Genomic DNA, 43,420 nt, shown 5'->3' with positions numbered 1-43,420 from the left:
GAGGCCCTGTTCGTATGCGCCCAGCACCCCGCGACCACCCGATCGGGACTCCCGTTCGACGCGCATCTCTCAAGATCGAAAAGACAACAGCTACTTAGTGACATCGCGTGAGAATTTCCAGCGCACTGAGATGAGAAGGCCATAGGGATAGGCGTCTGAGCTGCGGTTTTATTCATGACTCACTGCGCTGCCTGCGAGCTACGGCCGTTGCATCTCGAAGACCCCGACACGCGTGGGGAAGGCTCGATCGAGGCCCTGTACCAGGCGGGGCACACCGACAGACCCCCCACACGCGTGGGGAGGGCGATCGAATTAAGGCCCGACGCATGTACGAGAACGAACGACCCCCACATATGTGGGGGAAGACGGCGACTACTTCCTCGGCAGCCGCGAGAAGCAGCTTGGAAGACCCCCACCTGCGTGGAGATGATTCCTTTGGGCGGTCAGGCGCGCCCAGGCCCGGAACGATGAACCCCCACGTGTGCGGGGAGGACCCCGTGGGGAAGACGCTCGACTGCGGGCCGTGATCGCGGAGCACGGGGAATGACCCCCACGTGCGTGAGGAAGACCGCCCTCGCCAGGTACCGTACGCAGTCGCAGAGGAACGACCCCCACGTGTGTGGGGAAGCCTTCAAGCGCAGTGGCGACAGAGTGCGGGGCGGACAGACCCCCCGTGCGTACAGGGGAAGTCCTTGCTCCTGGCGTTCGCTGCGACTGGACCCGCGCCAGACCCCCACACGTGTGGGGAATGCGGCGACGGACCGCTGTGCCCGGTTGGCGAACGGCAGACCCCCGCACACGTGGGGAAGGCCGGTCGCCGTTCCAGTGCCCGGACCGCACGCGGGACGGACCCCCACGGTGTGGGGAACCCTCTTGATACCTGCGTGTTTGGAGATCGGCGGGTCATATTCTAACTGCGGGCTTCGGTGCTGTTTGCCCATGCGGTGTCGAATTGTTGGAGGGCGATGGTGTAGAGGAGGCCCGGCGCCCGTGCGTAGAGGCAGGGCGAGTTCCTGCCGTGGGCGTTGTCGCTGTAGAAGGTGAGGTAGGCGGCCTTGTCGGTGGCGATGACACGACAGGTGTGGGGGAGGTTGTAGCGGCGCAGTCGGATGCCGGGTTGTGCGTGCGCGGCGTGGGTGAGGTAGTCGATGTTGGCCCTCACCTGGTTTCTGAGGAGTTCGGGGGTGAAGCCCGGGTCGAAGTGGGCGACATGGTGGGAGCGGCGGTCGAGCCAGGAATCGTGTGGTGCGTCGGGGTCGGGGAGCAGGATCTGGACGGATGCGGGTGAGCTGGTGGCGGACCACAGGGGGGCGAAGGCTTCACGGGTGAGTATGTTGCCGCGTCCTGCCATGACTTTGACCCACTGGGCGCGGGCGAGGTCCTGGCGCATGGCGTGTTCTGCGGAGGCCTGCCGGCGGTAGACGCGGTGGAGGCCTGTGCCGGTGAACCAGGAACAGGCGGCGGTGAGCCACCACAGGGGGCGTGCGGCGCGCAGGAGACTGAGGGCGAGCAGGAGGGCGCTGGTGGCCAGGGAGCTGAGGATGCCGAGCAGGAAGGCGTTCATGATGAGGCTCCGGTCGGGGGAGTTCTCGTTGTGGCTGTGCCGGCGCTCGGGGCTGGGTCAGCAGAGGTAGGGGAGCAGGCGGCTAAGGACGTGGGCGGCGTTGCGGCTCGCGAGTTCGTGGTGGCTGTGGCCCTTGTGCTGGTCCGCGTTGTCGGATATGCCGCGGATGACGATCCAGCCGGGGTTGGCCGTGCCGTGGACCGAGTTCTCCTGCCAGTACTGGCTGAGGCCGCCGGCTTCCATGTCCACGGCGAGGACCTTTTCGTGGTAAGCGGTGAGGTAGGTGCGAATGTCGCTGGCCCGGTCGGCGATGACGGCTTCGCCGGACCCGATGACTCCGGGATAGACCTCGTACTGTTCGTCGGCGTGTGCGGTCATCTGGCCGTTGATGCGTGCCGGAGTGCCGTAGTCGGTGAAGTAGGCGTTGACGGCGTGGACGATGTGCGCCGGCGCCTGCCGGTGTTCACCGCGGCGGCGGGTTTCTTGAGGGTTGATCTTGCGGTTTTCGTAGTAGACGACGTCGGTGGAGACGATGACGTTGCCGATGTGGGCGTGGTCGTCATGGATGCCTCCGGCGATGCCGACGAGGGCCCACAGCCGGGGGTTGTAGTGGCGGCGGAGGTGTTCCAGGGCAGCCATCGTGGACCGCTGGCCCTGGCTTTGGGTCTGTGTGGCCACGATGCGCAAAGTGGCGTCGGAGACGGTGTGTTCGCCCTGATAGAAGTAGAGGCCGCTGGGTGTCTTGTGGCGGTGGAGTGTTAACGCGTCGATGACGGAGCGGAGTTCCTCGCTCAGGATGGTGACGATCCCGAGGTCCCACGGAATGTCTGCTTCGGCGGCGGGCTCGGCCGAGAGCAGAGGGGCAGTCGTGAAGACTTGCGCCTTCTCTCCGATGGCGATGGTGCTGAAGGTGTTGTTGTTGCCGCGGCTGATGATGCCTTGATTGCTGGTCATGTGGCTGCTCCGTTGTCGGACTGGGCGGGCTGGCTCGTGGAGACGTTGACCTGGGCTGCGTCTCCTACGGCATTGTTGGTGAAGCTGTTGTTGTCGCCGAAGTTGAAGATCCCGCTGTTGATGATCTTGAGTGCGCGGTCGTTGAAGCCGGACGTGTCGACGCCCCTCGCCTGAAGGAAGTCGCTGGCGGCGCTCAAAAGCCGCTGCTCTATGGTTTTCAGGCGCCCGAGGATGTCAGTCTTTTCCAATTGGACCTTGGTCCAGGTCTGGGAAGACTCTTCCCGTATGCTCACGCGGCTGCCGATCAGGATGTTGCGGATCGGGTTCGTGGTGAGGTCGCGGGGCAGGACGGCGGCCTTGGCCAGCGTGTAGAGGTACCGCAGAACCCGCCATGAGTGCTGGATGTCGGTGGGTAGCGCGCTCAATTCGTTGAAGGCTGCCCAGATGACGGCCGCAGCGCCGTGATGGCCGAACTCTTCAGCTCGCTGGAACGAGCGCGGTGTGTGGGCGAGGACGCATGCTGCCGTCGACAGGGTCAGGGTGCGTCCCTGCAGGCTAACGTGCAGCAGGACGGTCGCGACGAATTCGGACCCGTCGGCGGGTGTGATGATCTCGAGGAAGTGGTGCTGCTTGGATTCCGGCGTGTCGATGATGGAGCGCAGTTGACCGCGGGTGAAGTGATGCGGAAGCAGCGACCGGTCGACGGCGACATCGGTCTCGGCGACGTAGACACGGTCCCGCACCTCGGCGGGCAGCCGGACGTCGTGGCTGTCGGCGTTCAGCGGCAGCACCGCTTCGCGTAAGTATTCGACGAGTTCGTGTGCCTTGAAGGGCGGCACCGCGTGCTCCCGCTCGTGCAGCGGTTCCTCGTCTGACTCGGCCCGCAGCAACTGGATGCTCATCGGGGGGTTCCACTGGTAGACGAGCTCGCCGGCCCCGATGAACGGCGATTCGTCACCGAAGAGCGTGAACCTGGTGAGGTCGTCGTCCGCGTCGTCGGCATGCCGGGAGCGCCGGTACACGGCGCACATGTGGTGCTGCTGGCGGTCGGCTGCCCGCTGGCGGCCGGACAGGCGGGAGGGGCGCAGGACAGGGGTGCGCAATATGCGGTTGAGGATCAACTGGCGTGCGGCTCCGACGGCCAGATAGACGAGCGTGAGCGCCGCGGCCAGCAGGAGCGCCGCCACTGCCTGCCGGGGATACAGCAGGCCGACGGCCAGGATGGTCAGGACCAGCCACAGCGCGGCCGTGGTGACGCGTTTGACCATGCGTGCTGTGGGCGTGGTGACGCGCGGGAGGAGGAACCTGAGGAGAAAGCGATGAGCCCGTAAGGGATCCAGGGCGCGGCGCCGGGACCTGCCGACCGTCATCGACTGGTCGTCGGCGCTTCGCAGCAGGACCGCCAGACGCAGCAGTAACAGCAGAGCGAAACCGCCGGCGATGAGGACGGCCGCAGGAACGCTTCCGGTGAGCAGAGGACCGGCCACCGCGGCGAGGACCATCGCACGGGGCAGGGCCCTGAGCGCAGCGGCACGCCATGCGTGCTGCATGACCGGGACGATGTCGAAACCGTAGGACGGGGCGACCCTGCGGTGCGGTGCGGTGCAGACTTCGTCGATCACGAGATCGCGGAAGCGTTCGTCCACGTACACGCCGGCACACAGATGACGGGTGGCGGCCGTGGGTTCGAGCGTTGTCTCCAGTGCAGGTGGCGCGTCGGACGTGGCCATGTCCTACCCCCGGCTCCTACAGTTATGGTTGTTGCGACCATAAGTGTCGGCAGAGTTTAAGTCAATGAGACCTTTAGGGGTGCGGTGGACGACTGGCTCAAAGAATCGGACGAGGTCGGACCCTCCTGGCTGACCGTAGATCTTGCGATCTTCACCCTCAGAGACGACCAGCTGATGGTGCTCCTGGTCGAGCGCGGCCTGGACCCCTTCCGCGGCATGCCCGCGATGCCCGGAGGCTACGTACAAAAGAACGAGACCCTGCGCGACGGCGCCCTGCGCGAGCTCGCGGAAGAGGCCGGCATCGACGGCAGCCGGCTGCACCTGGAGCAACTCGGCGCCTACGCAGACCCAGGACGCGACCCACGGGGCAGAGTGGTGACGGTCGCCTACCTCGCACTCGGCCCCGACCTGCCGACCCCCGTCGGCGGAACCGACGCCGCCCGCGCCTTCTGGGCACCCGCGGCGCACTTGGAGGACGGCACGCTCACCTTGGCGTTCGACCACCAGGCAATCCTTGCGGAGGCCCTGGAAGAGGTCCGCCGGAAGATCGAGTACACCGCTGCGGCCACCGCGTTCTGCGGCGAGACGTTCACCCTCACAGACCTGCGCACGGTGTACCAAGTCATCTGGGGCCAGCAACTGGACCCCAGCAACTTCCGCCGCAAAATCCTCAACACCCCAGGATTCGTGCAGCCGACGGGAGACCAGTGGCTGCCCCCCACCGGTCGTCCAGCCGCCCTCTACCGCCGTGGACAAGCATGGCTGCTCAACCCACCCCTGCTGCGCACCACAACATCCGGTCAACGAGGCTGAGACGGCTCATCGAACGGCAGCCCCCACGCATGCGGGAAGACCCGGTGTCCACTCTGGCAGCGGAGTGCTCGGGACAGACCCCCACGCGTACAGGGAAGACGTCATCCGGCACACTGTGCTCTGGATATTCCTGGACGCACCCCACCGTGTGTGGGAGAACGCCTGGGTCAGGATGAGTCGTTGCCGCAAGGTGGACTGACCCCCCACACACGTGGGGAAGAGAGCATGGCGCGGGCGGTGACGGTGTCGGTGATGGACAGACCCCCACGTGTGTGGGGAAGACCCGCATCGCTGGGAGCCGCAGCGGCAGTAGGCGGACAGACCCCCACGCGTGTGGGGAAGTCGTCTGCCTCGTCGTCGTCATCATGATCCAGAAGGGCGCACCCCTATCCTTGTAGGGAGGGCCGCGTATCGCCCAGCTGGCTGCCCTGCTCGGCCGACCCCCACGCGGGTGGGGAAAAGTAGGTCGCTGAGCGGCCCGTGATGACCAGCAGGGGCGCACCCTCACAGGATGAGGAAACCGGTGAGGCCTGAATCGCAGGCTACACCCTGCCCTCCCAGGGACGCGTGCCGGGGGAGATGCTCTGCATGCGGCAGGATAGGCGCAACATCCCTGATTCCAGGGTGGGTTGACAAAGAGCGGGAGCGGGCTGGTGGGGGTGCGGGAGGATGCCCGGCGCGGCGGGATCGATCTGACGCCGTGGGGCAAGTTCGACCGCGGAGCGTGGGCGGTGTATCCGCTGCTGTTTCATCTGCTGGATGTCGCGGCGCTCGCGGGCGTGGTCTGGGACCGGTACCTGACCCGCGGTCAGCGTCGGCTGATCGCCGCCGGGCTGGGGCTCACCCTGGCCGAGGCGCGCTGTCTGGTGATGTTCATCGCCGGCCTGCACGATCTCGGCAAGTTGTCGGCGTTCCAGGAACAGAGGCGTATCCCTGGGCCCGGGTCAGCGACACCCTGCGCGCGGACACCTGTAACTGGCAGCGTATGCCGCACGAACGGGCGTCCATGCACAGTGTGCTGCACCTGCTGGCCGAGGCCAGCTATCCGGCGGACACCTCCGACAGCCCCGGAGTGCTCGTCGCCCAGATCCTGGGCGGCCACCACGGCCGGTTCCTGCAGGTCGACATCGACGGTGCGGCCAAAGCCTCCCGGGTCAACCTCGCCCTGGGCGGGCCGGCCTGGCAGGATCTGCGCCGCCGCTACTTCGCCCTGCTGCGCTATCTGACCGGCGCCACCGCGGTGCCCTCGGACGTGTCGGTGCCGGCGGCCGTGCTGATCACCGGAATCGGCATCATCGCGGACCGGCTGGCCAGCCAGCGCCACTACTGGCTGCCCAAAGCCCAGGCGCCCGCCTTCGGCGCCGGCGAGCACTACGCCCAGGCCGTCCGGGACGCCCCCGCCGTGGTCGAGGAGTCCGGGCTGGCCCGCATCGCCCTGCCGCAGGTGCCGTTCACCCAGGCCCACGGCGGCCTGGAGCGGCCGAACGACCTGCAGGCCTCGGTGATCGGGCAACTCACAGCCTCGGTGGGGGAGAAGGGGCCCGGCATCCTGGTGGTCACCGACGCCACCGGCGGCGGAAAGAGCGTCACCGCGCTGGAAGCAGCACGGATCTTCAACGCCTCCGGGGACACGGCCGGCATCCTGTGGCTGCTGCCGACCATGGCCACCACCGACGCCGCCTACGACATGCTCGAGGCCTACGTCGCGGCCCACCATCCCGAACACGCCCCGGTCTCCCTGGTCCACAGCCACAGCTACGACAACACCGCCTACACCGACCACCGCCTGGCCGCCCACGAACCCTCCACCAGCGACGCCTACTGGCCCGACAGCGACGACGGCAACGATGACGAGAGCAGGCTGGCTGCGGGGGAGCGGCCCGAAGCACGCGTCACGGTGCCCGACGGCTGGCTGCGCGGCTGGGACAGGGCCCTGCTGGCCCAGTTCACCGTCGCCACCCACGACCAAGCCCTCATGGCCGCCCTGCCGGTCCGCTTCAGCGCCCTGCGCATGCTGGCCCTGTCCGGGCGGACCGTCATCGTCGACGAAGTCCACGCCCTGCCCCCGTTCATGCGGCAGACACTGTCCCGGCTGCTGCACTGGCTCGGCGCCCTGGGCTCCCCCGTGGTGCTGCTGTCCGCGACCCTGCCCGGCCACATCAGCAGCCAGCTCGTCCGCAGCTATCTCGACGGCGCCAGCCACCCGCCCCCCGAAACAGCCCACCTGGACTGCCGGCCCCCCTACCCGGGCTGGCTCTACGCCGCCGCCTCGGACGCCTCCATCACCCGCATCGACCCGGCCGCAGCCGAAGCCCACGCAAAAGTTCGGCACCGAACTGATCGTCCTGCCGCCCTACAGCCCCCACCTCAAAGGCACCGTCGAAGCCATCAACGGCGCCGCCAAGCACCTGCTGTTCAAAGGACTGCCCGGCTACGCCCACACCCCCCGAAGCCGCCGAGACCGCCGCGGCCAGCCCCTGTGGGCCCTTCACGAACTCCTCGACTACGAAACCTTCATCACCATCGTCCTCGGCTGGGTGGACTGGTGGAACAACGACCACACCATCGCCCGCCTCCACCGGCGCACCCCCGCCCAGGCCTGGCACGCCGACCTCACCCCCATCGACACCCTCGACCCCGCAGACCTGCACACGTACACCCTCACCGACGCCGGCCCACCCCGGAAGATCACCAGCAAGGGCATCCGCTGGAAAAGCGCCTACTACGTCGGCGACTGGATGCACGGCCACTCAAGCGCCGGCGAGATGGTCCGCCTGCGCCACGAACCCCACCACTACCACCGCATCGAGCTCTACGACGCCGACACCCTCACCTACCGCGGCCCCGCCTTCCGCAGCGACGAAATGAGCCCCCGCCAAGCCCGCGCACTGCACAACGCCCGCCGACGCGAAGCCGACCGCTACGCCGCCAAAGCCCGCCGAGCACGCAAAAACGCCACACCCCGCTACGCCGCCACCAGCGTCGCCGCCGCGCCCGAACCCCTCAACCGGCTCACCGCCAGCCAGGCAGCCGCCCAGCTACGCCAGTTGCAGACACCGGAAGGTCACCTGTACGCCGAAGCCCGGCCCGACCTCCTCAACCGGCCCCAGCCCGACTCCGCCCGCTGGACCAAACCCCGGCCCGGCCCCAAACCCCAGGACACTGAGTGACCCACCCGACGACCACGCCCGAGAACCAGCCGACCGCCAGCTCGAACTACCACTACATGGGCCTGCCCGGTGCCCGCGCCATGCTGACCCAGGCCAGCGCAGAGACCTACGCCAACCTTGTCACCACCCTCAACGCCGACGCCGGCAAGGGCGCCATCATGTGCGTCCACGGCGGCGTCGGCCTGGGCAAGACCTTCGCCGTCAACAGCCACCTCGACGACCTCGCCCCCCACACCACCCTGCGCATCAAAGTCGGCTCCGCCAAAATCCAGGCCCTGCGCGCCGCCCTGTACAAAAAGCTCGACCTGCCCGGCGAGGCCCCCCTCAACAGCACCCGCTGCGAAACCCTCCTCAAGGAAGCCCTGTCGGAAGCCCCGCGCGTCCTGGTCGTCGACGAAGCGCAGCGGCTGGACACCCGGGCCTTCGAATTCATCCGCGAGCTCTGGGACGACGAGGACACCCGCCTCGCCGTCGTTCTGGTCGGAGCCGAAACCTGCTACCAGAAGATCAAGAACCGTCCGGCTTTGGACTCCCGCATCCTCGTCTGGCAGCGCTACAAGCCCCTCACCCCGGCCGAAGTCCTCACCGTCATCCCCGAATACCACCCGCTGTGGGCGGACGTACCCACCGACGAACTGCTGTGGATCGACGACGTCGCCTGCCACGGCAACTTCCGGCAGTGGGCCAAAATCACCTACCTGCTCCGGGAACAGCACGGCGGCCCCGGCTCAAAGGGAGCCGGTAGCACGGGGCCGACGAACCCGCCCACTTCACACGGCGCGGCCGCACCGCTCCCTCCCTACAGCCGGGACCTCGTGCGCGCCGTCCTCAGCCGCCTCGACCCCACCCAACGTCAGACCGACTGAAGCGCCGCCCCGGCGTCTGGGCGCATCCGCACCGTCACCGGAGCTGGCGGTGCGGCACCGGCAGCTATCCGTGATACTCCAACGCCCGGTGATCCTCAGGCCGTGGGAGATCCACGGCGAGTTATGGGTGCGCATCGAGCCGCTGCTGCCGGTCGTCCCGCGTAATCCGCGGCGTCCGGGTCGTAGGCGTCTGGATAGTCGCAAGGTGCCGTGCGGGAACCTTTTCGTTCCGTACGCCGGGACCCGCTGGGAGTTTCTGCCCCGGGAACTGGGCTTCGGCTGGGGGTGACCTGCTGGCGACGCCTGCGGGACTGGAACGAGGCGGGCGTCTGGCGGCGGCTGCACGAGCTGCTGCTCTCCGAGTTGCGGGCCGCGGACATGCTGGGCTTCTCCAGCGCCGCGGTCGACTCCAGCCACATCCGCGCGATGAACGGCGGGCCCGCCACTGGACCCTCTCCGGTGGACGGGGGCAAGTCCGGCAGCAAGCATCGCCTGAGCGTCGAGGCGTACGGCATCCCGCTCGTCGCGATCACCAATGGCGGCACCCGCAACGACGTCAGCCGACTGATCCCGCTTATCCAGGCCGTCCCCTCGTGTGCAGCGGCGGCCGGTGGTCGGCGCGGGTTCAAGCGGCCCGGCATGTGGCGGGGGAGGCTATTTCAGGCCTCGGGGAGTGACAGGCGGACCCATACACCCCGGCCCCACCACAGCCCAGCGGCCGTCGCCGCCGACCACGCCCTGGCCGTCGCACGCAACATCACCGCCAGCTACCTGGCCACCGATACCGTCACAGCCGCCGCCCGCATCAACACTGTCCTTGGCCGCCCCACCGACATCCCGCACCTTCCCGTCCGCCTCGCCTGGGCCGCCGTCCACCTCACCGCCAGCCCCGACACCGTGCAGGGCACCATCAGCCAGCAGCGGCACCGGCACGAGGAGGAACAACGCCGCACCGAACACAACCACCGCCTGGAGCAGGCCCAGACCATGCGCGACACCCTGATGAGCGACCCGTCACTGGCCCTGTCCTACTGGTTCGCCATCGCGCCTGAGACCGTCGACACCCACACCCTCGACCGTCTCGAGGAACTGCTCGTCAAAACAGCCGTCTACGCGCCGCAAGGCCAGTGGGCTCCGCTTGCCCGTCTGCTGCACACCTTCACCCTCGGCCTCACCAACGAGGCCAAGAACCACCTCGTCGACACCCTGGCCGCCGTCATCGACCGGTACGGACACCCAGGCATCGCCGCCGCCGTACAGGCGCTGCGGCAGGCCCCCGAGGCGCGCGCCCGAGGCAGACGTCCCACCGAATTGAGCGGTCGGGCCGCCGGCGTTTTGTACGCGGATCACGCAAAGCCAGCGAGAAGATCCAGATCGTGGTAGGCGCCACTAGCGGCGTCGCCAACACCTGCGCCACCGCAATGGCCACGCCCTGGTGCTCGCCCCCATTTGTCGGCCTATGTATGGCGCGAGGACAGCTTCCCCTCCTCGGCCGCGGGTGTGATCCCGAGGATGTGCTCGCACATCCACTGCCGCACGCCTGTGAGCTTGTCTCAGCCGAGGCGGACCGAGCGCACCCAGCGCCCGAGATCCTCGCCCTGGTACACGACGTCGCCCGGCTCCATGGGCAGCTCGCCGCGGCTTCCAGGTGCTGCCGGACGAGGTGGAAGGCGCGCTGCCATTCCACCGGCCAGGCCGGCCACCACGAGGGGTCGATCTCCTCCAGTGGCTCGCGCCGCCTCCGACAGTGCCCCGGCCATCGATCCCACCGGCAACCCCTCGGCACGCCGCTGCTCTCCTGCGCCTTGCGGGCGGCGGCGCGGGCGTTCTTCAGCCAGATGCCCACCTTGTAGCCCTGGTGGGTGGCGTCCAGCGGCGCGAGCAGGTGCCCGTTCGCCTCGGCCCACCCACGCGCGGCGGCCAGGCCCTCTTCCCATGCGACGTCGTAGTGCGACCACACCATGCCCAGCTGCTCCAGCTGCTCCAGCTGCTCCAGCTGCTCGGTGCGGTCGATGTCCATGTCTCCACGGGCGTAGAAGCGGCGTGCGTCGGCGATCCACTGCCCGAGGGGGAAGCCTGCGAGCGAGGCCGGCCACCCCTCGGCCTCCGCCTGCTGGTCGTCGCGGCCGGGCACCCGGTACGTGAACGGCACCTCGCGCCGTCGGCGACCTGCGGGTCGTCTTTTACTGCCTGACGGTGAAGTACTGCCATGCGCCCCATGTGTTGAGGTTTCCGGTGTCCTTGTTGCTGTGGACGTACCTGGCGCGCAGCCGGAACCTGCTGCTGACTGTCTTGGTCAGGCCCAGCGTCGCGGAGGTGGTGCTCGTCGTGCTGAGCGTGTGGCATGAGGATGTGCTCTGTGTGTGCCAGGCGCCGCCGTAGTACCGCTGGGTCTGGAATTGCACGCACTGGCCGGCCTTGTTGGGCGTGACCGTGACGTTCAGCTCGGCCTTGGCGGTGTGGTGGTAGACCCGGTAGAGGATGCTGCCGTAGCGAGTGCTTCCGTAATAGCCGCTGAGTGACTCGGACACCTTGGCGTAGGCAGATACGGTGCGGACGGCCGTGGCCGCGGCATAGCGGTAGTCACCGGTGAAAGATGCGGTGAAGACGGTGCTGCTGGAGACCTTGTAGCTGGCGGTCAGGTTGCCGTGGCTGTCCACCGTGCCTGTCCTGACCAGCGCCTTCTTACCGTGGTAAGGCTCTGCGTAGATCGACAGTGTGTGTCCGTTGTAGGTCGTGCCGAGGTGGGCTGTGACCTTTGCGGTCGCGCCGTAGGCGTATGACGACGCGTCGCTGCTAATGCTCAGCGCGGTCGTGCTGCGTGAGACTTGGACGGTTGCAGAGGCGCTGGTGGTCTGGTGTGTGGAGTCACCGGGGTAGGTCACAAAGTAGGTGTTGGCTCCGCCGACCTGCGGGACGTCGGCAATGTGGAATGTGCCGTCGGTGGACAGCGGCGCGTCGGGCAGCGCCACGCCTGCGGGATGGGCGAGGTCGCTCTTGACCACCTTGACGGCCTCACCGGATGGGTACGTATCCGCCGACAGCTGACCGGACACGGTCAGCTGGGACGCGCGGCCGCTTTTCACCGGGGCGGCGAGGTTGATGGTGGTCGGCGCCGGCAGCTGCCATGGCACGTAGAACGTGTATGCCGTCGGTTGCGTCGTCTGGTTCCCGGCCGCATCGACGCCGACGACGTAGAGGGTGTGGCTCCCCCAGGTCAGGGAGGCTGTCAGGGTTCCCTTGCCCTGGGCGTCGGCCGGGGCCTGGGCGGCGCCGATGCCGGGCTGCTGGTCGAAGGCGTACTCGAAGTGATCCAGACCGCTGGCCCAGCAGTCCGGAGCCTGCGCTTCCACGCATCCGCGGGGGAGGGGATCACGGGAGGTGAAGCTGAAGGTGGTGGGCTGCCCGGCGGCCTTCGTGGGTGTTCCCGGGCTGCCCGCCGGGGGGAAGTCCGGGTTCGTGACGACCGGGGCGAGGGGCGCGCTGCCGTCGACCTGGAAGTAGCAGGACAAGGTGGGGTTGGAGTACGCCGTTCCGTCGTACGTCGACGCGTGCCAGCCGTAGGTGTGTCCATCCGTCAGGGGCAGCGGCACATACACGGATTGGTAGGGAACCGGTACCCCGGAGACGGACCCGTCGGCTGCCTGTGAGCCGTCGACGTCCCATGCGTGGACGACCCCCTGGTACGACACCCCGTTCACCGTGGGCCGCGGTACGCCGATGGAGACCGTCATGCCCGCGGGAGGCGGAGTGGTCACGGTCTGCCAGGTCGGGCTGCTGTCGCTGCCGCAGGCCGATCCGGCAGGCAATGTGGGCGTCGGCAGTGCCGGGTTGATGGGGGTTTCGTCGGCGACCGCTGCGGCCGGAAGCGCTGCGATGACGGCGCCGGCCAGCAACAGCGCGATCCAGCCGCGCTGGCGCACGGTTCGATTCACAGGTGATTTCCCTCCGGGCCGTGCCCGTATGTCGATATCGAAGTCTGCGCTCTCGGGGGGGCAGCGCCCGCAGACCTGGTCGTGCGCACGGCGGCCGCCATGACGGGATGCGTCCCATCATGTACGCGGCCGTCCGCCCCCCCTTTGCTGCGGTACGGGACCGCAGAGCATCCGGACGCTAACACCGCCTCGGAAAGCCTCAGCGTTTCTTGATCAACAATTTACTGCGTACGGGAACCGACCGGCCCGATGACCTCGGATTCCCTTGCCGAAGGCACACCACCAACGAACTGGCGTGACCCGGACCAGACGCCCGAGGCGATACAAGGTCTTGTGCCGAGGCCTCTTCACCTCTGGGCAAGCGTCGGCCCTCGAAAGTGGCAGGTGCCCGGCCAGGCCTTTCGGCCGGGCACCGTCACGCCTTGGTCCTCAGGGCTTGGTCATCGTGCGGTTGTGTTGGTGTTGGTGGCCCACAGGGCGCCGCCTTTGCCGGGGCCTCCGGTGGTCTTGTAGATGACGAGGTTGCCGTCGTTCTGCATCGTCATGTAGGCGCCGGTGTGGCCGCTGGTGTGGGTGGCCCAGAGGGCGCCGCCCTTGCCGGGGCCTCCGGTGGGTGTGTAGAGGACGAGGTTGCCGTCCGTCTGCATCACGGCGTACGCGCCGGGGTGGCCGGAGGTGTGGGTGGACCAGATGGCGGCGCCGTCGCGTCGGCGGTACATCACGAGGTTGCCGTCCGTCTGCATGAGCAGGCGGGTGTAGGTGCCCTGGGTCCACCAGCCGGGCTTGAGGCTGGTGCCGGAGTAGGCGGTCTGTGACCGGGCGTAGGTTCCGCTCGACCACAGGGCGTAGGTGCTCGCCTTGCCGTAGACGACGATGCTGCCGTCGTCCTGGACGGTGGCGTACGCGTCCGGCTGGCCGTAGGTGTGGGTCGACCACAGGGCGCCGCCCTTGCCTGTGCCGCCAGTGCTTGTGTAGAGGACGAGGTTGCCGTCCGGCTGCATCACCGCGTACGCACCGGGGTTGCCGCTCGTGCCGGTCGACCAGACCACCTGGCCGCTGCCGCTGCCGGTGTTCAGGCGGGCCACGAGGTTGCCGTCACTCTGCATGGTCAGCGTCATGGTGGAGCTGCTGAGGCTGTGCCCGGACGCCAGCTGCTGGCCGGGGTACATGAAGGAGCCGGCGGCGGGTGCCGGGGTGGATGCGGGGATGTGCGGGTCGACGAGGTGGACGTTCTTCCCGTTGTCCAGGTAGGCGATGGTGCCCTGGTATTTGTCGACGGCCCAGGTCACGCGGCGGTCGTCGGCGACCGGCCCTGCGGGCAGGTCGGCCAGGTCGCTGGTGGTGGCGGTGTCGGTGTGCACGTCGGTCAGGGTCAGTTTGCCCGCGGTCGTGTCGTGTTCCACGACGAATCCGTCGCCGAGCTGGGAGGGATGGGCGGGTACGGGGACGTCCTTGCCGGTGGCCAGGTCGTGCACGCCCGCCGGGCCGGAGGGTCCGCAGGACCAGTACACCCAGTGCTGGGCGGCGGCCTGCAGCTCGCCGGGCACGCACGGGGCGTCGGTCGCGACGGTCTGGACGGTGCGCTGCGTGGTGAGGTCGATCTGGTTCAGCGTCCCTGCCGTGGCACCGGGTACCCACACGGTGGAGCCGGACAGCGCGGCGGCGGAGACGGGGCGGCTGAAGAGCACGTGGCTGTTGCCGCCGGCGTCCGCGTCGCCGATGTACTGCTTCTTGGTGGAGCCGCCGTCGTAGACCACATAGCGGCCCTCGGCGTCGACGAGGCTGCCGCCGGTGGCGCCGGGGGTGACCATCACCGCGGAGTCGCCGGGAGACTGCACGGTGACGGCGTCGCCCTGGCTGTTGGCGTTCGGCCACAGCTGGGAGATGTTGCCGTCGCCGGTGGCGATGGGCGGGTTGCAGGTGGCCGCGGTGTCGCAGTGGGTGGAGCCGAAGTTCTGCTCGCTGCCGTAGGAGGGTGGGGAGCCTGGCTGGACGCTGCGGTCGTAGACGAGGTCCCCAACGGCTGACGTGCGCCGGATGGTGAACAGCTTCCCGCCTGCGACGGTCAGCCCGTCGACGGGGGCCGGCATGCCGGGGTCGGAGTCCACGGCAGCTCCCGTCGGGGTGCCGTCCGGCCCGGCGGTGAACCGGCGGGCCGCCCAGTCGGTGACCGACGAGCCTCCCACGACGACGGCCCCGTCCGGCTCCTGCCTGACGCTGTGGGTGATGACGTGGTCCAGGACCGGCGTCAGGGCGGTTGAGCCGGACATGGGCATCGCGTAGAGGGGGTAACCGGTCGCGTCGTCTGCGCTGGACGGGCCGGTGTGCGACGCCGCGTACGTGATCAGCAGCCAGTCGCCCGCGATGCCCACTTGGTAGAGGCTGCTGGTGTACGTGCTGCCCAGCGGTGCCGCCGGGACCTGGATGGTGTTCTCCGTTGCGCCGGGGAAGCTACGGGAGACGACGTGGACCTGCCCCCCTGAGGTGGTCCCGTCCGCGCCGTACGACGAATACCAGGCGAGGTACGTGCTGGACAGCACGACGCGGGCACCCAAGGCCAGCGGCCCCATGACGCGCGTGACCGCACCGGTGGCCAGGTCCACCAGCGCCAGCCGGTTCTGCGTGGTGCCGTTGGTGCTCTCGGTATACAGCAGGACGACCGAGTCGGCGTCACCGGCCATCACCACGGCCTGCGGCGCGACGCCCGCGGGCCAGCCCGTGACCGGTGTGTCGGTCTGCTGTCCGTCCGCCATGGCGAGCACGTGAAAGCCCGTCACGGCTCCGTCTGCGGCCCTGGTGAGCGTCAACAGGCGCGAGCCGAACGTCCCGACGTAACTCTGGCCGGCACCGGGCCTGATGGTCGTGGTCGTATCCGAGTCCATGTCGTGCAGCCGGTACCCGTCGTTCGACGGTGTCGCCACCACGTCGGAGCCCGCGCCCCAGTACCCGGGTGCCGGGTTGGCGGTGACCTGCGGCACCGGGATGTCCGGTCCGCCCGCGTACTTCGTCCACACGAAGGAGGACTGGCTGTCGGACTGGTGCAGGAAGCCGCCGGTGCCGGCGAAGACGACGGCGTCCTTGGGCGGACTGCTCAGCAGCGCGGCCGGTATGACCGTCTCACTGGGGCTGTCGGCCGAGGCCGTCGCCGTGGTCAGGGGCAGAGCCCCCGAAGCGAGGGCGCATGCCGCGGCGACCGCGATGCATCCGCTCCTCAGGGTGTGCTGGGCCACCCGTTCCTCCTTGGGAATGAGCCGGGCCAGGCCCCTCGAGGGGCCCGGCCCGGTGGTGGTCGGCGTGTGGTTACTGGTCGGTGTAGCGGCGGACGGGCGCGGCGAAGCCGCCGTCGCCGTTGCTGTCGGCGGTGAGGGTGAACACGGCCGGAGTCTGGGCGGCGTAGTTGTAGTAGAGGGCGAGGTCGGTTCTGCCGTCGCCGTTGAAGTCCCCGGCGGTCATGTACTGCGTGCTGGGGCCCCAGTTGGTCTGTGACCATACGGCGCTGGGGGAGGAGACGGGGCCGCCGTTCATGGTGAAGATGGCGACGTCCCAGTTGTTGTTGGCCGTGTAGTTGTAGAACAGCGCGATGTCGCTCTTGTGGTCGCCGTTGAAGTCGCCGGCGGTCATGTATTTGGTGTTCGGGCCGAAGCTGGTGTCGTTCCAGATACTCGCCGGTGCGGCCAGGGCGCCGGCGGTGCCCGCCGTCATGGTGAAGATCGCGTCGTGCTGGTTGTTGTTGTCGGTGTAGTTGTAGTAGAGGGCGAGGTCGTCCTTGCCGTCACCGTTGAAGTCACCGGCCGTGATCATCTTGGTGTTGGGGCCGAAAGCGGGGTCGTCCCATCGCTTGACCGGGGCGGCCAGAGCACCACTGCCGGAGGACGCGGCGGTCAGGGTGAAGACCGCATCGTGCTGGTTGTCGCTGTAGGCGTAGTACAGCGCCAGGTCGCTCTTGTGGTCGCCGTTGAAGTCACCCGCCGCCATGTACAGGGTGTTGGAGCCGAACGCGTTGTCCTCCCACGCCTTGACCGGCGCGGCGAATCCGCCGTTCCCGGTCGCGGTGAGGGTGAAGACCGCGTCGTGCTGGTTGGCGTTGTCGCTGTAGTTGTAGTAGAGGGCGAGGTCGGTTTTCCCGTCGCCGTTGAAGTCACCCGCGGCCATGTACTTGGTGTTGGGGCCGAAGCTGGGGTCGTCCCAGATGAGGCGGACGGGCTGGAACCCGCCGTCGCCGTTGGAGTCGGCGAGCGCGACGGTGATGGCGTCGTGTCCGCCGCCGGCGTCGATGAGGTGGGCGACGTCGGCCTTGCCGTCGCCGTTGAAGTCCCCGCTCGCCTGGGCGATCACGCTGCCGGCCGGCACATACGACACGTCAGCGAGGGAGGCCACCTGCGGGCCGGTCAGGGCCTGCTGATAGGTGCTCACGTCAGCGATGCTGCCGGTGAACGCGGCGCCGCCGTTGCCGATCGTGAAGGCGCCGGTGGCGTTCCACTTACTGGAGTGGCTGGCGCTGGCGGCCTGCTTGCCGTTGACGTAGAGGGTCATGGTGCCGGCCGACGCGTCATAGCTGGCGGTCAGCTGGGTCCAGGCGCCGATCTGCGCGGTGAGCCCGGTGGCCGTGGCTGTGTCCATGCTGGCGGAGGCCGAGTCGCTCTGTGGCATCTTGAACCGCCAGGATTTGGACGCCGCGTCGGGGTACAAGGCGAAGCCCAGGGTGCTGGTGCCCTTTTGGCTGAGGACCGTGCCGCCCAGGCTCTCCGGCTTGACCCAGGCGGAGACGGTGAAGCTGCTGCTGGTGGCGATGGCCGGGCTGGTGGTCTTCAGAGTGCCGGTGCCGTCGAAGTGGGCGGCGGGGGAGAACAGGTCTCCGGTGGCCCAGGTGGCGCCGCCGGTCCCGGTCGCGGTCAGGCCGCTGCTGGTCGTGTCCTTGGCGGTGGTGATGGGGCCGGTCTGGGCGTCGTTGAGGGGCCAGGCGTTGTGGGCGGCGGTGAGGGTGTCGAGGTTCTGGGTGAGGGTGGCCGGGGCCGTGGTGGACAGGTTGGTGAACAGGTTCGCCGTGGTCGTGGCGGCCGCCCCGGTGGTCCACAGATCGGGGATGCCGTCGCCGTTGATGTCTGCGGCCTGCAGGGTGAGGTCCTCACCGGTGTGGAAACCGGTGGCCACGGGGTGGTCGGTGTAGGTCAGCTTGCCGGTGGTGACACCGTAGGCGAGGTTCTCCCACAGATTGAGCTGGCCGGTGGACTTGTTCCACAGGAACATCGCCGTGCTGCTGGTGCCGCTGCCGTTGGGCAGCTGCATGGTGGCCAGTGTCCAGCTGTTCCAGTCGGACGTGCCGTCCGGAGAGTTGACCGTGAGCCCTATGGGCGACCAGGAGCCGATGGAATTCAGCGTCTGGTAGACGGTGAGGGCGTAGAGGTTGCTCGCGTCGCCCGAGATGCCGATGAGATCGGGGTATGGGCTGTTGCTGCCCGAGATGCTCCCCGCATTGGCGAGTTGTGTGGGATTGTCATTGTTCCAGTCCAGCAGGCTCCCGGGGTTAAGGTTCGTCAGGTTTTCGTTGTAGCGGCTGGCCAGCGGCGACCCGTCGCCGTTGCCGTTGATGATCACTCCACCGCCGGCATCGCTGCCCGTGGGGTAGTAGACCAGCACGTCCTGGAATCCGCTGTCCGTAAAGCGTCCGGTGGACGCGATGGCTCCGTTGAAGTCGGCCGGAGCGCCGTTGGCGTTCAGCCCGTTGCCGTTGACGCCGATGTCGCTCGGCGAGGACACCACATGCCCGTCACCGGTGGTCTTCCCCGGGTCGGTCTTCCCTCCGGCCAGCCACAGCCCGGACGGCAGGCCGTGCTGCCCGCCGACGGTCAGCAGGTCCGGAACGCCGTCGCCCGTCAGGTCCCCGTCCGCCTGCGGGGTCGCCGGATTCGCGGAGTTGAAGGTGAGGGAGGCCGTGTCGCCGTAGTTCGCCCCGGCGGACAGGCTGGACACCGATAGGACGTTGGTGTGCCGGGTGGGAGTGACGGAGATGGTGGCGTTGCCCGAGGAGTCGGCGGTGACGTTCGCCGGGTCGCCGCCGTTGAGCTGGTACTCGTAGCTCGACGGCGTGGTGCCTTTGGCGGGCGGGGCGATGGCGACGGTGAATGGCTGCCCGATGGTGGTGGTTCCGGGCTGGGCGACGGTCGGGGTTCCGGGGCGGGTCGGATCGAAGGAGAAATGGCAGGTCGTCGAGGTGCCGCCCCAGTACTTGAAGTCGCTGACCGCGACGTTCCAGTCGAACTCGGTGACCTTGCCGCCCGCGGCTTGTTCCAGTGTGGCCTTCGGGATGACGTAAACGGCCGTGGAACCGGATTGGCTGGTTAGGGAGTTGGAGTCGGACTGGGCGACCATGGTGCTGCTGTTGCCGTGTGGGAAGAGCTGGAAGTGTGCGCCGAGGGTGCCGCCGTCGGGGTCGGACATGCCCGCGTAGAGGGTCACGTTGCCGTCCCCGACGACGGTGTCGTCCTGGCAGGAGGTCGACGGGGACGTGGTCAGGTGGGTCGGGGTGTCCGGCTTGTGGTCGTACGTGGTGGACACCGTGATCGTGTTGGCGAACTCCTTCCACCCGTACTTGTCCGTCTCGTCACCGGCGCGCAGCCCGAAGGTGAGATTGGTCGTCTTGGCGTTGGCCGCGTCCTGCATGACCTGGCCGAGGTCGAAGGGGACGCCGTGGGCGGGGCAGGAGGAGTTCCAGCCGTACGCGACGGTCTGGGGCTGGTCGACCTCGCTGAGCAGGGTGGGCGGGTTGTCCCAGGTCGTGGATGAGGTGATGGGGCTGGACTTCCACAGTTGCACCGGTGTGGCGGTGCAGGAAGGGGACCATTCCTCGGTGAAGTTGATCTGCGAGGAGATCACGGTGGAGCCGTAGATCTGGGAGGGCACACCGATCCGCACGAAGGAGCGTGCGGTGAAGGTGGGCGAGTCCCAGTACTGGTCGCCGACGCGCAGCAGATCGCTGGACTTCCAGTAACTGGAGTCGTGGTAGTAGGAGTTGATCTGCGTCCAGGCCTGCAGGGGGCTGGAGGCCTGCGGCCCGTTGAAGTCGGGGTCTATGTAGACCGGGTAGACCGTCCCGTGGCCCTTCAGAAGGGACTCCGGCGGCGTCAGCTCGATCCCCTTGCCCGTGACCGCGGTGGCGATGCGGGCGTGGTGCGCGCCCTTGCCAGGACCGGCGGTGGAGGAGGTGACGGGCAGTCCACTGCCACGGTCCACGTTGCGACCGGTGAGCGGGTCGTGGACCACCGAGGCGGCGGCCACGTGCGAGGAGGCCGAGTCCCACATCTGGGGCGCGGACGCGGTGAAGACCGGGTGCCCGCTGCGGTCGGCCGCAGTGATGTTCCCGGCGTGGTCCGAGGAGACGGTCACCGCGCGAGTCCGGGTGGTGAGCGTGAGCCGGCTCAGCGCCGGATCGGTCGCCGCCTGCGCGTTCTTGACCTCCAGGACCTCGGAGAAGCCTCCTTGCGAGTCGGCGGTGACGATCAGGTCGACACTGTTCAGTACGTCGTGGTAGGTGGCAGTGGCACCGGAGAGCGTGGGGGCCGGCAGCCGTACGGGGAGACTCACCGCCAGGCTGCGACCGCGGCTGTCCATGGTCGCCAGCGGCCCGGTGCCGCCGCCCGACAGAGTCAGATTGCTGCTGGTGACGGCCGTGGCGATGCTGCCGTCGGCGTTCCTGTGCAGCGTCGGGTCGAGGGTCTTCCAGGTGTGCCCGGACCGCTTGCGTACCGGTGCCAGCGACTGGGTGAGGGTGAAGGTGCCGTTCGCATGCGCCGTCAGCGTGCTGCTGTCGGTCGTCGCGGCGGTCGCGGCTGTGTCCTTGCCGGTCTTCCTCGCCTTGGCCGAGGCCTGCTCGGCCGTGAGGCCGAAGCTCGCGGCGCTGCCCGTCTTGGGAGCGGACGACGGTACGGCGGCTGCGGTGGCCGAAGCCGTCGTGATGCCGGTGACGCCGGCGGCCAGCGTGACGACCACGACGGGGGCGCTGACGGCACGCCATATCGCCCGTCTGCCAGGCCGTATCGCCCGTCTGCGAGGGGGGGATGAGGACACGTCGGACCCTTCTGCCGAGGCCGGGAGGCTCCCGGGCCAGCGTCAAGGTAGATGACCGCCGCACACACACAGATGGATGTGTAGTCACCCACGTGACAATTGATTGATTCTTTTCCGGGTCGGGGGAACCCTTTGCGATCTTGTTGCCGACCCTTTCTTCGTTTACATGGTCATGGCATGGAAATGTCTGGCCCTACGTGTGCAGACAGCGCTCAACTCTGCACTTCTGTGTGCGTCTTGTGGCGCTGTTCTGATGAGGGGTCAATCGATGTCCGTGTGGGGTGGGAAGCGGCGCACCAGCCGCCTGGCCAGATCCGGTTGGGTTGTCTTCCTCGCCGTAGGATCCCTCTTCGCCTCCGCGGGCACAGCCGGTGCGGACGCGGTGCAGCGCACCGCCCATCACCACGCCTCCGCGCCCGACGTGCACGCCGCGCCCTCGGTGAAGGGCGTCAAGCCCGTGGCAACGCACTTCACCAAGCCGCACAACCAGGCGACCCGCCAGTACCGTCCCACCGCGACGACCCTGCCGAAGCCGCAGACCGCGACCCTCCCCGTCGTCGCGCCGCACACGTCCCCTGCGTCCGGGCACGGTCCGTCCGGCCTGCCGCTGTCGGTGCAACAGGTCGCACCCAAGCACGGCTCCTTCTCCGGGCCCGCCGCCGTCAACGTGACGGTCAAGCCCCAGGCACAGGCGGCAAAGGCCGGGGTGAACGGTGTCCTGTTCACCCTCGCACCCTCCGGCAAGGGCAGGGGCAGGGGCAGCGGCACGGCACGGCTCAGCCTGGACTACTCCGGTTTCGCACAGGCCTACGGCGGCAGCTTCGGCTCCCGGCTGCACCTCGTACGACTGCCCGCCTGCGCCCTGACCACCCCCCAGCGCGCGGCCTGCCGCACCCAGACACCCCTGCGGTCCAAGAACGACGCGCGGAGCAAGTCCGTATCCACCTCGCTGCCCCTGAGCGGCACGTCCAGCGGCACGCCTACCGGCCCATCGATGATGGTGATGGCCGCCGTGTCCGGATCGGGTGGCGGGGACGGGGGAGGCCCCTCGGGTTCCTACGCCGCGACCACGCTGAAGCCCTCGGGATCGTGGTCGGCGGGCGGCTCGTCCGGCTCGTTCACCTACTCCTACCCGATGACCGTACCGTCGTCGGCGTCCGCGCTCACTCCCAAGCCCTCCCTCGACTACGACTCGGGATCGGTGGACGGGCAGACCTCGGCCACGCAGGCCCAGTCCTCCTGGGTGGGCGACGGCTGGAGCACCCCGCAGTCGTTCATCGAGCAGTCGTTCGTCTCCTGCAGCGACAGCCCCGAAGGGACCGCGTCGCCGGTCTCGACCTCGGACGAGTGCTACGACGGCCCGATCCTCACGCTCTCCCTCAACGGGTCGACGGCCTCCCTGGTGTGGGACTCCTCGAAGAGCGTGTGGAAGCCGCAGAACGACAACGGCGCGGTCGTCAAGCACGTCACCAACTCGAACAACGGCACCGGCACGTACAACACCGACTACTGGACGGTGACGGAACGCGACGGCAAGGTCTACTCCTTCGGCCGCAACGAACTGCCCGGCTGGGCCTCGGGGAAGGCGACAACGAACTCGGTCGACACGGAGCCGGTCTACTCGGCACACTCCGGTGACCCCTGCTACAGCTCATCCGGGTTCACCTCCTCGGTCTGCACCATGGCCTACCGCTGGAACCTGGACTACGTCACCGACGTCCTAGGCGACGCGATGTCCTACTACTACAAGCAGGACACGAACTACTACGGCGAGGACAACGGCGCCCACAACGTCTCCTACGTCCGTGACTCGCACCTGGACCACATCGACTACGGTTTCACCGGCGGCAACGCGTACGCCACCGTCCCGGACAAGGTGCTGTTCACCACGGGCGACCGGTGCGTCTCCGGCACCTGCGACCCGCTGAACTCCACGACCAAGGCGAACTGGCCGGACGTCCCCTACGACCTGGTCTGCGCCTCGGGAACGACCTGTACCGCGCACAGCCCGTCGTTCTTCTCCACCGTGCGGCTCACGTCCGTCACGACCGAGCAGTACGCGACCGCCTCCTCGGCATACGCGAAGGTGGACTCCTGGGCGCTGACCCAGACCATGCCGACCTCCGGTGACGGCAACGCCACCCTCTGGCTGTCCGGGATCGCCCACACCGGCCAGGACACCGCCGGCGGTGGCAGCACCTCGCCCATCACGCTGCCCAGCGTGTCGTTCACCGCGGTCGACCTGCAAAACCGGGTGGACACCGTCACCGACGGCCTGCCCCCGCTGGACCGCTTCCGCATCTCCGCGGTCACCACCGAGGCCGGCTCGGTGACCGGGGTGCAGTACGCCAAGACCGCAGCCTGCTCCGCACCGGTGACCATCAGCCCTGCGTCGAACACATCATCCTGCTACCCGGTGTACTGGACCCCGCAGGGCTACAGCGCGCCGATCCTGGACTGGTTCAACAAGTACGCTGCGAACAAGGTCACCCAGACCGACCCCACCGGCGGTGCGCCCACGATGGCCACCTCCTACCAGTACGCCAAGCCCGCCTGGCACTTCGACGACAACGAGGTCGTCAAGAAGAAGTACCGCACCTACGGTCAGTGGCGCGGCTATGAGGACGTCAAGACCCTCACCGGTGACGGCGTCAACGACAAGCAGACCCTGGCGGAGACGACGTACTACCAGGGCATGTCGGACGACAACAACACGACCTCGGTGTCGCTGACCGACTCCCAGGGCGGCAGCCACGCAGACTCGAACCAACTGGCCGGGCAGACGCTGGAGTCCACCTCCTACCTCGGCAACGGCGGCCCGGTCGACCACTCCGCCATCACCTCCTACTGGGTCTCTCCAGCCACCGCCACCCGCACCCGCACGGGCCTGCCCGACCTGACCGCCAACGCCGTGGAGCCGGTGGAGACCTGGACCCGGCAGGCGGTGACCGACGGCGGCACCACCACCTGGCGCATCAACGAGACCGACACCGCTTACGACGCCACCACCACGGACGCCGACTTCGGCCTGCAGACCACGCAGTACAAACACACGGTTCCGGACAACGCGGCGTACGAGCGGTGCACCACCACCACATACGCGGCCCCCAACTCCGGTGAAAACCTGGTGGGCTTGGTCGCGAGTTCGGAGACCGACTCCGTCGCCTGCGGCGGCTTCACCGAAGGAAGCACCAGCAGCGTCCCCGGCTCGGTCAACACCCTGACCGCCCCGCTGAGCGTCAACCGCCCGGACCAGGTCGTCTCCGCCACCCGCACCTTCTACGACGACCAGACCCTGGCCACCACCTGGCCGCAGCCAGCGTCCCCGACGTTCCCGCAGACCAGCGCACCTACCAAGGGCGAGGCATCGGTCACGCAGCAGGCGTCCGACTACAGCGGCGGCGCCTTCACCTGGCAGACCACCAAATCACAGGTCTTCGACTCCCGCGGCCGGGTCACCGCCGCGTACGACGCCAACGGCAAGAAGACCGCCACCACCTTCACCGACGACGCCTACGGCTCGGTGACCGGCACGACCACGACCAACCCCCTGAACCAGAGCACCACCACCACGCTGGACCCGGCCCGCGGCCTGCCGCTGACCACCACCGACCCCAACGGCGTGGTCAGCACCGTACAGTTCGACACCCTGGGCCGCACGACCAGCGCCTGGCTGGACTCTCGCGCCACCACCAGCCCGGCGAACTACACGTACACCTACACGATCTCCAACAGCGGCATCACCGCCGTGACGACGAACAAGCTGAACGACTCGTCCGGCTACCAGACGTCCACGACGCTCTATGACGCGCTGCTGCGGGTGAGGCAGGCCCAGACCGGCACTCCGCAAGGCGGCCGTCTGGTCACCGACACCTTCTACGACACCCGTGGCTGGAAGTCGGCCACCTACAACGGCTGGTGGGACTCGGCCACCACGCCCAACACCACTCTCGTCTCCGCGGCCAACCTCAAGGACGAAGTCCCGAACCAGGACTACTTCACGTACGACGGCCTGGGCCGGACGCTCATCGACCTGTCGGAGAAGGACAACGTCGAGGTCTCCCGGACCACCACCGTCTACAACGGCGACCGCACCACCGTCGTCCCGCCGTCCGGCGGCGTAACCAAGGCGACCGTCACTGACCCCCTGGGCAGGACCTCGGAACTTGACGAGTACACCAGTGCACCCACGCTGAACACTCCGTTGAATACCTTCACCGGCACCTGGTCCGTCACCGGCGGCAGCAGCCAGGCCACCACCTACGGTTTCGACGACCACGGCAACCAGAACAGCGTCTCCGCCGCCGGCAGCACCTGGACCAGCACCCACGACCTCCTGGGCCGCACCACGGCCAAGCACGACCCCGACGCCGGCGACAGCACCCTGACGTACGACAACGCCGGCAACGTGCTGCAGAGCACCGACTCCCGCCACAAGACGATCAGCTTCACCTACGACGCCCTGGGCCGTAAGACCGGCGAGTACGACGCCCCCACCACCGGCCAGTCGGCGTCGAACGAGCTCACCTCCTGGGTCTACGACAACTCCGACAACGCCGTCACGGGCATGAAGTACGCCATCGGCCACGTGACCACCGAGACCGCCTACTCGGGCGGTGCCGCGTACGTCACCCAGTCCAAGGGCTTCAACGTCTTCGGTGAATCGCTCGGCGAGACCGTCACCATCCCCTCAACTACCGAGGGCAGCACACTCGGCACCAGCTACACCTTCCAGCACAGCTACACCACCACCACCGGCCTGCCGTTCCGCGACATCTACCCCGCGGCCGGAGGCCTGCCCGCCGAGACCGTCAGCCACACCTACTCCGGCTTCCTGGACCTTCCCACCGGCTTGGGCGGCACCCTCTCCGGCTACGCCCAGACCACGGCCTACGACGCCTTCGGCCGGGTCCAGCAGGAGACCATCGGGATGGGCACCAACGAGGCCTATCTCACCAACACGTACGACCCGCACACCAGCAAGCTGAGCGACCAGCTGGTGACCCGCTCCACGGCTATGCCCACGAACGTCGACGAGCAGGCGTACACGTACGACCCGGCCGGCAACATCACCAAGCAGACCGCCACCCGGCTCGGCTCCACCACGTCCACCGAAACCCAGTGCTACCAGTACGACAAACTGGACCGCCTGACCCAGGCCTGGACCGCCACCGATTCCTGCGCCGCCACCCCCTCCAGCACGGACTCCTCCACGGTCGGCGACGCCCTGGACACCAAGGCTGCCTATTGGACCACCTGGAGCCTGGACGCACTCGGTAACCGCAAGAGCGAGGTCCAGCACTCCACCACAGGCGGCACTGACACCACCACGAGCTACGCCTACGACGGCAACAGCGCGAACCAGCCCCACACTCTGACCTCGACGGACACCACCGGCGCAGCCACCGCCTCCACCAGCGCCACCTACGACAGCGCCGGCAACACACAGACCCGCACCACCGCAGCCAACGGCACCCAGACCTTCGCCTGGGACGACACCGGCCGCCTCACCGGCATCACCGGCGGCGCCAAGGGCGACAGCCACTACCTCTACGACGCCGACGGCAACCTCCTGCTCCAGAAGGGCCCGTCCAGCACCACCCTCTACCTGCCGGGCGAGCAGCTCACCCTCGACACGACCAGCGGCACCGTCAACGGTGTCCGCTACTACACCCTCCCCGGCGGAGGCCGCGCCGTCCGCACGGGATCCACAGCAAGCGGCAGCACCAGCACCTACACCTTCCAGATCCCCGACCAGCACGGCACGGCGGGCCTGTCCCTGGACTCCACCGCCCAGACCCCGACCTGGCGCGAGTTCACCCCGTACGGCGCTCCACGCGGCACCACCGTCACCTGGAGCGACAACCGCGGCTTCCTCAACGCCCCCACGGACACCAACACCGCCCTGACCATCATCGGCGCACGCCAGTACGACCCCACCACCGGCCGCTTCATCAGCCTCGACCCCCTCTTCGAGGCCACCGACCCCCAGCAGATGGCCGGTTACGGCTACGCGGGTGACAACCCGGTCACGAACTCGGACCCGACCGGAACGATCCTGCGCAACCCGGACGGTTCGGAGTGCAAGGGCGGCTGGCAGGAGTGCGGACCGGGCAACCTCGACACGGGCGGGGGCGGCGACACGAGCGGGGACAACGGGTGCTCCGGCGAAGGCGACAGCCTGCCCTGGAATTGCTACGGCTTCAGTCCCACCGACTACGGCAGCGCCGAAACCGACACCTGGCACGGCACGCCTCCCCCCATCTACGAGAACGACCACCTCTCCGACCCCGTCTTTGTCCCCGCAGCCCCGCACGACAAGGGCACGGCGTGGTGGAAGAGCGGCCTGGACCTCCTCGGTGACGCCGGCAAGTTCATCTACCACGCATCCGGAGCCGCCGACGTCGTCGGCTGTCTGAAGGACCCCAGCTGGGGAGGCTGCACCAAAGCCGCGTTCATGGTGGTCCTCACCGTCGGTACGGGCGGCGAGGACGAGGTTGTCATGCTCGGCGCCGACGCCCTCGAAGGCGGCGCCGCCGACCTGGCCACCTCAGGCGACGAGCTCATGAGCGTCGGCTGCAAGCTCAGCTTCAGCCCGTCGACCCGGGTGCTGATGGCCCACGGCAAGACCCAGGCCATCGCCAAGATCAAACCAGGCGACAAGGTGGAAGCCGGCAATCCCCGCACCGGCAAACACCAAGGCCCGCGCACTGTCCAGCACGTCTGGATCAACCACGACCACGACCTGCTCGACGTCACCATCCGCACCGAGAACGGCCACACCGCCACCGTCCACACCACAGCCAAGCACCCCTTCTGGGACGACACCACCCACCAGTGGGTCGTTGCCGGAAAGCTCCACCGCGGCGACGCCCTCAACACCACCAACAACGGCCACGTTCACGTCATATCTGTCCGAACCACCCCAGGCGCGGCAAATCGATGGAACCTGACCGTCCAGCAGCTCCACACGTACTATGTGCTGGCGGGGGCTACGCCGGTCCTTGTCCATAACTGTGGTGAGGCCTCTGATGACTTGCTCGACTTCGCAGACGAGGCGCTGAGTATGAGCCCGGAATCGCGTCCCAACGTTGCGACGAAGATTACTTCTGCGGATGGAGAACATGTCCGTTTCTCCTACGCAACGGATACGCGCAGTGGTGCAATGCCTCCGCAGACAGCGAGGGCGGTAGCCAACTCCGGACACCATGGCGGATGTGGGGAAGTTGGGTGTGCCATCCAGTTTGAGAATTCTGGCATTCCACTGGAAGGATCGACATTCCAGTCCGTCATGATTGGTGGTGGCGGAAGAGGAAATTCTTTCCCAATTGAGAATCATGGCGAGCTGATCGCACCATGCCCTGCCTGTCAGCGGTTCTTGCCTCTCATCGGTGGACGTGGGTGAGTCTCATGACCGTCTCTCCAGAGTTGCGCGCCGCACTTCAAAGATTGAGAGAAGTGCGATCCGAAAGGCCTCCGGGTGAGCGTGAAACTGAATCTTTTGCCGCGTGGCGGGAAAGGATTGCAGACGCTTTGGATTCACTGGCTGGCGTTCTCATCTATCAGGAAGATCGCCAGAGAGCTGCCACCGAAGCGGCCGCTGCTCGCGCCGAAGCAGAAAGAATCCGTTCTGAACTGAATCAACTGGGCTGATGGATAGACCTCTGCTCTGATCCGTCTGTTTCTGCAACTGTAAGGCGGAATGTCCTTGGATATATCAGAAGCCCCACCGAGAGAAATTCCGGTGGGGCTTCTGTGTCGTTTGACGGCAACGCTGACGGCAACGTCAGGGGACGACGGCTGCGGCCGGTGGGTCGTCGGGGTCGTCGTCCTGGCCGCCGAGAGCGTGGCCCAGGGCGTCGATGGCGTCCCGCTGGAGTCGGAGTCGGACGTGGGCGTAGACGCCGGCGGTGACGCCGATGTGGGCGTGGCCCAGAAGTTCCTTGATCACGACGAGGTCGACGCCCTGCTCCAGTAGCAGTGTGGCGGTGGAGTGTCGGAGATCGTGGAATCGGATGCGCCGGAGTCCGGCCCGGTTGAGGAAGCTGCGGAAACGGCGGGTGAGGTTGGCCGGGTCGAGAGGCCGTCCAGCCGGCGTGGTGAAGACGAGGCCGCTGTCCTGCCAGGCTGACCCCGCGGTCTTGCGCTCCTTGTCCTGCTGCTCCTTGTGCTCCTTGAGAGAGGGGATGCACTCGGTCGGGAGCGCGATACGGCGCTCGGACGCCAGCGTCTTGGTGGGCAGATGAGTGAGGCCGCCGGTTCGGGTGCGCTGGAGCGAACGGCGGATGCTGGCCGTTCCGTTGGTGAGGTCGAGGTCTGCCCAGCGGAGGCCGAGGAGTTCGCCTTTGCGGAGTCCGGTGCGCAGGGCGAGTGCGTACAGCGCGTGCAGTCGGTCGGCGCGGGCTGCGTCGAGGAACTGGCGGGCTTCGGCTGCGGTGAACGGTCGGAATCGCCGAGGCCGAGCTGCGGTGGCCTTGACGTTCCGGGCGACGTTGCGGGGCAGCTCGTCTTCCCTGACGGCGTGCTCCAGCGCCGACTTGAGCACCGAGTGCACGTACGTCACGGTCAAGGGGGACAGCCGCTTCTGGCAGCACTCGCCGACCGCGCAGCAGGCCTTCCGTTCGGCGTCCAGCCCTTGGGTGCAGCACTGGCACGTGGCGCGCAGGCGGTCGAGGAAGGTACGTACGTCTTTGGCGGTCAGCCGTGCGACCTTCTTGGTACCGAGGTCGGGCATGAGGTGGAGACGGACGCAGGCGGCGTATCGGACGTGGGTGTTCTCCCGAAGACGGTGGATAGCAACGCCATTCAGCCAGTAGGTCAGGTAGTCGCCGACGGTGCTGTCGGCGGTGGCGACGGGGAGGCCGCGGTTGCTGTCGGCGATCTTTTCGGTGAGCTTGTCGGCCGCTTTTCTGCGGGTGGTGCCGTAGACGCGGACGCGTTTGCGAGTGCCGTCGGCGGTGAGGACGTAGCCGGCGGCTTCCCAGCGGCCGTCCTTGCGCTGGTAGATGGTTCCTTCGCCGTTGGCGCGGCTCTTGCGCTTGGGTGCGGTCATCGGGCGGCCTCTTCCAGGTGACGCTGTATGTAGTCGTCGAGTGCGATGGAGGGGATACGGCGAGTGCGGCCGATGGTGATTGAAGGGAGCCGACGGGAGCGGATCAGGTCGTAGACCGTGGAGCGGCCGAGCTTGAGCCGGGCCATGACGTCCGGGACGGTCAGCAGCTCTTCGTCACGCATAGGTGGGTTTTCCTTCCGTTCCGGGGGCGGGTTCGATGGATGCGGCGAGCCAGGTTTCGGCGTCGGAGAGGCCGGTGCCGGCGAAGACCCAGTGCGCGAGGACGTACGTCGTCTCGGGCCCGTTGTCGGGTGTGGTGGCTGTGGCTTGTGCTCGGCGCCATTCGGCGCGGGCGTCGCGGAGGGCGCCGAGGGTGGTGGAGTAGCGGCGGGACTTGGTGGAGAAGTGGCCGCGGAAGCCGAGCATGTGGGCCCAAGCGCGCAGGCGGAGGTGTTCGAGGTCCTTGCGTGCGCCGAGGGTCCACGCGGTTCGGATGAGGCGGCGGGCGTGGTCGCTGATGTCGAGCGGGGCGAGTTCCGCGGCGAACTTCAGCGGGCGGTCGAGAGCCCCCGTGGCGGTCTCGGCGCCCTTGGTGGCGTACTTGGCGATGTACGCCGCTACGGCTCGCTCGGTCAGCTCCTGGCCGTCGTTGAAGTCGGCGGAGCGGATGGTGCGGACGTCGAGCTGTCGCCCGAAGGCGAAGGTGTGGGCGCGGTCGTCGAGGGTTGGGCCGTCGACCCGGACCTTGGCTGCGGCGGCGCTGATGGCGTCGGTGAGCAGCTCGGCGGTGGCCCAGGCCGGGGGCGGGGTGTCTCCGCCGCCGGGGCCGTCGAGGCGGATCACGGCGTGGAAGTGGACGGCTCCACGCTTCTGGTACTCGGCGACCTTGGCGAAGGAGACGCGGGCGTGGTCGCGGAGACGGCGTTGTGAGAGGCCCGCGCGCTTGGCGACCTCCCGGCGTAGGTAGATCGAGAAGCGCCGCCACAGGGGCCCGGCGTGCGCGTTCCACAGCACGGCCGCCTCATAGTCGTAGGTGTCCGGGTCGAGTGGAGTCCCGAGCGTCTCGTCCTCCTGGTCGTGGTGCATGCCGCAGCGGCAGGGGCGCCCATCAGTGCGGCGGTTGTGAACCGGGCCGAAGCCGGGCGCGGTGAAGGTGGCGAAGACGCGCGGGTGGACGGCGACTTGTTCCGGAGTGCCCTTGCCGCCCCGCAGCCCGGCGGTGATGAGTTGGAAGGTGTCGCGGCGGTAGACCTCGGCGCAGGCCGGGCAGCGGGTGGTGCGGCGGTTGTTGCAGCGGACGAGGAGTTGGCCGGCCGGGAGGCTGGTCGAGTCGAGGTGCTGGAGGATGCGGCCGATCTCGCCGGTGGCGGTGTCGACGTCGTACTCGGTGCGGTGGCCGTCGAGGCGGATCGGGTGGGTGCAGCCGCCGAGGCCGGAGAGCTGGCGGAGGATACCGGGCAGCGAGCCGTCTGAGGCGAGCTTGCTGAGTTCGGGGAGTGGGGGCGTGGTGGGGCGGGCGAAGATGGCGATCTCCTTCTGACGGGCACTGGTCGGGAGGGGTGGCCACCGGGGCGGTGGATGCTTGGGCGTGTCATGCCGCCCCGGAGGCCGGACCGCTGGTCAGCGGCGGTGGTGTTCGCGGAGCAGGGAGCGCAGGACCACGGCGGCGACGGCGACCGAGATGGCCGTGACGGCGACGGCGGCCAGGAGCGCGGTCAGGACGACTCCGCCGACGAGGACGGCCGCGACGGTCTTCTGATCGAGGGAGACCGAGGGGAGCACGGGGCGCCGGACGGGGGCCGGGTCGGTCGGGGCGTGGGTGTGGGTGGGCTGCGGGGTGGGGTTGTCCGGGTACTTGGGCAGGAACACGGCTGCGATCTCCTGTCTACTCGTCTAGATGTGTTGGCCGTTTATGACGGTCACGCCGGAGCGCGTGCCGGACTCGATGGCGGGGGCGAGGAAGGTGTGCGAGAGCCAGAAGCCGAAGAGGGCGATGAGAACGACGATCCAGGTACGGACGCCGAGGTACTTGACCGCCGCCCAGGCGAAGAAGCCGAGGACGACGACGAGGGGGAGGTTGAGCGTCACGGGGTGCGGGGTCCTTTCAGCGGACGGGGCAGCGGTGGGTGCGGGCAGCCAGCTCGGCGGCGGCACGGCTGTCGTAGTCGGCGGAGAAGTTGCAGCGTGGGGCGGTGCAGGCGGCCGTGTGCTTCTCGCGGCCACGGTGGTCGTAGGCGGTGCCGACCTGGACGGGGCCGATGCGGGTGACGTTGCGGAAGCGGCGGTTGGCGGGCATCGGGCTTCCTTTCAGAGGTGGGCGGCGATGGCTTCGGCCATGGGTGCGGGGACGCCGAGGCGGGCCCGGAGGGTCGGGGTGTCGATCGGGGTGCCGGTGCGGGTGTGGTGCTCGGCGGCGACCTTGCGGGCGTGGTTGATGAGGGCGGCCGGGACCGGGACGGGCGGGGGTTCTGGCGGTGCCTCGATGGCGGGCGGGGTGGCTGTCTCGGGGGTGGGTTCGGGGTCGTCCTCCTGGTCCTCGATGACCTCGGCGGCCGGGGCTGTCTGGGGTGTCGAGTGGGCGAGGAGCGTGCCGCCGAGGAAAGCGACGGCGGGCCAGCCCGCGACGAGGATGCGCAGCCAGGCCGGTACGTCGGCGAGGTCGAGCAGGCCGGCGGTGGCGACGTTCGCCCCGAGGGAGGCGGTGATGGCGATGACGAACCAGCACCAGGCCGCCGTCTTCCCTGTGCCGGAGCGCAGTCGACGCCAGGCGGCGACGAGCAGCAGGTCTACGGACACGGGGTAGGCCCAGGCTTTCCAGCCGTCCTGTCCGGCGGCCATGGCGATGTCGTGGATGTGGGCGAAGGACAGCGCGGCGGCGATGAGCGCCTGTACGAGCACCGCGTCAACGCGAGCCAGTTGGGCGCGCATGAGGGCGACTCCTTCCGGGTTCAGGCATGGGAGGGGTAGGGACGTGGCGCGAGGCGGTCACGCCGACCAAGGAGGGAAGGGTGCGTCAGTCGCTGACGGGGTGCGGCTGGACGGCCGGAACCGAGGTCTCAACGGTCCGTACGGGCACGGCGGGCCGGAAGGGCTTCAGCGCGGGCAGGTCGGGCACCAGGTGGGCCGTTTCCTGGCAGATGTCGGCGGCGTCGCCGAGGGAGAGGTAGGGGGTGCGGATGCGGGACCAGCCGCCGGAGGTGTCCCCCGCGACGGCGAGGCCGGGCAGCTCAGGGGCGATGGCGCAGGCAGCCCCGACCGCTTCCGCGGCGATGTCGCCGAGCGCCATCTTGGCGGAGGCTTCATCATTGACCCGGTGGCAGACGCGGCCGGTGAGCTGGGCCCGGAGCATGGTGGCGCCCTTGCCGAGTTCGGCGCCGAAGCGCTGCCCGCACACTTCCAGGTAGATGCCGGCCGCGCGGCCGAGCTGGCCGAGGCGGATGAGCTGAGTGACCATCTCATCGCGCCGTTCCTCGTCCTTCTTCGTGGCGACGAGGAAGAGTTCCGCCACCTCGTCCACGAACAGCACGACGGGCACGGGCCGTTCGCTCTCGGGCAGACCCCAGATGTCCGAGGTGATCTCCTCGTCCGGGGTGCCGGGGGCGATGCCCTGCCGGGCCCTGATCAGGTCGTATCGGTCCTCCATCTCTTTGACCAGGACAGGCAGCAGCTCAGCGACTTCATCCGGCTCGGTGGCGAGGGCGGACAGCCGCGGGGCGAACGGGGCCAGCTCGACACCGCGCTTGCAGTCGAAGCCGACCAGGGCGACGTTCTGCCGGGCGAGCCCGGAGACGAGATGGCGCAAGTACATGGACTTGCCCGACAGCGTGGCACCCAGCGTGAGTTGATGAGGCACGGCCCGGTAGTCGCGTACGAAGGGCATGGCGTCCTCCCGCAGCGCGACCGGCACCTTGAGGAACCCGCCGCCCAGCTTGCGCGGCATCCGCACCTTGCGCAGGACATCGAAGCCGACGAGCCGCAGTTCGACGACACCGGGCTTGACGGTGGTGACGTAGACGGCATGGACGCCCCAGGCGTGCCGCAGCCGTTCGGCCGAGGCGGCGACGTCCGCAGGTTCCTGCCCCGGAGCGAGCCGGAGCCGCAGCCGCAGCCCGGTCGACGTCGGCCGGATGATGCCCCGCCGGGGCGGCACGGGCCGTACCTCCCGCCGGGTGGTGGCCTTGACGGCGAGGACCCGCAGCCGGGAGGGGGCCACGGTCAGGCCACACGCCTCCATGACCGAGGCGTACGAGCTGAGCAGCCGGACGGTGGATATCGGACCGCCGACCGCCGACCAGTACAGGGCCGGGTGGGTGGCCCGGGTGTAGACGGCCCCGCCACCGAGCGCGGCGAGGGGACCACCCACCTCCAGAAGCGTCGTCAGGTCGGTCATCAGGCCGTGGCCCCCATGGCGGCCGGGAAGGCGGCCGGGGTGACGGCGGCGGCCCGGTAGGCGATGCCGTGACGCTGCTGCCCGTTGAACACCGACTCCCACGGCCGGGCGATCAGCCCCGGCAGCGAGACGGGCGAGCCGAGGATCAGGCCCTCGGTGACCCCGCCCTCCGGGACGGTGACCTTGATGAGCGAGGACTCCCCGTCCTCGATGTACACGACGCCGATCGTCATCAGCGCCTCACCGCTCACAGCGTCCTTGGCGATCTCGCCCGTCTGCCGGTCACGGACCTTCGGTTCCGGGGCCTCCGTCAGAAGGATCGTCGCGGCCGAGGTCTCAACACGGATGGTGCGCAAGGCACTCCCCTATCTACTCGTCTATACATGTAGCGATCTGTGAACCCGATCTCCCGGGCTCACGGGGATCGCCCTGCCACACAACTTGCCCACTCGTCTATACGAGTAAGCGTGTTGGGGTGTACGAGTTCGGAGAAGCGTCCCCCGCGCACCACCACCAATCACCCGCTCACGTGGCCGGGAGCTGGTACGACAGCACGTAAGCGTCCGCCGCCATGACCGTGTCGCAGACCTCCACGGGCCGACCCTCGGTGTCGAAGGCGGTCCGGATCAAGTGGATGACGGGCACGCCGGCCGCCAGGTGGAGCGTCTTGACCTCGGCGGGCGAGGGCATCCGGGCGCGGATCTCCTCCTCGAAGTGGTCAAGGCGGTGACCCAGCTCCTCGAGGCGGGCGTAGATGCCGCCGGGACCGGGGTTGGGTTCGGCGATCTGCGTTCCGCGCGCGATGTCGAGGGGCAGGTAGGAGGTCGCGAACTCGACCGGACGGCCGTCGAGGAGGTACCGCCGCCGCCGGGCAAGCACCCGCCGCACAGAGCCCAGCCGGGCGGAGACGTCCTGACTGGCCTTCTCTTCCTTCACCTCAAGACTGTCGACCTGGGGGTGACTGCCGGCCGCATCCGCCTCCACGATGAACGCGGACTTCCCCTGCTCACGATGGCGCCGGGCGAACCGGTCCGAGGCGAGACGCCGCACCGGCGGACGCGGCCGGACGAACACGCCCTTGCCGTGCTCGGCGTGCACCAGGCCCTCACCCTGGAGGACGGAGAAGGAGTTGCGGACGGTCATCCGGGACACCCCGTAGTGGTCCACCAGCTCAGCCTCCGAAGGCAGCTTCTCGCCCTCCCGGAACCGCCCCCGGTCGATGGCTTCGCGCAGCTGATCGGCGATCTGCCGGAAGACCGCACGATCGCTCGTGGGGTCGAGATCACCGAGCAGGCCCGAAGGAAGTGAAGGGCTCACGTGTGTACTCCTTTAGGTATCTAGACGAGCTGGCGAGTGTTGTTGCTACGGTGGAGAGCCTAGCCATCCGAGAGGGCCGAGGAACGTGAGCACAGAACGCCCGCACTCCGTGAGCGTGGCCGGGGTCGTCGTCGACGCCCAGGGCCGGGCCCTCCTGATCCAGCGCCGGGACAACGGCAAGTGGGAGCCCCCGGGCGGTGTCCTCGAACGCGAGGAGACCATCCCCGAAGCCCTTCAGCGCGAAGTCCTCGAAGAGACCGGCATCAAGATCGCGCTTCCCGCGACCCTCACCGGCGTCTACAAGAACATGACCGGCCTGATCGTCTCGCTGGTCTTCCGGTGCGAGGCCGCCGACGGCGTGCCCACCACCGGCGACGAGACCCGCGCACTGCGCTGGGCCACCCGCGAAGAGGTCTCCGAACTCGCCGACGAGGCGTACGCGATCCGCGTCACCGACGCATTGGACGCGGCGACTTCGCCGGCCATCCGCGCCCACGACGGCGTGAAACTCGTCTAGCCCGAACCCGCTGCACATGGCGGCCTACCAGCACGAAGGAGCTTGTATGCACGAGTATACGAGTATGACGCGAGTCTGGGGACTGTCTTGCCCAGGTTTCCCGGAAGAGGTCAGCCGGGCCCGCCGCTGGACCCGCGACATCCTGCGCGGCTCCCCTTTTGCCGAGGACGCCGCACTGATCGTGAGCGAGCTGAGCGCCAACGCGATCCTCCACACCGCCAGCGGCCGGGACCAGGGCAGCTTTCACCTGGCCGTCGCGGTGTCCGCCCAGGTGGTAGCCGTCTCGGTGACGGACGACGGAGGCACGGGCACGGCCCCGAAGATCGAGCACCAGGACCAGGACGCCGAAGGCGGCCGCGGACTCGGCATGGTCAGCACGATCGCCCACCGGGTCGTCGTACACGACAGCGAGGCCGGCCACACGGTCACCGCGGAGCTCTTCACAGACGTACGACGAGGAGGGCACCTGTGCTGAGGACGACGACCGGGCCCGGCTTCTGGTGCGAGTGCTGGACACACAACCTGGACGCGCGACAGCCCCCGGCCCTCTTCGGTTCCTACGACGCGTACGACGTGGTGGAGGCGAACAACTGGGTAGCCACGATCCTCCGCACCATCTCACCGGCACTCGACACAGCAGCCAGCGCGGAGGCGTGGGAACGGCTCTACGACCACCGCATCGACACCCGACGAGCACTCCTACGACGTGAGCCCTGGGCTGTGGCCATCACCCACGCCAGCACGCGCATCACATGGACAGTCCGACCAGTGCTCTTCCTGCCCCTCGCACACCGCCAGGGCATCGAACTCCCCACGTGCGCGTACGACTTCAAATCCCTCACATCCTGAGCGGCCGTCAAGCATCAACTGGGACCGGACAAGCCCCAGACGCCCGATTGCGTTACAACTTTCTCTACGGGTTCAAGGCGCCGCGCATGCGCGGCGCGGCGCCCGCCCGGTCCGCGCGCCGCCGCTCCTGCCTTCGTCCCGCTCCGGCGCCCGGCCCGAACGGGCGCCGGAGCGCAGCAAGTTGCGTCAAACCGAAAAGACTCATGGGGCTCCGCCCCACACCCCGGCCCTCTCTCGGAGGGGGCCGGGGCTTGTGTTTGTCTGCAGGTTCGTCGTAGTGCGGGAAGGTGGGTCGCGGGGTGGGTCCCTCCTCGGCCGGCCACCGGAGGCGTACCAGGAACCTCCAGGGGCCGCCAAGGCCAAGCGCAAGCGTCACGACGTGAGCCTTGGCGGCCCCTGGAGAACCCTGGTACGGCGAAGCTGCCCGACCGAGGAGGGACCCACCCCGCTCTGGCTGGACCCGTGCGGAGGTTCGGTCTCAACTACTCCGCAGAGCCCGAGCCGTTGACGGCAACGCTGACGGCAACCGGGGCGGACATCAGCGCACACCAGCAGACGGCGACGGACTGACAACTCACGGCCGACCTGCGAAAACCCAGCTCGGAAGAGCACGTCCTCCACACGTACTATGTGGAGGCCGGAAACACGCCGGTTCTGGTTCACAATTGCGGCGAGGAAGACGCCGTCCACCTCGACCTCAACTACAAGGATGGTTGGGATGCGGACCAGAAGGCTGCAGCCGATGGAAAGGTGGAATACCTCGACGGACTCGCCAAGAATGGGGACCTGGTCAAAACTGACGCGGTGCGGGTGGAGAAGGGCTCTGCGGCAGGCCGTCTCCGTAAGGCTGGGCAGGACGTTCCGAGCGGCTCTGACGGGGACCACATGCGGGATCTCCAGCTCGGTGGAACTGACACTCTTGATAACCTATCGCCTCTGGACGCAAGCGTGAACAGGAGTCTGGGTCCACAGATCGCAGGACGGCTGAGAGGCCTGCCGAACGGGACGCGCATCTGTGGTGTTTCTATCTGCTAGGAGTCGCAATGTACGAAAATTTCTTGGCTTTGTATCCAGAAGATGCTGGGGATGAGACACGTCACGCAACTGGATATCTCCCCATGGAAATGATGGGAGGCCAAGAATTGGTGGCGCTCGGCGCTGGGAAATCCTTTGGTGGTGGAATCATGCGGATCCATGATATCGACCAATCTCGCCGTGCCGCGATCCTCATTGGGGAAGCCTTTCCCGAGTACCGGGATCGTATCGTCCCCTTCGCTAAGGACTGGCTGGGCCGACAGTTTGCAATTCCCACTCGAAAGCGAACGCCAATTGCAGGTCAGGTTCTTCTCATTGAACCTGGATCTGGAGATGCTTTCGTCGTCGACGCCACTCTGGTTGACCTTTTCGATCGGGAGATGGTGGAGGATCCAGATACATTTCTTGCAGCTGATCTATTCTCTGAGTGGCGCCTTGAGAATTCTGAAAGAATCCCAGCTGGGAAGTGTGTCGGTTTCAAGGTCCCCATCTTTCTTGGAGGGCGGGGAGCCGTTGATAATCTTGAGGTAAGCGACGAAGAGGTTTACTGGAGCCTGTGCGGTCAGTTGAGGTCGCAAGTCAAGGGCTGATAAGTCTGCTACGTGAAGATGATCTGCATGCTGTTCGGGCTGAGCATGTGGTCCGCCTCCCGCTACACCGCTGTCCGGGCCTTGAGGCAAGGTTGGTGACACGGAACCAGGTCCTGCATGTTACGCCCCGCCGCCCAGGCGCCGTCGTCACCCGCGACGCCGGTCGCGGCCCGGAACGGGTTCGAGCTCACCGACGTGGAGCTGCCTGACGGCATGTACGTCGCGGAGCCCCTGGGCCGCTACACGGAGCGGCCCTCGCTGGGACCGCTCCACGTAGCCGTCCCTGCTGCTCCTCAGATACGGAGAGGGCGTTCGCCATATGACGGCCGGCCTCTCCTCCCGCCCGGTCCGCAGCCCGACGGACGCCGACACCGCTACGCCCACTCCACGCCCAGCTCCCGCAGTGCTGCCCGCTGGTCGTAGGTGAGCTTGTCGCGCCTCGCGCGGGTGTTCGAGATCCACACACCCAGCCTTACGGTTACCGGTTCGGTCTCGTCGTCGAGGGTGATCTCCACGGCCGCGCCGCGTGGGACAGGCCGATGGCCTTCCCGTTCGATCCATTGCATGAGGGCCGCGAGGCCGCGCTGGAATGCCTGCTGTGCCTTGATGGTGCCCTTCGTCGGCCCGGCTGCCGGGGCGGGAGTCGAGGCTTCGGAGGGTTTGATGCCGAGCCGGGTCAGCCGTGCCTGTTGTTCGGTGGATAGCAGTTTCCAGGTGGCTGGCTGCGTCTGCCGCTGTAGCCACCGCCCGAGATCGTCACCGTCGAACAGCACGCCGGGTGCGATGTGGGGGAGGTGGCCGTGGGGTTCGTCGGTGGCGAGGTCGCGGAGTACGGCGTAGTGGCGTTGCCAGTTGAGTGGCCAGGGGCAGTTCCAGTCGGGGTCGATGGCCGCCAGTTGTTCCGCGCGTGCGGCAGCCCGCTTCGAGTCCTTGCCGAGTCCGCCCTTCCGGCGCAGGTTGGCCATGTGCTGGCCGACCTGCATCATCGCGTCGCCTTCGCCCCAGACGGCGTCCTGGCGGGGTGCGAGGTGTCCGGTGGCCCGTCGGTAGGAGCGCAGTGCGGCCAGTTTGGCCTCCCAGGCCTCCTCACCGGGCTCCCACACCATGCCGGCCTCCGGGGCGTCCAGGAGCTCCTTGCGGTGGCGGTCGAGCTCTTCCGCGCGCAGTGCCTTACGTTGCTGGTGCACCCACCGGCCCAGGGGGAAGCTTTGGGTGACGCCGGCCTGGACCTCTACGTCGTAGGGCACGGCGTGTAGGCCGGTGATCTCGTTCTCCTTCCGCCAGCGGAGGAGCGCCTGGTAGCCCTGCAGCCAGACCAGGGATTCCGGCCGGTAGACGCGGGTGCGCAGGAAAGCGGCGATGGTCGCGGCGTCGCGTGGTGTGGAGAAGTGGAGCAGCGCTGACTCCGCCGCGCCCTCGGTCTCGTCCTGGTCACCCTCGTCTTCGGCCGTGGTGCCGATGATCCGCCCGTCCTCGTCCCGTTTCACGTGTACGCGTCGTTGCCCGCTGGTGAGGGCGCGGTTGGCGAGTTGGTCGGTGAGGCGTTCGGAGTGTGAGCGCAGGCCTTGGAGGACGGCTACGAGGGGGCGGTATGAGGTGCTGGCGACCATGTCGGTGGGGTCTTTGCCGGGCTCGAGGAACACGGGCACGATGATCCTGGCTACCTTTGTGGATCCGTCCTTGTTGAGCCGCAGGGCCCGGCCGATGTTCTGGACGATTTCGACCTGGGAGCCGCGGGTGTCGGCGAAGCAGACGGCTTCAACACCCCGCTCTCCGGTGATGTCGACGCCTTCCCCAAGGACGCGGCAGCTGGCGAGGAAGGTGCGGTGCACCCGGCGGCCGGCCGCGTCGATGCCGCCCGCGAACCGCCGAAGGATCTCGCGTCGTTCGGTGACGAGGTGGTGGCCGCACAGCCAGGCTGACCAGAGGCGGTCTGGGGGTACGTGGCGGCCAGCTTCCAGTTCGTAGAACTTCGCGTCGATGGAGGACTTCGGGAGCCGGTCTGCGGCCGCCAGGTCGTCGTCGGTGGCGTCGCCTGTGTACAGCTCGGCTGCCGTCTGGGGCAGCTTCTCCGCGAACGCCGCCGCTTCCTCCACCTTCTGGTGGAAGGTCATGACGGTCTTGAGGTTCCACTTCGCCGCGTGTTCCAGGAGTGCGGTCTGCAAGAGTGCCAGGCGCCGGCCCCGCTGCGCCTCCTCCGACTCTCCGATGACGGGGGAGGGGTCGTGGATCTCCAGGACGTCGATCTCGAAGCCGGCGAGGATTCCGCGCTCGATTGCCTCGCTCAGCCCGAGTTCGGCGAGCCAGGGCCCGTAGGTGGCGGAGTCCTGGCCCATCGACGCGATCTCCAGCTCGTGGCCTTCCGCGCCTCTCTGTGGGCGGGGCGACGCGAGGATGCGTGGGGTTGCGGTGAGGTAGAGCCGGTAGTCGGCGGGGATCCGCTGGTTGTCGTGGATGGCCGCCCATGGCCTGCCGAGATCACCGGCGGTTCCGTGGGCTTCGTCCACGATGGCGAGGTCGAAGCCTGCCATCTGCTGGCCGTAGAGGCGCTCTCCGCCCGCCAGGGCGGCCTCCAGCGGCCCGCGGACTTTCTGCTGGCTCTCGGGTGCGTCGATGTCCTCGCGGTCCACGAGTGAGGCGTAGGTGGCGAACACGACGACCGGCCCGGATCCGGCCCACAGCGCCAGCTGGATCGCGTTGGTGGTGGTACGCACGCCCAGCTCGTTCAGTACCGGGTCGTTCTCCAGCGAGCACACCGCCACCATCGGCGCCCGGTGGCCCACCAGGCGCCACGCCTGGGCGGTCTGCACGAGGAGGTCCAGGGTCGGCACGGTGACAAGGATCCGGCCGCCGGGGAAGCACTCCAGCGCGCACGCGGCAGCGGTGATCGTCTTGCCCGACCCGGTCGCGGACACGATCGTGCCCCTCGCGCCCTGCGGGGGCACAGAGGATCTTGCAGGAAATCCCACCCATTTCCGGAACCGGGATTTCTGTTCCACCTGGTGTTCTCGGAGCTGGATCAAAAAAATTCTCCCGGTTCGGGAAGCATTTGCGTGACGGAAGCAATCCGGTATCCGCCACGCGGGTAGAGACCGCCGTCTCTGCCGTGTACGGCCCAGGCCCGCTCGGCCGCTGCGTCGGCTGACGGGGCCATCAGGTGGACGACGGGAGCGGGCGTGTCCGGGCTGGAGCAGCCGGCAGTAGGCCGGGCATCGATCCGGTAGACGCGGTACCGGCAGATTTCCGGACCCCTGACACCGGACCGCTCGGCCTCGGCCACGTCCCTCATCAGCCGTTGCAGACGCTGCTCTTCATACCGGACACCGCGCGCGTCACGCGAGGGCATGTACGCGGCCATCCGCTCTTTCTCTATGAGCCGGGCGATCCGTTCCCACTGAAGACGTCGCAGTTCCGCGATGAACAGTTCACTCAAGCGATGCGGTTCCGCCGGGAGCATCCGTGCACGCCCGGCGCGCTCCTGAGCCGAGCGTACCTGCGCGGATACCTGGCGGCCATCGAGTCCAGTTGCTTTCGAGACCACACCAAGTCTGGCAAGTTCATGCGGAAGGTACTCGTAAATCAACCCACACACCGCCTCCCGCCGGGCGCCCCCGAATTACTCCAATGTTACATGCTGCATCACACCGAGAGGCAGCATGGCAGACTCTCGAGAAGAACTCTCTCGCACGATGCCTTCCGTCCTGGTGGCCATGGCGTATCGGGGTACACGGCCCTGCATGGCACCGAAGACCGAACGCATCAGGTTCCTGCGAGCCGAACGGCAGCTGCACCGTGTCCGCTCCTTCTACGCTTCGGGCGTCCTCCTGTGGGCGGTGTCCGCCGCCTGGAGCGGCTGGCAGGCTCCGGGAAGTCGGCAGATGTGGACGTGCGTCCTGCTTCTCGCGGTCTTCACCGGCCTCCTCGTCACCGCCGGCCTGTCCCTGCGGCGCCTTGAAGCCCCCGAGGCAGGCCGGCCCGCGCATCACGCTGCATCCCATAAGACGGCAAGTCCCCGGTCACGGCCCGCGCCTGGACGTCCATCAGCCGCCTTGTAAGCCCGGGCTGGCCCGTGCCGGCAGGCCCAACGGCTTGGAGGTGCCGTTTGCAGGTCTGCTGGGATGGTGGCCGGGCATACGGGCTTCACCCCCTGTGAGAGGAGTCCTTTCATGCTTGGCATAGTCGCGGCGGTGCTGTTCTTTGTGGCGTTTCTGATCAACGCGGCGGATCTCAGCACCAACCATGCGTTCACTTCGACGAACGTGATGCTGCTGGGATTGACCGCTCTGGCCCTGCACGTGGCCGGAATCGGTACCGGCTGGGCCCGCAGACGCTGACCCGGGTGGTGTGGGCTGGTTGACGAGCCGTCACCAGCCCGCACTGTCTCTCGTAGCTAGCCTGGCCCGCGACAGCGGGCCGTCAGGCGGGGGAGCGCAGCGGACCCGCCGGTCAGGCTGAAGCGAAGCGGAAGCCGGACCGGGACCGGCGGGACAAAGTCCCACCGGTCCGGGAGCGCAGCGTACGGACCATCAACCGGGCTGCGCAGCAGCCCGGTTGAGCGGGCGGCGAAGCCGCCC

General features: G+C 68.1%; 29 protein-coding genes and 3 pseudogenes. 13 read left to right on the top strand and 19 right to left on the bottom strand.

What is annotated here, in order from left to right:
- Nucleotides 1-910: 910 nt before the first annotated feature.
- Genes ACFYMM_RS40960 through ACFYMM_RS40950 form a run of 3 tightly spaced genes read right to left on the bottom strand, consistent with a single transcriptional unit; the run spans nucleotide 911 to nucleotide 4,248 of the window.
- Entirely contained in the window at nucleotides 911-1,564 is a 654-nt protein-coding gene (locus tag ACFYMM_RS40960; RefSeq protein WP_388397080.1) for a hypothetical protein, read from the bottom strand.
- A gap of 57 nt (nucleotides 1,565-1,621) precedes the next feature.
- The gene (locus ACFYMM_RS40955; protein ID WP_388397077.1) at nucleotides 1,622-2,518 is read right to left on the bottom strand and encodes a hypothetical protein; all 897 of its coding nucleotides are present in this window, start codon (nucleotides 2,516-2,518) and stop codon (nucleotides 1,622-1,624) included.
- Nucleotides 2,515-4,248: a hypothetical protein gene (locus ACFYMM_RS40950; protein ID WP_388397076.1), complete on the bottom strand. Its 1,734-nt coding sequence runs from the start codon at nucleotides 4,246-4,248 to the stop codon at nucleotides 2,515-2,517. The genes ACFYMM_RS40955 and ACFYMM_RS40950 overlap by 4 nt, the downstream gene beginning before the upstream one ends.
- Nucleotides 4,249-4,332: 84 nt before the next feature.
- Here ACFYMM_RS40950 and ACFYMM_RS40945 point away from each other — a divergent pair, with 84 nt between their 5' ends.
- The 6 genes and pseudogenes from ACFYMM_RS40945 (at nucleotide 4,333) to ACFYMM_RS40920 (ending at nucleotide 10,480) form a co-directional block, all read left to right on the top strand.
- The gene (locus tag ACFYMM_RS40945; RefSeq protein ID WP_388397073.1) at nucleotides 4,333-5,061 is read left to right on the top strand and encodes an NUDIX domain-containing protein; all 729 of its coding nucleotides are present in this window, start codon (nucleotides 4,333-4,335) and stop codon (nucleotides 5,059-5,061) included.
- Nucleotides 5,062-5,714: 653 nt separating this feature from the next.
- Nucleotides 5,715-5,930: pseudogene (locus ACFYMM_RS40940) on the top strand (HD domain-containing protein); the annotation flags it as partial.
- Between the two features lie 116 nt (nucleotides 5,931-6,046).
- Nucleotides 6,047-6,328: pseudogene (locus ACFYMM_RS40935) on the top strand (hypothetical protein); the annotation flags it as partial.
- A gap of 1,270 nt (nucleotides 6,329-7,598) precedes the next feature.
- A complete protein-coding gene (locus ACFYMM_RS40930; protein WP_388397070.1) occupies nucleotides 7,599-8,231 on the top strand; it encodes a Mu transposase C-terminal domain-containing protein in 633 nt (210 codons plus the stop codon).
- Nucleotides 8,228-9,097: an AAA family ATPase gene (locus ACFYMM_RS40925; protein ID WP_388397068.1), complete on the top strand. Its 870-nt coding sequence runs from the start codon at nucleotides 8,228-8,230 to the stop codon at nucleotides 9,095-9,097. The genes ACFYMM_RS40930 and ACFYMM_RS40925 overlap by 4 nt, the downstream gene beginning before the upstream one ends.
- Nucleotides 9,098-9,382: 285 nt before the next feature.
- Entirely contained in the window at nucleotides 9,383-10,480 is a 1,098-nt protein-coding gene (locus ACFYMM_RS40920) for a hypothetical protein (RefSeq protein WP_388397065.1), read from the top strand.
- 388 nt (nucleotides 10,481-10,868) lie between these two features.
- Here ACFYMM_RS40920 and ACFYMM_RS40915 read toward each other — a convergent pair.
- The 4 genes and pseudogenes from ACFYMM_RS40915 to ACFYMM_RS40900 form a co-directional block, all read right to left on the bottom strand.
- Nucleotides 10,869-11,060 (bottom strand): annotated as a pseudogene (locus ACFYMM_RS40915) (helicase associated domain-containing protein); the annotation flags it as partial.
- Nucleotides 11,061-11,280: 220 nt separating this feature from the next.
- The gene (locus ACFYMM_RS40910) at nucleotides 11,281-13,032 is read right to left on the bottom strand and encodes a hypothetical protein (RefSeq protein ID WP_388397062.1); all 1,752 of its coding nucleotides are present in this window, start codon (nucleotides 13,030-13,032) and stop codon (nucleotides 11,281-11,283) included.
- Nucleotides 13,033-13,472: 440 nt separating this feature from the next.
- Entirely contained in the window at nucleotides 13,473-16,262 is a 2,790-nt protein-coding gene (locus tag ACFYMM_RS40905) for a hypothetical protein (protein ID WP_388397059.1), read from the bottom strand.
- Between the two features lie 70 nt (nucleotides 16,263-16,332).
- Nucleotides 16,333-21,018 carry a LamG-like jellyroll fold domain-containing protein gene (locus ACFYMM_RS40900; RefSeq protein WP_388397056.1) on the bottom strand — a complete coding sequence of 1,562 codons (4,686 nt, stop codon included), beginning with the start codon at nucleotides 21,016-21,018 and terminating at the stop codon, nucleotides 16,333-16,335.
- Nucleotides 21,019-21,364: 346 nt separating this feature from the next.
- On the opposite strand from ACFYMM_RS40900, the gene ACFYMM_RS40895 reads away from it, so the two are divergent.
- Together ACFYMM_RS40895 and ACFYMM_RS40890 are read left to right on the top strand one after the other, a co-directional pair.
- Entirely contained in the window at nucleotides 21,365-28,501 is a 7,137-nt protein-coding gene (locus ACFYMM_RS40895; protein ID WP_388397053.1) for a polymorphic toxin-type HINT domain-containing protein, read from the top strand.
- Nucleotides 28,502-28,506: 5 nt separating this feature from the next.
- Nucleotides 28,507-28,749: a hypothetical protein gene (locus ACFYMM_RS40890; RefSeq protein WP_388397051.1), complete on the top strand. Its 243-nt coding sequence runs from the start codon at nucleotides 28,507-28,509 to the stop codon at nucleotides 28,747-28,749.
- 133 nt (nucleotides 28,750-28,882) lie between these two features.
- Here the strand turns inward: ACFYMM_RS40890 and ACFYMM_RS40885 are convergent, their stop codons facing one another.
- The 10 genes from ACFYMM_RS40885 to ACFYMM_RS40840 form a co-directional block, all read right to left on the bottom strand.
- On the bottom strand, nucleotides 28,883-30,148 hold the full coding sequence (locus ACFYMM_RS40885; protein ID WP_388397049.1) for a tyrosine-type recombinase/integrase: 1,266 nt from the start codon (nucleotides 30,146-30,148) through the stop codon (nucleotides 28,883-28,885).
- The gene (locus ACFYMM_RS40880; RefSeq protein ID WP_388397047.1) at nucleotides 30,145-30,330 is read right to left on the bottom strand and encodes a helix-turn-helix domain-containing protein; all 186 of its coding nucleotides are present in this window, start codon (nucleotides 30,328-30,330) and stop codon (nucleotides 30,145-30,147) included. Before ACFYMM_RS40880 ends, ACFYMM_RS40885 begins: the two co-directional genes overlap by 4 nt.
- A complete protein-coding gene (locus tag ACFYMM_RS40875; RefSeq protein WP_388397086.1) occupies nucleotides 30,323-31,609 on the bottom strand; it encodes a replication initiator in 1,287 nt (428 codons plus the stop codon). The genes ACFYMM_RS40880 and ACFYMM_RS40875 overlap by 8 nt, the downstream gene beginning before the upstream one ends.
- Nucleotides 31,610-31,768: 159 nt before the next feature.
- Nucleotides 31,769-32,017, bottom strand: a complete 249-nt coding sequence (locus ACFYMM_RS40870) for a SpdD protein (RefSeq protein WP_388397046.1) — start codon at nucleotides 32,015-32,017, stop codon at nucleotides 31,769-31,771.
- Nucleotides 32,018-32,041: 24 nt separating this feature from the next.
- Nucleotides 32,042-32,236 carry a hypothetical protein gene (locus ACFYMM_RS40865; RefSeq protein WP_037684464.1) on the bottom strand — a complete coding sequence of 65 codons (195 nt, stop codon included), beginning with the start codon at nucleotides 32,234-32,236 and terminating at the stop codon, nucleotides 32,042-32,044.
- Nucleotides 32,237-32,252: 16 nt separating this feature from the next.
- Nucleotides 32,253-32,444, bottom strand: coding sequence for a mobile element transfer protein (locus ACFYMM_RS40860; protein ID WP_037684465.1), 192 nt, complete (start codon nucleotides 32,442-32,444; stop codon nucleotides 32,253-32,255).
- An 11-nt stretch (nucleotides 32,445-32,455) separates the two neighbouring features.
- On the bottom strand, nucleotides 32,456-33,076 hold the full coding sequence (locus tag ACFYMM_RS40855) for a DUF2637 domain-containing protein (protein WP_388397042.1): 621 nt from the start codon (nucleotides 33,074-33,076) through the stop codon (nucleotides 32,456-32,458).
- Between the two features lie 85 nt (nucleotides 33,077-33,161).
- Nucleotides 33,162-34,538, bottom strand: coding sequence for an FtsK/SpoIIIE domain-containing protein (locus ACFYMM_RS40850; protein ID WP_388397040.1), 1,377 nt, complete (start codon nucleotides 34,536-34,538; stop codon nucleotides 33,162-33,164).
- A complete protein-coding gene (locus ACFYMM_RS40845) occupies nucleotides 34,538-34,894 on the bottom strand; it encodes a hypothetical protein (protein WP_055635081.1) in 357 nt (118 codons plus the stop codon). Before ACFYMM_RS40845 ends, ACFYMM_RS40850 begins: the two co-directional genes overlap by 1 nt.
- 169 nt (nucleotides 34,895-35,063) lie before the next feature.
- Nucleotides 35,064-35,855: a GntR family transcriptional regulator gene (locus tag ACFYMM_RS40840; RefSeq protein ID WP_352351598.1), complete on the bottom strand. Its 792-nt coding sequence runs from the start codon at nucleotides 35,853-35,855 to the stop codon at nucleotides 35,064-35,066.
- A 109-nt stretch (nucleotides 35,856-35,964) separates the two neighbouring features.
- On the opposite strand from ACFYMM_RS40840, the gene ACFYMM_RS40835 reads away from it, so the two are divergent.
- From ACFYMM_RS40835 to ACFYMM_RS40820, 4 genes are all read left to right on the top strand, one after another.
- Complete coding sequence (locus tag ACFYMM_RS40835; protein WP_388397083.1) at nucleotides 35,965-36,372, top strand: NUDIX hydrolase; 408 nt, start codon at nucleotides 35,965-35,967, stop codon at nucleotides 36,370-36,372.
- 46 nt (nucleotides 36,373-36,418) lie between these two features.
- On the top strand, nucleotides 36,419-36,847 hold the full coding sequence (locus tag ACFYMM_RS40830; RefSeq protein ID WP_388397037.1) for an ATP-binding protein: 429 nt from the start codon (nucleotides 36,419-36,421) through the stop codon (nucleotides 36,845-36,847).
- Nucleotides 36,841-37,221: a hypothetical protein gene (locus tag ACFYMM_RS40825; RefSeq protein ID WP_388397034.1), complete on the top strand. Its 381-nt coding sequence runs from the start codon at nucleotides 36,841-36,843 to the stop codon at nucleotides 37,219-37,221. The genes ACFYMM_RS40830 and ACFYMM_RS40825 overlap by 7 nt, the downstream gene beginning before the upstream one ends.
- A gap of 1,043 nt (nucleotides 37,222-38,264) precedes the next feature.
- Nucleotides 38,265-38,846 carry a T6SS immunity protein Tdi1 domain-containing protein gene (locus ACFYMM_RS40820; protein ID WP_388397032.1) on the top strand — a complete coding sequence of 194 codons (582 nt, stop codon included), beginning with the start codon at nucleotides 38,265-38,267 and terminating at the stop codon, nucleotides 38,844-38,846.
- 374 nt (nucleotides 38,847-39,220) lie between these two features.
- Here the strand turns inward: ACFYMM_RS40820 and ACFYMM_RS40815 are convergent, their stop codons facing one another.
- Both ACFYMM_RS40815 and ACFYMM_RS40810 read right to left on the bottom strand, forming a co-directional pair.
- Nucleotides 39,221-41,869 carry a Helicase associated domain protein gene (locus ACFYMM_RS40815; RefSeq protein WP_388397029.1) on the bottom strand — a complete coding sequence of 883 codons (2,649 nt, stop codon included), beginning with the start codon at nucleotides 41,867-41,869 and terminating at the stop codon, nucleotides 39,221-39,223.
- Complete coding sequence (locus tag ACFYMM_RS40810) at nucleotides 41,866-42,279, bottom strand: hypothetical protein (RefSeq protein WP_388397026.1); 414 nt, start codon at nucleotides 42,277-42,279, stop codon at nucleotides 41,866-41,868. Before ACFYMM_RS40810 ends, ACFYMM_RS40815 begins: the two co-directional genes overlap by 4 nt.
- A gap of 733 nt (nucleotides 42,280-43,012) precedes the next feature.
- Here ACFYMM_RS40810 and ACFYMM_RS40805 point away from each other — a divergent pair.
- On the top strand, nucleotides 43,013-43,180 hold the full coding sequence (locus tag ACFYMM_RS40805; RefSeq protein WP_388397023.1) for a hypothetical protein: 168 nt from the start codon (nucleotides 43,013-43,015) through the stop codon (nucleotides 43,178-43,180).
- Nucleotides 43,181-43,420 lie beyond the last annotated feature (240 nt).

This window comes from Streptomyces sp. NPDC006739 (assembly GCF_042869815.1).
Lineage (GTDB): Bacteria > Actinomycetota > Actinomycetes > Streptomycetales > Streptomycetaceae > Streptomyces.
Note: the sequence above shows the minus strand (reverse complement) of the source record. Positions and strands in the feature narration are given on the sequence as shown.

Excerpts from the sequence above, each read along its gene's own strand:
- ACFYMM_RS40960 (WP_388397080.1), bottom strand. The coding sequence starts at position 1,564 with ATGAACGCCTTCCTGCTCGGCATCCTCAGCTCCCTGGCCACCAGCGCC.
- ACFYMM_RS40955 (WP_388397077.1), bottom strand. The coding sequence starts at position 2,518 with ATGACCAGCAATCAAGGCATCATCAGCCGCGGCAACAACAACACCTTC.
- ACFYMM_RS40950 (WP_388397076.1), bottom strand. The coding sequence starts at position 4,248 with ATGGCCACGTCCGACGCGCCACCTGCACTGGAGACAACGCTCGAACCC.
- ACFYMM_RS40895 (WP_388397053.1), top strand. The coding sequence starts at position 21,365 with ATGTCCGTGTGGGGTGGGAAGCGGCGCACCAGCCGCCTGGCCAGATCC.
- ACFYMM_RS40890 (WP_388397051.1), top strand. The coding sequence starts at position 28,507 with ATGACCGTCTCTCCAGAGTTGCGCGCCGCACTTCAAAGATTGAGAGAA.
- ACFYMM_RS40885 (WP_388397049.1), bottom strand. The coding sequence starts at position 30,148 with ATGACCGCACCCAAGCGCAAGAGCCGCGCCAACGGCGAAGGAACCATC.
- ACFYMM_RS40880 (WP_388397047.1), bottom strand. The coding sequence starts at position 30,330 with ATGCGTGACGAAGAGCTGCTGACCGTCCCGGACGTCATGGCCCGGCTC.
- ACFYMM_RS40860 (WP_037684465.1), bottom strand. The coding sequence starts at position 32,444 with ATGCCCGCCAACCGCCGCTTCCGCAACGTCACCCGCATCGGCCCCGTC.
- ACFYMM_RS40855 (WP_388397042.1), bottom strand. The coding sequence starts at position 33,076 with ATGCGCGCCCAACTGGCTCGCGTTGACGCGGTGCTCGTACAGGCGCTC.
- ACFYMM_RS40850 (WP_388397040.1), bottom strand. The coding sequence starts at position 34,538 with ATGACCGACCTGACGACGCTTCTGGAGGTGGGTGGTCCCCTCGCCGCG.
- ACFYMM_RS40830 (WP_388397037.1), top strand. The coding sequence starts at position 36,419 with ATGCACGAGTATACGAGTATGACGCGAGTCTGGGGACTGTCTTGCCCA.
- ACFYMM_RS40820 (WP_388397032.1), top strand. The coding sequence starts at position 38,265 with ATGTACGAAAATTTCTTGGCTTTGTATCCAGAAGATGCTGGGGATGAG.
- ACFYMM_RS40805 (WP_388397023.1), top strand. The coding sequence starts at position 43,013 with ATGCTTGGCATAGTCGCGGCGGTGCTGTTCTTTGTGGCGTTTCTGATC.